This window comes from Paraburkholderia nodosa (assembly GCF_001718195.1).
Taxonomy (GTDB): domain Bacteria; phylum Pseudomonadota; class Gammaproteobacteria; order Burkholderiales; family Burkholderiaceae; genus Paraburkholderia; species Paraburkholderia nodosa_A.
In genome coordinates this window covers 227,637-283,902 of sequence record NZ_MCNV01000007.1, presented here as the reverse complement: position 1 = coordinate 283,902, position 56,266 = coordinate 227,637, and the positions used below count along the sequence as shown (strand labels likewise).

Annotated in this window: 52 protein-coding genes, 1 tRNA gene and 1 pseudogene (2 of these 54 only partly in view); 30 read left to right on the top strand and 24 right to left on the bottom strand. The window is 62.6% G+C overall.

The window, feature by feature from the left end; translation table 11 throughout:
* Nucleotides 1-630, bottom strand: partial view of a dienelactone hydrolase family protein gene (locus BFD71_RS15470; RefSeq protein ID WP_069265207.1) — the 5' portion only. Its footprint begins 69 nt before the window's first position; the window shows 630 of its 699 coding nt (coding positions 1-630); the start codon lies at nt 628-630; its stop codon lies beyond the left edge, outside the window.
* A 265-nt stretch (nt 631-895) separates the two neighbouring features.
* Between BFD71_RS15470 and BFD71_RS15465 the strand changes: the two genes are divergently transcribed.
* The gene (locus tag BFD71_RS15465) at nt 896-2,047 is read left to right on the top strand and encodes an NAD(P)H-dependent flavin oxidoreductase (RefSeq protein ID WP_069265206.1); all 1,152 of its coding nucleotides are present in this window, start codon (nt 896-898) and stop codon (nt 2,045-2,047) included.
* A gap of 570 nt (nt 2,048-2,617) precedes the next feature.
* Nucleotides 2,618-3,763, top strand: a complete 1,146-nt coding sequence (locus tag BFD71_RS15460) for a branched-chain amino acid ABC transporter substrate-binding protein (protein ID WP_069265205.1) — start codon at nt 2,618-2,620, stop codon at nt 3,761-3,763.
* 116 nt (nt 3,764-3,879) lie between these two features.
* Here BFD71_RS15460 and BFD71_RS15455 read toward each other — a convergent pair whose 3' ends face one another.
* On the bottom strand, nt 3,880-5,100 hold the full coding sequence (locus BFD71_RS15455) for an MFS transporter (protein ID WP_069265204.1): 1,221 nt from the start codon (nt 5,098-5,100) through the stop codon (nt 3,880-3,882).
* A 154-nt stretch (nt 5,101-5,254) separates the two neighbouring features.
* Here BFD71_RS15455 and BFD71_RS15450 point away from each other — a divergent pair, with 154 nt between their 5' ends.
* The 3 genes from BFD71_RS15450 to BFD71_RS15440 all read left to right on the top strand — a co-directional run bounded on the left by BFD71_RS15450 (nt 5,255) and on the right by BFD71_RS15440 (nt 8,155).
* On the top strand, nt 5,255-5,950 hold the full coding sequence (locus BFD71_RS15450; RefSeq protein ID WP_069265203.1) for a HugZ family pyridoxamine 5'-phosphate oxidase: 696 nt from the start codon (nt 5,255-5,257) through the stop codon (nt 5,948-5,950).
* Nucleotides 5,951-6,368: 418 nt separating this feature from the next.
* Complete coding sequence (locus BFD71_RS15445) at nt 6,369-6,677, top strand: H-NS histone family protein (RefSeq protein WP_069265202.1); 309 nt, start codon at nt 6,369-6,371, stop codon at nt 6,675-6,677.
* Between the two features lie 296 nt (nt 6,678-6,973).
* Nucleotides 6,974-8,155, top strand: coding sequence for a cation diffusion facilitator family transporter (locus BFD71_RS15440; protein ID WP_069265201.1), 1,182 nt, complete (start codon nt 6,974-6,976; stop codon nt 8,153-8,155).
* Nucleotides 8,156-8,197: 42 nt separating this feature from the next.
* Here the strand turns inward: BFD71_RS15440 and BFD71_RS15435 are convergent, their stop codons facing one another.
* The 3 genes from BFD71_RS15435 to BFD71_RS15425 all read right to left on the bottom strand — a co-directional run bounded on the left by BFD71_RS15435 (nt 8,198) and on the right by BFD71_RS15425 (nt 10,037).
* Nucleotides 8,198-8,668 carry an Lrp/AsnC family transcriptional regulator gene (locus BFD71_RS15435; RefSeq protein WP_176732892.1) on the bottom strand — a complete coding sequence of 157 codons (471 nt, stop codon included), beginning with the start codon at nt 8,666-8,668 and terminating at the stop codon, nt 8,198-8,200.
* A 77-nt stretch (nt 8,669-8,745) separates the two neighbouring features.
* Nucleotides 8,746-9,378: an exonuclease gene (locus BFD71_RS15430; protein WP_028203150.1), complete on the bottom strand. Its 633-nt coding sequence runs from the start codon at nt 9,376-9,378 to the stop codon at nt 8,746-8,748.
* Between the two features lie 14 nt (nt 9,379-9,392).
* A complete protein-coding gene (locus tag BFD71_RS15425) occupies nt 9,393-10,037 on the bottom strand; it encodes an MBL fold metallo-hydrolase (protein ID WP_069265200.1) in 645 nt (214 codons plus the stop codon).
* A gap of 770 nt (nt 10,038-10,807) precedes the next feature.
* Here BFD71_RS15425 and BFD71_RS15420 point away from each other — a divergent pair.
* A complete protein-coding gene (locus BFD71_RS15420) occupies nt 10,808-11,407 on the top strand; it encodes a septal ring lytic transglycosylase RlpA family protein (RefSeq protein ID WP_069265199.1) in 600 nt (199 codons plus the stop codon).
* Between the two features lie 148 nt (nt 11,408-11,555).
* Here the strand turns inward: BFD71_RS15420 and rsmI are convergent, their stop codons facing one another.
* The gene (rsmI, locus tag BFD71_RS15415) at nt 11,556-12,458 is read right to left on the bottom strand and encodes a 16S rRNA (cytidine(1402)-2'-O)-methyltransferase (protein WP_069265198.1); all 903 of its coding nucleotides are present in this window, start codon (nt 12,456-12,458) and stop codon (nt 11,556-11,558) included.
* Between rsmI and BFD71_RS15410 the strand changes: the two genes are divergently transcribed.
* From BFD71_RS15410 to BFD71_RS15390, 5 genes are all read left to right on the top strand, one after another.
* Nucleotides 12,457-12,984 (top strand): YraN family protein, encoded by a 528-nt coding sequence (locus BFD71_RS15410; protein ID WP_069265197.1) that lies wholly within the window; start codon nt 12,457-12,459, stop codon nt 12,982-12,984. The genes rsmI and BFD71_RS15410 overlap by 2 nt on opposite strands.
* Before the next feature lie 113 nt (nt 12,985-13,097).
* Nucleotides 13,098-13,685, top strand: a complete 588-nt coding sequence (locus tag BFD71_RS15405) for a phosphoheptose isomerase (protein ID WP_069265196.1) — start codon at nt 13,098-13,100, stop codon at nt 13,683-13,685.
* A gap of 43 nt (nt 13,686-13,728) precedes the next feature.
* Nucleotides 13,729-14,496, top strand: coding sequence for a BON domain-containing protein (locus BFD71_RS15400; RefSeq protein WP_370684280.1), 768 nt, complete (start codon nt 13,729-13,731; stop codon nt 14,494-14,496).
* Nucleotides 14,496-14,831, top strand: a complete 336-nt coding sequence (locus BFD71_RS15395) for a c-type cytochrome (protein WP_069265194.1) — start codon at nt 14,496-14,498, stop codon at nt 14,829-14,831. The genes BFD71_RS15400 and BFD71_RS15395 overlap by 1 nt, the downstream gene beginning before the upstream one ends.
* Nucleotides 14,832-14,898: 67 nt before the next feature.
* A tRNA-Ala gene (locus BFD71_RS15390) sits at nt 14,899-14,974 on the top strand.
* A gap of 260 nt (nt 14,975-15,234) precedes the next feature.
* On the opposite strand, the gene BFD71_RS40530 is transcribed toward BFD71_RS15390, so the two are convergent.
* From BFD71_RS40530 to hsdR, 5 genes are all read right to left on the bottom strand, one after another.
* The gene (locus BFD71_RS40530; RefSeq protein WP_141710679.1) at nt 15,235-15,633 is read right to left on the bottom strand and encodes a hypothetical protein; all 399 of its coding nucleotides are present in this window, start codon (nt 15,631-15,633) and stop codon (nt 15,235-15,237) included.
* A gap of 690 nt (nt 15,634-16,323) precedes the next feature.
* The gene (locus tag BFD71_RS15380) at nt 16,324-17,484 is read right to left on the bottom strand and encodes an SIR2 family NAD-dependent protein deacylase (protein WP_069265192.1); all 1,161 of its coding nucleotides are present in this window, start codon (nt 17,482-17,484) and stop codon (nt 16,324-16,326) included.
* Nucleotides 17,481-19,211 carry a restriction endonuclease subunit S gene (locus BFD71_RS15375; RefSeq protein ID WP_083245285.1) on the bottom strand — a complete coding sequence of 577 codons (1,731 nt, stop codon included), beginning with the start codon at nt 19,209-19,211 and terminating at the stop codon, nt 17,481-17,483. The genes BFD71_RS15380 and BFD71_RS15375 overlap by 4 nt, the downstream gene beginning before the upstream one ends.
* Nucleotides 19,208-20,707: a type I restriction-modification system subunit M gene (locus tag BFD71_RS15370; protein ID WP_069265191.1), complete on the bottom strand. Its 1,500-nt coding sequence runs from the start codon at nt 20,705-20,707 to the stop codon at nt 19,208-19,210. Before BFD71_RS15370 ends, BFD71_RS15375 begins: the two co-directional genes overlap by 4 nt.
* A gap of 16 nt (nt 20,708-20,723) precedes the next feature.
* On the bottom strand, nt 20,724-23,069 hold the full coding sequence (hsdR, locus tag BFD71_RS15365; protein ID WP_069265190.1) for an EcoAI/FtnUII family type I restriction enzme subunit R: 2,346 nt from the start codon (nt 23,067-23,069) through the stop codon (nt 20,724-20,726).
* Nucleotides 23,070-23,494: 425 nt separating this feature from the next.
* Between hsdR and BFD71_RS15360 the strand changes: the two genes are divergently transcribed.
* From BFD71_RS15360 to BFD71_RS15355, 3 genes are all read left to right on the top strand, one after another.
* Complete coding sequence (locus tag BFD71_RS15360; RefSeq protein WP_069265189.1) at nt 23,495-23,719, top strand: hypothetical protein; 225 nt, start codon at nt 23,495-23,497, stop codon at nt 23,717-23,719.
* A 596-nt stretch (nt 23,720-24,315) separates the two neighbouring features.
* On the top strand, nt 24,316-24,738 hold the full coding sequence (locus BFD71_RS39145) for a very short patch repair endonuclease (protein WP_083245284.1): 423 nt from the start codon (nt 24,316-24,318) through the stop codon (nt 24,736-24,738).
* Between the two features lie 93 nt (nt 24,739-24,831).
* Entirely contained in the window at nt 24,832-25,950 is a 1,119-nt protein-coding gene (locus BFD71_RS15355) for a DNA cytosine methyltransferase (RefSeq protein ID WP_069265188.1), read from the top strand.
* Here BFD71_RS15355 and BFD71_RS15350 read toward each other — a convergent pair.
* The 3 genes and pseudogenes from BFD71_RS15350 to BFD71_RS39140 all read right to left on the bottom strand — a co-directional run.
* Nucleotides 25,947-26,984: an O-methyltransferase gene (locus tag BFD71_RS15350; protein ID WP_069265187.1), complete on the bottom strand. Its 1,038-nt coding sequence runs from the start codon at nt 26,982-26,984 to the stop codon at nt 25,947-25,949. The genes BFD71_RS15355 and BFD71_RS15350 overlap by 4 nt on opposite strands.
* On the bottom strand, nt 26,984-28,336 hold the full coding sequence (locus BFD71_RS15345) for an ATP-binding protein (protein ID WP_083245283.1): 1,353 nt from the start codon (nt 28,334-28,336) through the stop codon (nt 26,984-26,986). The genes BFD71_RS15350 and BFD71_RS15345 overlap by 1 nt, the downstream gene beginning before the upstream one ends.
* 612 nt (nt 28,337-28,948) lie before the next feature.
* Nucleotides 28,949-29,155, bottom strand: a pseudogene (locus BFD71_RS39140) (preprotein translocase); the annotation flags it as partial.
* A gap of 190 nt (nt 29,156-29,345) precedes the next feature.
* Between BFD71_RS39140 and BFD71_RS15340 the strand changes: the two are divergent.
* The 7 genes from BFD71_RS15340 (at nt 29,346) to ggt (ending at nt 35,041) form a co-directional block, all read left to right on the top strand.
* Nucleotides 29,346-29,705: a helix-turn-helix domain-containing protein gene (locus tag BFD71_RS15340; protein WP_069265185.1), complete on the top strand. Its 360-nt coding sequence runs from the start codon at nt 29,346-29,348 to the stop codon at nt 29,703-29,705.
* 94 nt (nt 29,706-29,799) lie between these two features.
* On the top strand, nt 29,800-30,024 hold the full coding sequence (locus BFD71_RS39135; protein ID WP_083245282.1) for a SymE family type I addiction module toxin: 225 nt from the start codon (nt 29,800-29,802) through the stop codon (nt 30,022-30,024).
* 100 nt (nt 30,025-30,124) lie between these two features.
* Complete coding sequence (locus BFD71_RS15335; protein ID WP_218108658.1) at nt 30,125-30,913, top strand: GntR family transcriptional regulator; 789 nt, start codon at nt 30,125-30,127, stop codon at nt 30,911-30,913.
* 62 nt (nt 30,914-30,975) lie between these two features.
* On the top strand, nt 30,976-31,794 hold the full coding sequence (locus BFD71_RS15330; RefSeq protein ID WP_083245281.1) for an ABC transporter substrate-binding protein: 819 nt from the start codon (nt 30,976-30,978) through the stop codon (nt 31,792-31,794).
* A 15-nt stretch (nt 31,795-31,809) separates the two neighbouring features.
* Nucleotides 31,810-32,577 carry an amino acid ABC transporter permease gene (locus BFD71_RS15325; protein WP_069265183.1) on the top strand — a complete coding sequence of 256 codons (768 nt, stop codon included), beginning with the start codon at nt 31,810-31,812 and terminating at the stop codon, nt 32,575-32,577.
* A gap of 1 nt (nt 32,578) precedes the next feature.
* A complete protein-coding gene (locus BFD71_RS15320) occupies nt 32,579-33,379 on the top strand; it encodes an amino acid ABC transporter ATP-binding protein (RefSeq protein WP_069265182.1) in 801 nt (266 codons plus the stop codon).
* 69 nt (nt 33,380-33,448) lie between these two features.
* A complete protein-coding gene (gene ggt / locus BFD71_RS15315; RefSeq protein WP_069265181.1) occupies nt 33,449-35,041 on the top strand; it encodes a gamma-glutamyltransferase in 1,593 nt (530 codons plus the stop codon).
* A gap of 45 nt (nt 35,042-35,086) precedes the next feature.
* Here ggt and BFD71_RS15310 read toward each other — a convergent pair whose 3' ends face one another.
* Nucleotides 35,087-35,533, bottom strand: a complete 447-nt coding sequence (locus BFD71_RS15310; RefSeq protein ID WP_069265180.1) for an SRPBCC family protein — start codon at nt 35,531-35,533, stop codon at nt 35,087-35,089.
* 160 nt (nt 35,534-35,693) lie between these two features.
* Here BFD71_RS15310 and BFD71_RS15305 point away from each other — a divergent pair, with 160 nt between their 5' ends.
* Nucleotides 35,694-35,987 carry a hypothetical protein gene (locus BFD71_RS15305; RefSeq protein ID WP_069265179.1) on the top strand — a complete coding sequence of 98 codons (294 nt, stop codon included), beginning with the start codon at nt 35,694-35,696 and terminating at the stop codon, nt 35,985-35,987.
* A gap of 276 nt (nt 35,988-36,263) precedes the next feature.
* On the opposite strand, the gene BFD71_RS15300 is transcribed toward BFD71_RS15305, so the two are convergent.
* Nucleotides 36,264-36,572, bottom strand: a complete 309-nt coding sequence (locus BFD71_RS15300) for a DUF4148 domain-containing protein (RefSeq protein ID WP_069265178.1) — start codon at nt 36,570-36,572, stop codon at nt 36,264-36,266.
* Between the two features lie 273 nt (nt 36,573-36,845).
* Between BFD71_RS15300 and BFD71_RS15295 the strand changes: the two genes are divergently transcribed.
* The 6 genes from BFD71_RS15295 to BFD71_RS15270 all read left to right on the top strand — a co-directional run bounded on the left by BFD71_RS15295 (nt 36,846) and on the right by BFD71_RS15270 (nt 42,904).
* Complete coding sequence (locus BFD71_RS15295; protein ID WP_069265177.1) at nt 36,846-37,100, top strand: BufA1 family periplasmic bufferin-type metallophore; 255 nt, start codon at nt 36,846-36,848, stop codon at nt 37,098-37,100.
* 40 nt (nt 37,101-37,140) lie between these two features.
* The gene (gene bufB / locus BFD71_RS15290) at nt 37,141-37,989 is read left to right on the top strand and encodes an MNIO family bufferin maturase (RefSeq protein WP_069265176.1); all 849 of its coding nucleotides are present in this window, start codon (nt 37,141-37,143) and stop codon (nt 37,987-37,989) included.
* Nucleotides 37,986-38,765 carry an HvfC/BufC N-terminal domain-containing protein gene (locus tag BFD71_RS15285; RefSeq protein ID WP_069265175.1) on the top strand — a complete coding sequence of 260 codons (780 nt, stop codon included), beginning with the start codon at nt 37,986-37,988 and terminating at the stop codon, nt 38,763-38,765. The genes bufB and BFD71_RS15285 overlap by 4 nt, the downstream gene beginning before the upstream one ends.
* A 222-nt stretch (nt 38,766-38,987) precedes the next feature.
* On the top strand, nt 38,988-40,502 hold the full coding sequence (locus tag BFD71_RS15280; RefSeq protein ID WP_069265174.1) for a sensor domain-containing diguanylate cyclase: 1,515 nt from the start codon (nt 38,988-38,990) through the stop codon (nt 40,500-40,502).
* A gap of 90 nt (nt 40,503-40,592) precedes the next feature.
* Nucleotides 40,593-41,228, top strand: a complete 636-nt coding sequence (locus BFD71_RS15275) for a DUF2239 family protein (protein WP_069265173.1) — start codon at nt 40,593-40,595, stop codon at nt 41,226-41,228.
* Nucleotides 41,229-41,599: 371 nt separating this feature from the next.
* The gene (locus tag BFD71_RS15270) at nt 41,600-42,904 is read left to right on the top strand and encodes a solute carrier family 23 protein (RefSeq protein WP_069265172.1); all 1,305 of its coding nucleotides are present in this window, start codon (nt 41,600-41,602) and stop codon (nt 42,902-42,904) included.
* Nucleotides 42,905-42,987: 83 nt separating this feature from the next.
* On the opposite strand, the gene BFD71_RS15265 is transcribed toward BFD71_RS15270, so the two are convergent.
* Entirely contained in the window at nt 42,988-44,655 is a 1,668-nt protein-coding gene (locus BFD71_RS15265) for a Na+/H+ antiporter (protein WP_069265171.1), read from the bottom strand.
* Nucleotides 44,656-45,180: 525 nt separating this feature from the next.
* On the opposite strand from BFD71_RS15265, the gene BFD71_RS15260 reads away from it, so the two are divergent.
* A complete protein-coding gene (locus BFD71_RS15260; protein ID WP_069265170.1) occupies nt 45,181-46,446 on the top strand; it encodes an EAL domain-containing protein in 1,266 nt (421 codons plus the stop codon).
* A 48-nt stretch (nt 46,447-46,494) separates the two neighbouring features.
* Nucleotides 46,495-47,196 (top strand): copper homeostasis protein CutC, encoded by a 702-nt coding sequence (locus BFD71_RS15255; protein ID WP_069265169.1) that lies wholly within the window; start codon nt 46,495-46,497, stop codon nt 47,194-47,196.
* 61 nt (nt 47,197-47,257) lie between these two features.
* Here BFD71_RS15255 and BFD71_RS15250 read toward each other — a convergent pair whose 3' ends face one another.
* From BFD71_RS15250 to BFD71_RS15220, 7 genes are all read right to left on the bottom strand, one after another.
* A complete protein-coding gene (locus tag BFD71_RS15250) occupies nt 47,258-50,893 on the bottom strand; it encodes an indolepyruvate ferredoxin oxidoreductase family protein (protein ID WP_069265168.1) in 3,636 nt (1,211 codons plus the stop codon).
* Nucleotides 50,894-51,200: 307 nt separating this feature from the next.
* Nucleotides 51,201-52,139, bottom strand: coding sequence for an ion channel (locus BFD71_RS15245; protein WP_069265247.1), 939 nt, complete (start codon nt 52,137-52,139; stop codon nt 51,201-51,203).
* Between the two features lie 240 nt (nt 52,140-52,379).
* Complete coding sequence (locus BFD71_RS15240) at nt 52,380-52,625, bottom strand: hypothetical protein (protein ID WP_069265167.1); 246 nt, start codon at nt 52,623-52,625, stop codon at nt 52,380-52,382.
* 266 nt (nt 52,626-52,891) lie between these two features.
* Complete coding sequence (locus BFD71_RS15235) at nt 52,892-53,113, bottom strand: hypothetical protein (RefSeq protein WP_069265166.1); 222 nt, start codon at nt 53,111-53,113, stop codon at nt 52,892-52,894.
* 211 nt (nt 53,114-53,324) lie between these two features.
* Entirely contained in the window at nt 53,325-54,308 is a 984-nt protein-coding gene (locus BFD71_RS15230) for a carbohydrate kinase family protein (protein WP_069265165.1), read from the bottom strand.
* Nucleotides 54,309-54,347: 39 nt separating this feature from the next.
* On the bottom strand, nt 54,348-55,655 hold the full coding sequence (locus tag BFD71_RS15225) for an AGE family epimerase/isomerase (protein WP_141710687.1): 1,308 nt from the start codon (nt 55,653-55,655) through the stop codon (nt 54,348-54,350).
* 75 nt (nt 55,656-55,730) lie between these two features.
* Nucleotides 55,731-56,266, bottom strand: the 3' portion of a protein-coding gene (locus BFD71_RS15220) for a LacI family DNA-binding transcriptional regulator (RefSeq protein WP_069265163.1). 520 nt of this gene lie beyond the right edge of the window; the window shows 536 of its 1,056 coding nt (coding positions 521-1,056); the start codon falls outside the window, past its right edge; its stop codon occupies nt 55,731-55,733.

Below are 56,266 nucleotides of genomic sequence, written 5' to 3'. Positions count from 1 at the left end.
GGCGCGCACCGAGCAGTTGAAGCCGTGATCGGCGTTCGGGTACAGGTGGAACTCGGCGTTCGGGCGGCCCGCGAAGCGCTCCTTCACCTGGCCCACCGCCGAAAGCGGAATGCCGTGATCGAGTTCGGCGTAGTGGAAGAGGATCGGCTTGGTGACCTTGTCGGCGAGATCGAGCTGATTCTGGATACCGCCGCCGTAGTACGACACCGCCGCATCCACCGAACCGCTGGCGGCCGCGAGGTAGGCAAGACGGCCGCCGAAGCAGTAGCCGATCGCCGCGACCTTGCCCGTGCACTCGGGCAGCGCGCGCAGCGCAGCCGCGGTCGCGGCGATGTCCTCGACCACGAGGTTGACGTCCGTCTTCTGCATCAGCGCGATGCCGCGATCGCGGTCCGCGCCCACGTAGTCGAGCTCGACGCGAGGGGCCGCGCGCCAGAACACGTCGGGGGCGATCGCCACGTAGCCGTCGAGCGCATATTGCTCGACGACGTCGCGGATGTGCCCGTTCACGCCGAAGATCTCCTGCAGGATGACGATGCCCGGACCCTTGCCGCCCCTGGGCAGCGCGAGGTACGCGCCGAAGCTGTCATTGCCGGCGGGAATGTCGATCCATTTGGTCGAAACGCTCATGTTGTTTCTCCGTCTTCATCAATGAGTCATGCGACGCGCCGCAGCGCTCAGGCAGGCGGCTCGCACACTGCCCGCGGCGCATCGCGAAATCGGGGAGCCAGTTTGCCATAGGCCCTTGGACCTCTGCAGCGCACGCCACGGAAAACCCGTTCTCGCAAGCGGATCGTAATGATCTCGATTATTCATTTTTCGGGCAGGAGGGCTTTGGCTAGAGTCGGTAGCGATTGCATCGTCATCGCTCATTCAGCCATACAAGGATCGCCTCATGAGTTCTACTCCCGCGTTGCGCACGTCGCCCGACTTTTCCACGCCGTTCAGCCGCCGCTTCGGTTTGCGCCTGCCGCTCGTGCAGGGGCCGATGGCGGGCGGCCCGACCACGCCCGCGCTCGTCGCGGCGGTGTCGAACGCGGGCGGGCTCGGTTTTCTCGCCGGGGCGGCGCTCGCACCCGAAAAGATCGCGAGCGAAGTCGCCGCGATTCGCGCGCTTACCGACAAGCCGTTCGGCGTGAATCTCTTCGTGCTCGACCCTGCGAATCCCGACGAAGCCACGGTGCGCCGCGCGCTCGAAGCGATCGATCCGGTGGCGGCCCAGCACGGTTTGCCGCCCGGTGAGGCGCTCGCACGTTACGCGCCCGACTTTCGCGCGCAACTCGACGCGGTGATCGAACTGCGCGTGCCGGTGGTGAGCTTCACGTTCGGCCTGTTGGCCAAGGCCGACGTCGCGCGCCTGCATGCGGCGGGAAGCTACGTGATGGGCACGGCCACCCACGTGGCCGAAGCCATCGCGTGGCGCGACGCGGGTGCGGATGCGATCGTCGCGCAAGGCGCCGAAGCGGGCGGGCACCGCGGCACGTTCATCGGCGAGGCGCCGCACGCGCTCATCGGCACGATGGCACTGGTGCCGCAACTCGTCGATGCGGTCGATGCACCAGGTGCGGTCGGCCTCCCGGTCCTGGCGGCGGGCGGCATCATGGACGGGCGCGGCATCGTCGCGGCGCTCGCGCTGGGCGCGCAAGGCGTGCAGATGGGCACCGCGTTTCTCGGCAGTGCCGAAAGTGCGATTCCCGCTGACTGGAAGGCGCGGCTGCGTGCGTCGACGGATACCGCGACCTCGGTCACGCGCGCAATCACCGGACGCCACGCGCGCGGCATTCGCAATCCGCTCATGCAGCAGCTCGAGGCTCGGCCCGAGACGGTCGCGCCGTACCCCGTGCAAAACGCGCTCACGCAGCCGTTGCGGCAGCGCGCGGCGCGCGAGAACGACGGCGATTATCTGTCGCTGTGGTCGGGGCAGGGCGCACCGCTTTCGCGTACGCGCGAGGCCGGTCTCGGCGCCGCGCAAATCGTCGCTGCGCTCGATGCCGAATGGCGTGCTGTGTCAGGCAAACTACCCGGCAAACTGAGTCACGACGCGTGAGGCAGGTAGCCGCATGAGAGGCGAGTCCGCAACGCATCGGCGTGCAAAATTAATCGAATGCTTACTTGAACCGGCACGCGCAAAAAAGTGCGTTCCGGGCGTCCGTGCGACTCGCAAACGTTATCGCGAATGGGAGGGGTTTTCATATGGTCGCACGGCACCCTGGTGTATTCCCGGAACGCGTGCGCTAACACACCAATAACTCCCGTCAAATAATCCAAAAAACGATTCGCGCGGGACCCCTCAGGGAATCTCCCAATAATTGGATCCAAAGTCCGGATGCCTTATTACATAAGGCTTGCGGTCGATTGATCAGGGTTTCGAACTGTTCTTGCAGTACGCATATTGGTACTCGCACCAATATCTGAAAAAAGTCCCCCAAATTAATTTGATCACCTACACTTGCGCGCAAGTATGGATGGGCGGCCCGCCATGAACGGACCATTCGCCATGCTGGCCAGGTGCATCAAGGATGCATCCTGCGTGGTCGTCCGCACGGGGAGCGACACGTTCGGGGCGCGGGAGCACTGGGCGATTACGTAGCTTTTGGGTTCGAAACTGGAGACTTACATGACTATCAAGCTTCACAAGCTGTTGCCGATCAGCGCTGCGGCCATTATGTTCGCGTCGTTCGCAACGGCAGCGAGCGCAGACGTTACGGTCAAGATTGGCCACGTCGCGCCGCTTACGGGTGGGATTGCGCACCTCGGTAAAGACAACGAAAACGGCGCACGTCTCGCAGTCGAAGAGATCAACGCGAAGGGCCTCATGGTCGGCGGCCAGAAGGTCACGCTCGTGCTCGACGCACAAGACGACGCAGCTGACCCGCGCACGGCCACCCAGGTCGCGCAGAAGCTCGTCGACGACAAGGTCGTTGCCGTCGTCGGCCACCTGAACTCGGGCACGTCGATCCCGGCATCGAAGATCTACAGCGATGCAGGCATCGTGCAGATCTCGCCGTCGGCCACGAACCCGGCCTACACGCAACAAGGCTTCAAGACGACCTACCGTGTCGTGGCGACCGACGCCCAGCAGGGCCCGGCGCTCGCGAACTACGCGGCGAAGAGCCTGAAGGTCAAGACCGTTGCCGTGGTCGACGACTCGACGGCTTATGGCCAGGGTCTCGCGAACGAGTTCGAGAAGACCGCCAAGTCGCTCGGCATGAACGTGCTGTCGCATGACGCGACGAACGACAAGGCCGTGGACTTCCGCGCCATTCTGACGAAGATCAAGGGCGAAAACCCCGACGCGATCATGTACGGCGGCATGGATGCCACCGGCGGCCCGTTCGCCAAGCAAGCCAAGCAGCTTGGCCTGCGCGCGAAGGTGCTCGCGGGTGACGGCGTCTGTACCGACAAGCTGGCCGACCTCGCCGGCGACGCGACCGACAACATCGTGTGTTCGGAAGCCGGCATGGCGCTCGAAAAGATGCCGGGCGGCAAGGAATTCGAAGCCAAGTTCGAGAAGCGCTTCGGCCAGCCGATCCAGATCTACGCACCGTTCACGTATGACGCTGTGTACATCATCGTCGACGCCATGAAGCGTGCGAACTCGACGGATCCGGCAAAGATCCTCGCCGAAATGCCGACGACGGACTACAAGGGCGTGATTGGCGAGACGACCTTCGATTCGAAGGGCGACCTCAAGCACGGTGTGATCTCGCTGTACAACTACAAGTCGGGCAAGAAGTCGCTGCTCGACGTCGTGAAGATGTAATTCGCGCTTAGCGCGTACTTACCCATTTCGCTCACGCGATTGGAAAAGCCCGCAGGTTTCGGCCTGCGGGCTTTTTTTCGTTTGGGGCTGCGCGTGACGCAGTTATCGATGCGCTTTCAGATCCCCAGCCGCCGCAGCACCTTCGGCCCCGCAAACGCCACGAGCGCCGCGCACAGTGCCACCACGGCGAGCCCGACCGTGAGGTTGGTCACCTGCGTGATGCCGCCGATCACCACCGGCCCGAACAGCAAGCCGAAATAGGCGATGCCCGCGACGTGCGCGAGCCCTTCGGCCGCGTGGATACCTTTCACGCGCGCAGCGGCCGCGAACAGCACCGGCATCATATTGGCGAGGCCGAGCCCCATCAGCGTGAAGCCCGTGAGCGCGGTGAACGAGAACGGCAGCAATAGCGCGCCGATCATGCCCGCGCACGCGAGCGAGGCGCTCGCCATCACGAGCTGCGGCGCGCCAAAGCGCGCGCGCACGGCGTCGCCGGCGAAGCGCGCCGCGGCCATGCCGCCCGAAAACGCCGCGTAGGCCGCGCTGGCGAGCGCAGGCGTGGAGAGCACCACGTCGCGCATGTAGACCGTGGCCCAGTCGTACATCGCGCCTTCGGCGATCAGGGCGATCAGCGCGATGGCGCCTAGCGCCCAGAGCGCGGGCGTGCGCCAGCGGTTGCCGGTTTTCGCGTGCTCGCCGTGCGTAGCGTGCGGCACGTGCGGCAGGACAGCCGGGCACGAGACGAACAGCACGAGCGCCGCCAGTGCCGAAGCGAGAAAGAGATGCAGCGCCGGCGCCATGCCGCGCGCGAGCAGTGCGCCGCCAATCGCCGCGCCCGCCATGCCGCCCAGGCTGAACATGCCGTGCAGCCCCGACATGATCGGCTTGGCGACGGCTTCTTCCACGGCGCTCGCTTCGGCGTTCATGGCGACGTCGAGCGTGGCCATGCCCACGCCAAAAAAGGCGAGCACCACGATCAGCATCCAGTAATACGGGACCACCAGGATCAGCGCGCCGCACACGGACATCGTCAGGCCGCCGGTGAGACAGGCGCGGCGCGAGCCCACGCGCGCGATCCAGCCGCCGATCGTCGTCATCGCGGCAATCGAGCCGCCCGCGACCGCGAAGAGCGCATAGGAGAGCAGCGCCGGGCTTAGATGAAACTTGTCGCGCACGGTCGGCACGTGCACGCCCCACGACGCGTACATCATGCCGGCGACGAAAAAGAGCGCCATGGTCGCGATGCGCGCGCGATGACGCGTGGCGGCGGGCAGCGCCCGATGGTGGGCGGCTGGGCTCGCAACGGCGAGGGCGGGGTCGGTCGGTCGGTCGGACACGGGAATTCCGGGCAGAAGGAAGAGAAGGGACCAGGAAGGCGCCTGAAAGCAAACGATGATTCTAACGAAGGTGCGACTGGCCTGTCGCAGCGCGTTGGCCGGGCCGGCTGCTCTAATATCAGGAGCATCCATCGTTCGACTCGAGGACGCGCCCTTGAAGATTCCCGCTCACGCCCCGCTGCATCTGCTGCACCAGGCGCCTGTCGGCACGCTCGCCACGCACTCGCGCGAGCCGCGCGGTTTTCCGTATCCGACGCTGCTGCCGTTCGCGCCCGACGCGCAGCACCGTCCGGTGATCCTGGTGAGCCGTCTGGCCGAGCACACGCGCAATTTGCTCGACGACCCACGCGCGGGCTTTCTCGTCGCGCACGCACCCGACGCCGACGTGCTGAACGCCCCGCGCGCCACGCTGCTCGGCCGCTTCGAACCGGTCGCGCCGGTCGCGCCGGTCGACTCAGCCGCCCACGAAGCGAGCGAGGCGCTGGCGCGGCGCTACGTGCGCTATCACCCGGACGCCGAGCGCTATCTCGCACTCGGCGACTTCACCTTCTGGGTCATGCACGTCGAGCGGCTGCGTTATATCGGCGGGTTTGGCGCAATGGGCTGGATGGACGGCGCCGACCTCGACGCGCTCCCCCCGCTCGCTCCCGCCGACGAAACCACGCTGATCCGCTTTTTCGAAACGCACCCCACCCGCCGAGCCGGACTGGACCTCGCAGGCGTGGATCGCTACGGCGCCGATCTCGTGATCGACGGCGCCCGCACGCGCTTTGTCTTCGATGCGCCACAGTTTGATTTGCAATCCTTGCATGCGGTGCTAGCCGACTGCATTGAGCGCCATACGCAATGACGGTTTATTCCGCCCATGCGGGCGTTGTCCGCCGTCCTATCCTATATAGCGCGTCGCCTCATGCTGCTTCGCAGCAACCGGTTTCTATCCCCGTTGATTGGCTCAAAGTTGTCATGCGATGAAATGTTTGACGTATTTCAACGCATTTAATTTTCATCCGCTGCTAATTATGAGATGTGGATTTATCTGGCAAAAGCGGGATTTAGTAAAAATACCGATTTGCACGAAATGACAATGAGTTAGAGGCTTGCTGGAAGGCGCGGGATTGGAAATCTGGCTTTAATTATTTTTATTGCTTACACGCAACCCGGCATTCAAATCTGTGTTAATCTCGCCACCGATTTCCGAGGCACGCATCTATCAATCGGCATACTGACGCGAGATCAGTAGCCATTAAGATCAAACCACAAGGGCACCTATGTCTTCCTACAAGGAACTTCTCGCTCAGCGAGAGAAGCTGGAAAAGCAGATTGAAGAGGCGAAGGCTCGCGAATATGCCGAGGTCCTCGATGAAATCAAGCAGAAAATGGCCGACTACGGCATTACCCTGGCAGAACTCGGTGGCGGCCGCGCCAGCGCCAAAGCCGCGAAGGCAGCCAGCCGTTCGCGTGCGAGCGTCGCGCCGAAATACCGCGATCCCGACAGCGGCAGCACGTGGTCGGGCCGTGGCAAGCCGCCGCGCTGGATCGCCGGTCAAGACCGCGATCGTTTTCTGATCCAGAAGTAAATCAACTTGTCAGCGGCGCGTTTGAACGCGCTGCGCATGAGTGAAAGCAGGAGCGGAGTCGGGCGAGGTATCTCCTGATTCTCGAAAACAAGAAGCCGCGCAGTCCGGGGACGCGCGGCTTTTTGATTTTCTGCACCATGTGCGGTTTGGTTCGAACCGTATCCACGGCTTGAATGAGAATGCTTCCTGGTCTTGTAGGCATCTGATTTAAAAGAGATTTTTAGGGCTATCCATAAAATCGTCGCATGCAGTCGCTACAATCGCGGTTATTCCCCTAATTTGCTCTCTCGCCGCGCATGACTTCTTCCGCCGCCCCCCCGTTCTCAGATAAACACGAGGTCGCACGCCGTACGACGTGGGTCAGCGTTGGCGTCAATTCTGTTCTGGTGGTGCTGCAAATCGTCATCGGTGTGTTTGCGCATTCGCAGGCGCTGATTGCCGATGGCGTGCATTCACTCGCCGATATCGTCTCCGATTTCGTCGTGCTGCTGGCCAACCGGCATAGCGGCGCCAAGCCGGACGCCGATCATAACTACGGCCACAGCCGTTACGAGACGGTCGCGTCGTTATTCCTTGGCGCATTATTGATTGCGGTGGGCGTCGGCATGCTGGTGCGCGCCGGCACGCGCATCATGAATCTCGGCGATATTCCGGCGCTGCACGTGAGCGCGCTGGTCGTGGCGCTCCTCGTGCTGGTTTCCAAGGAAGGGCTCTTTCGCTACATGCTGCGCGAGGCGCAGCGCGTGCGCTCGGCCATGCTGATCGCCAATGCCTGGCATGCGCGCTCGGACGCGGCTTCGTCGCTCGTCGTGGCGATCGGCATTGTGGGCAGCCTCGCCGGCGTGCGGCTGCTCGATCCGATCGCGGCGGCCATCGTCGGCTTCATGGTCGCGCGCATGGGCTGGGTGTTCGGCTGGGACGCGCTGCAGGACCTCTCCGACCGCGCGCTCGACGAAGCCGCCGCCGCGGACCTGCGCGCGCTGCTGATGGGCACGCCGGGCGTGCTCGACGTGCACGAGATGCGCACACGCAAGACCGGCGACCTCGCGCTAGTGGATGCGCACATCCTCGTCGATCCGCTGATTTCGGTTTCGGAAGGGCACTACATCGCGGAGACGGCGCGCGCTCGCCTGCTCACCGACGCACGCGTGCTAGATGCACTGATTCACGTCGATCCCGAAGACGACATGCACGTGCGCTCCGTGGCCAACCTGCCTGCGCGCGACGACGTGGCCAGGCGCCTGCGAAGCGAGCTGGCGGAGCATGACGTGCATCTCGAAGGCATCACGCTGCACTACTTGAGCACGGGGCTGGAGATTCAGGTGGTGCTGGCCGCGGCGGACGACGCGCGGCGCGTGGCCGCCATGGATCTGGAAGCGCTGCGCGCGCGCCTCGGCGCGAGCAAGCTCGTCGTCATGCAGGCGCTCGATGCGCATGGCGCACTGGCCGCGCACGGCAAATCGCGCGAGTCGCATTGAGTGCGCTCGGCGCGGCGGAGAAGCCGCCGCGCCGTCGTGGCTTCACAGCGGCAATTGCGTATCGAACTTGATTTCCCGCAGCACGACGCTCGTGCGCACCTGCGCCACGGCGGGAATGCGGAAGATGCGATCGTGCAGGAAGGCGTCGTAGGCCTTGATGTCGGGTGCGACGATCTTGAGGATGTAGTCCGATTCGCCCGTGGTGCTGTAACACTCGGTGACTTCGGGGCAGGTGGCGATCTCGCGTTCGAAGGCTTCGACGCCGCCTTCGGTGTGGCGCGTGAGATGGATATGCGCGAGCGCGCAGACGTGCAGGCCAAGCTTTTCGCGATCGAGCAGCGCCGTGTAGCGCTGGATCACGCCCGACTGTTCCATGTCCTTGATACGGCGCCAGCAAGGGGTGCTGGAGAGCCCCACCTGGTCGGAGATTTCCTGGACCGAGCGGCGCGCGTCGAGCTGCAGCAGGCGCAGGATCTTCTGAGAGAACGTATCGAGTGTCAACTGCGCCTCCATTGCGTCGCTGTATTCCTGAATGTTAGAGGCCAGGAGAACAGAACGCAATGCGAAGCGCAGATGATGAGGGAGATTACCTAATTTGCCGGAGTGCTCGCGGCGTTTTGTCCTGAGTCGTCCCCATCAGCGGCGAGCGCGGCTTGCTGCGCGCGCAGGTCGGCCAGCATGTTGCAGAAGAGGGCGCCTTGCTCGATCGCGTCGTCGAGCGCGACATGCGTGTGCGGGTGATCGTCGAACCAGTGCTTCGGAAAGCGCGGCTTGATGCACTTGCGGTACGGCAGGCCCGTCATCGCGAAGGCGAGCGTCTTGATGTCGAGCGCCGACCACGAGAACGGGCAACGCCCGGCAAAACGCATCATGTACCAGAACATGAAGGTGAAATCGAAGCCCGCCGGCATCGCCACGAACACGGGCTTGCCGGGCAGCGCCTCCACCCATTCGACGTAGGCGACGAGCGCCGCCGCCGGGTCTTGCAGATCCTTGCGGCATGCGGCCCAGGCCTCGGGCTGCGTCTCCCACCAGGCGGCCTGCACCGGATGCGGCGCCGCGCCTTCGAGCATCTCGAGATTGGCCGAGAACGTGGCGATCAAACGCTTGTCGGCGGTGTACGCCGCCGAAGCGAAACTCAGCATCGAATGCGGGCCGGGAATGGGACCATCGGCCTCGACGTCGGTGCTGACGTAAATCTCCTCAATTGCGGCTTGATTCATCTTACTTTTCACTCTCATCCAGGTACGCCATCTGCGACGTAGGGGTTGGAGCGGCGCTCCTCGCCGAATGTCGAAACGGGGCCATGGCCCGGCACGAACGTGACGTCGTCGCCCAGCGGCCAGAGCTTTTCGCGGATCGAACGGATCAGGTCCGCATGATTGCCGCGCGGGAAATCCGTGCGGCCGATCGAACCCGCGAACAGCACGTCGCCGACCGTGGCAACCCGGTGCTTGCGGCTGAAGAAGATCACGTGACCCGGCGTGTGCCCGGGGCAGTGATAGACCTCGAGTTCCTCGCCGCCGAAGCGCACCGTGTCGCCGTCTTGAAGCCAGCGCGTGGGCTCGAACGCCTCGGCGTGACCGAAGCCGAAGCGCACGCTCTGCTGCGGCAACTGGTCGATCCAGAAGCGCTCGTCTTCCTGCGGGCCTTCGATCGGTACGCCGAACTTCGTGGCGAGCGCCTTCGCGCCGGCGCAGTGGTCGAGGTGGCCATGGGTGAGCAGCACCTTTTCCAGCTGCACGCCCTGACGTTCGATCTCGGCCTCGATGCGTTCGAGGTCGCCGCCCGGATCGACGACGGCGGCGCGGTTCGTCGTTTCATCGACGAGCAGCGAACAGTTTTGCTGGAACGGCGTGACGGGAATCAGCGTGACTTTCATGCGGGGATCGTGGGGTTCAGGTCTCGCGGGGCGGGTACAGCGACGCGTCGAAATCGACGTCGCGTGCCGAAGGCCCCAGCCAAAGGATCGATTGTACCGGGGTGCAGGAAGCGCCGCCGACGCCGCTCGCGACAGCCTCAGTCCCTTGTCTGACAAGGGATGCGGCGGCGCAAGGCGAACGGCTTTGTTACATCAATAGTGAAAAATCATGGAGATTTGTGAGGCACTGGCGTGACAGGAATAACTTTTGGGTATAATGCGACCCATCACGCACGGAATTCGTGCTTTCAAAGGGCGGTGTGACCTTCGTAAAAAAAAGAGGTCGCATACATCGCCGTCAAGCAGTGCTGTCGTTCTAGGCGGGCCGAAACAGGCTGCCTTACAAGATAGCAAATCAGGTGTCGATCCGTTCGACGCCGCACGTCTTGCCCAGCCAGGTGCCACGCGCCTGCAACGGCCTACATGCCGTGACGCTGGGTGGGGCCTACGCCGCCGTTCCTGTGCGCCGAGAGTTTCCGGCGCGCCTGAACGAGCTTCATCGTTCGATGGCGGCATGTGGGGTCTGGTCAGGCTGCCGGGGACAGGTTGCGCCAGACGTGAAAGATAACTAGCGGTTAGCGGCTTATTAGGGCTGCATCCGGGCATTGGCACGCGTTCGCCTTTTTCATTCCAGGCGAGCGATGGCGAAGCTTTGCCCGCGACCGCCGAAGCCTTTCCGACAACGCGCACACATGGCGCGGGACAGGCTTCGAGAACGTGATGGCAATGTTATGAACCTTAGACTGACTCGACGACGACTCGGGAGTCTCGCAGCCGTGTCCATTCTGGCCGGTTGCGCCGTGCCGCCTGCCCAGCAGGACCAGGCATCCAGCGACGCCCTTCGCACGAAGGACGCGGCTTTCACTGCGCCGCAGGGCTACGGCTCCGCGCTCGCTGCGCTGCCCGCATCGGGCACGGCGAAGGACAACTCGCTCGCGAACGCCGAGGCGATCGACGAGAACGGCCCGGACGTCCACTCGTTCCACCAGACCGGCCGCGCCTCGTGGTACGGCCGCGCGTTCCACGGCCGCCGCACCGCAAGCGGCGAGCGCTTCAACATGAAGGCGCTCACGGCTGCGCACCGCACGCTGCCGCTCGGCTCGTATGTGCGCGTGAGCGTGCCCGGCACGTCGAAGTGGGTAGTGGTGAAGATCAACGACCGTGGCCCGTACGCACGTGGCCGTGTGCTCGACCTCTCGTATGCCGCCGCCAAGCTCCTTGGCGTGCAGCACGCGGGTACGGCGAAGGTGGACATCGAAGGCCTCACGCGCCAGGAAGCGAAGGCCGCGCAAGCGGATATGCTTGCCGCGAACTCGAACATCGATCACTAAGCGATCTCGTTTGGGCGTGGCGCTGAGTGCGCCGCGACGCGCCCGAGGCTGACCCGCCTGGCAGAGTCGAATGCACATGCGAAGGGCCGCCTGATTGACTCAGGCGGCCCTTCGGTTTTTCTGGCTGGTGCTTTTGACTGTAGTCGGCTCAGTCGTCCGCTTCTTCCCCGCCTTCACCCTTCAATTCCAGCGCCCGCGCGTAGAGCGCATTGCGCGACGCGCCCGTGAGCGCCGCCGCGATCTTCGCCGCGCCCTTTATCGGTACTTCCTGAAGCAGCACGCGCAAGAGCGCGTCGTGATCGGCTTCGCCTTCCGCCTGCTCGCTCGCACCTTCCGCCACCAGCACGAACTCGCCGCGCTGACGGTTCGCATCCGCTGCGAGCCACGTTGGCGCTTCGGCCAGGGTGCCGCTCCAGAGCGACTCGTGTAGCTTCGTCAATTCGCGGGCGATGAGGATGCGGCGCGCGGGACCGAACGCATCGGCGAGCGACTGCACGGTTTCGACGATGCGATGCGGGGCTTCGTAGAACACCATCGCGTGCGTATGCGAGGCGAGCGGCTGCAATGCGGCTGCGCGCTGCTTGGGCTTGGGCGGCAGAAAGCCGAGGAACGTGAAGGTCGAGACCCAGTCGCCGGCAGCGGAAAGCGCCGTTGCGAGTGCGCTCGCGCCAGGTAGCGGCATGACGTTCAGGCCGGCGGCGCGCACCGCGTCCACGAGTTTCGCGCCCGGATCGGAAATGCCGGGCGTGCCCGCGTCCGAAACGCAGGCCACGCGCTCGCCCGCGCGCAGAAACTCGATCACACGCTGCGCCGCTTCGCGCTCGTTGTGCTCGTGTACGGCGACGAGCGGCTTCGAAATACCGTAGCGCGCGAGGAGCTGGCCGGTGTTGCGCGTGTCTTCGGCGGCGATGCGATCGACGAGGCCGAGCACGTGCAGGGCGCGCAGCGTGATGTCGGCGACATTGCCGATGGGCGTGGCCACGACGTACAGCGTGGCGGCCGGATATTGCTGGGCCTGTGCGAGTTCGAAGGGGGACGAGAGGGACGTCATGACACGCAACGCGCGAAAGCAGGAAAAGAGGCCGACATTGTGCCACGCGGGCGCGAGTGCACCCGAGGGAAGCGGCGCGAACGAAAGTGCACGCGTCGACAACTTTTGCGCGCGAGCGCAGTCGAATGCCCAACGCCGCGCGACGGGCGCGCGTTTCGAGGCGCACGCCCTGGCGTTTTTGCGTCGCGAGCGCCTGGAACTGGTCGCGCGCAACGTGAATTGCCGCGGCGGCGAACTCGATCTCGTGATGCGTGAGCGCGACGGCACGCTGGTTTTCGTGGAAGTGCGCGCCCGCGCGCGGCCGGAATTCGGCGGGGCGGCGGCGAGCGTGGGATGGCGCAAACAGCAGCGCGTGCTGCGCGCGGCGCGCTACTTTCTCGCGACGTGGCGCGCCGCCGATGCGAATGGGAAAGCGGCCGCGCAGGCGCGAACGCCGCCCGCGTGCCGCTTCGACGTGATCGCGTTCGAGAGCGGCCGGCTCGTCTGGCTGCGCGACGCGTTTCAACCGGAAGCGCACGAGAGCTAAAACTTACGCGATAGAAAGAAGGGTGAAAATGAACGCCCTCGAGTGCGCTAAACTTGCGGCACGCCGCACCGCGCGGAAATTTTGCGATACCCGCAGTACAGATTAGAGAGTCGATGTCCGTCGAACGCATTCAACAGCACTTCCGCGATAGCGCAGCCACTACGCTCGCGGCCATGGAAACCCTGGCGGTCCCGATTGCCGCCGCGGTCGATACGATGTTCGCCGCGCTCGCGAACAGCAACAAGATTCTCGCGTGTGGCAATGGCGGATCCGCCGCCACTGCCCAGCAACTCGCCGCCGAACTGATCGGCCGGTTCGAGCGCGAACGCCCGGGCCTGCCCGCGCTCGCGCTGACCACCGACGCCTCGGTGCTCACCGCCGTTGCCAACGATTACGCGTACGAGCAGGTATTTGCGAAGCAGGTGCGCGCGCTCGGCCAGCCCGGCGACGTGCTGCTCGCCATCACGACCTCGGGCAACTCCGTAAACGTGCTGGCCGCCATTCAGGAAGCGCACGAACGCGAAATGGTCGTGATCGCGCTGACCGGCAAGGGCGGCGGCGACGTGAACAGCGTGCTCGCCGATACCGACATTCAGCTGTGCGTGCCGAGTGACCGGACGGCGCGTGTTCAGGAAGTGCATCTGTTAACTATTCACTGTCTTTGCGACGGCATCGACGCGATGCTGCTGGGCGAAGACTGACACCGTAAGACGAAGAGAGGGGAAGTTGATGAGCAGATACGGCATGACGCGCGCGCTGGCACGGACCACGCTGACGATCGGCTTCGCAGCCTCGCTCTGCGCAAGCCTGCAGGGCTGCTTCCTGGCGCTGGCGGGCGCGGCGGGCGGCACGGCGCTGGTGGCAACCGACCGCCGCACGGTGGGTTCGCAAACCGAAGACCGCGAGATCCAGGTGAAGGCGCTTGCCGATCTCGGCAAGCAACTGCCCGATACGGCGCACGTGAACGTGGCGGTGTTCAACCAGCGCGTGCTGATCACGGGTGAAGTGCCCGACGACGCCTCGAAGCAGAAGGCCGAGAGCATCGTGCGAGCCGTGACGAACGTTGCATCGATCGTCAACGAGCTGGCGGTGCAGCCGGCCAGCTCGTTCTCCTCGCGCGCAAACGACTCGTACCTCGAAGGACGCGTGAAGGGAGAGCTGATTGCCTATAAGGACATCTCCGCGAACAACTTCAAGGTGGTGAGCGAGCGCGGCACGATCTATCTCATGGGGCTGGTTACGCCGCAGGAAGGCAATATCGCCGCCAACGCGACGGCCGGGGTGATGGGCGTGACGCAGGTGGTGAAGTGCTACCAGTACATCGACCCGCAACAGGCGACGGTGGCGACGGCGGCTGCGCCCAGTGCGCCGGCGGCGGCGCCTGCTGCCGATGCGCCGACGGTGGGGGCGGTGCCTGATTCTGGTGTGACCTCGCAGCCTATTGAGCACCAGGCGCCCGCGCCCGTGACGAATTCTTCGGCTACGAAGCCGGGGAACACGGGGGCTTTGTGATGCGGCGGTTTGTTGGTGGGGTTGTGGTTGCTGTGGTTGGTCTTGGTCTCGCTTCGCCCGCTTTTGCTGCTGTGCCGGATGGGTTGAAGGTCGCTCAGGCGAATGCTTGCATGGGGTGCCATGCGGTGGATCGCAAGCTTGTGGGGCCGTCGTTTACGGATGTCGCTGCGAAGTACAAGGGCGATGCAGGGGCCCAGGGCAAGCTGGAGAAGAAAGTGCGGGACGGTGGGGCAGGGGTGTGGGGGGCTATTCCGATGCCGTCTCACCCGGGGATGAGTGCCGCCGATATCCATTCTGTCGTGGCTTGGGTGCTCGCCGGAGCGCCTTCGAAGTAGTTTTGCTTGGGGTCAAATTCGACGCTTGGCAAAACGGATTTTGTGTGTGTAGAATCGGTGATTCGTTGGGGCGGTAGCTCAGCTGGGAGAGCGTCGCGTTCGCAATGCGAAGGTCGGGAGTTCGATCCTCCTCCGCTCCACCAATAAAATCAAAGGGTTACAGGCGATTTTGCCTTGTAACCCTTTTGTGTTTATGGGGCGTGTAACCGCAGTGTAAGCGTATTCGGTCCACCTCAATCCATTTAGCTCCAGGCGATAGGTCGGACCGCTAATCTGAAGCTGGCACCGCCGCTGCGCCGATCATAGCGCGGTGCGTAAACACTGCAGGTTGGGAGCCAGAAACCCAGAGCGATTTCCTGAAGCCACTTCGCCGGTGAACAATGGCTCTGTCCGTCCCTAATATTCATCCCTGGTCTGGCCGCACGCGAAGGGCCATGCGGTGATAGGTGGGATCAAGGTCATCAGCAACTCCCAATGCCCATTCACGCCAAGCAACGTATTCGTCCGAGGGCTCAGCGGCGCGGCCAAGGCCACTATCTAGTAAGGCGAGGTACGCACGGATCAGTTCAGCATGCCGCCACTTCTTCGCCTCCAAAATCAACGCTTGGCGACGGTTATTTTCCTCCTCAGACTCCCGCTGTCTCGCCGCTCTTTGACGTTCTTGTTCGTGGCGCCTGATTTCAGCCTCTTTGGATCTTTGCTCGCGTTCTGCCCATTCGGCGACTCTCAGGGAGGAAACGCGGTGTCGCCGGTAAATGGCTGCGAGAATGTCGTCCAGTTGATCCTCCAGCAGTCGGTCCACGCTGTCGACTATTTCAGCGTGCCCCGTGCCTTGTTATTCGATAAATAGTGCGAGCTTTCCCGTCGGCGCCAGGGTACGGACTCGTACGGGGGATTGGTTCCACGTATTAATTTGATGCCGTGTGCCCTTGACTAGCTTCTCCGTGATCCGGATATCGACGTGGGCACCTGTTTTTGACAACCTCAGGCGTTCTTCACCCTTTGACATATGAACTCCGAATCCTGCCTTCTCAGCACGGTGGCAGATCGCATTTAGCAACCTTAGTCCTCGCTGATAGCTGCCCAGAGACAACCGCGCCGCGAGCTTCCGGTGCGTAGTGGTGAGTAAGAGCTGCCCAGCATCGCAAAAGGACAGCCAGCTCCCGAAAGCGGCGTCTGGGTCAGGCGGACGTTTCTTTCCGGCATGGTGCTGCTCCCAATCATGAACGTTCTTCAGACGTTCAGCCCGAGCTGCGTCTGTTTCGAACTGTTGCCGCAGTTCATGAAGGGCATGATGCCACCGATATCGCTCTAGGACGGCCATACAGTTGAGAGCAGCGCTACGTGCCCGCGCGGGTGCTGGACCAGCAGAACTTTTGTTCAAACGGCCAACGTCCGATTCGCCCGCTTGGACCACCGTGGAGGAGGTGCAAGCGTCGGTGGTGGTGCCGCTCTGCCTCCTCCCGCTAAAAAGTTGACTGTCAAACAATAGTTACTTGAGCCGGTCGCGGGCAACTTGAGCCTTCATGTAGTTCAGCTCGCCTCTGGCATGGCGAAGCACTGCCTCCACTTTTTCATGCTGCCCTCTCGGATACCAGATGGCGGTGATGCCTAGTCGCGAGAGTTCTCCGTTGCGTGCAACCAGAGCATCAAGTTCCTCAGGTGCTTGCTCTATAGCAAAGTGCTGAGGAAACAAGACATCTCCTGCCGCAGCCTTGGTGGCTTGAAAGACCTGCAAAGTGCGGTCGTTCCTCAAGCTACAACCGATGAACAGTAGGCTGTTATTCCGGTAGTACCGGCTTAGTATCTTGGGCACAGCCCGATGTAGGTCCAACGTGGCTGCGCCGTAAGCCTGATCGTACTGCGCTTTACTCAGGATGCAATGCGCCGGGTCCTTGAAGTCTCCGTGGATCTTGATGATCACGACCTTCTCCGGATCCGGAAGCTCCATGGCCGTCACGCCATTAATCACTTGCACATGAGGCGTTTCACCGGAATCGAACACCTGCTCCAGCAAGCGGTCGTAGTTTGTCGTGATCAGCGTGTCGGTGAACAGCTCCGAGATGAGCAGGGTGATGCCCTGGATGCTACCGCGCTTACCAAATACATCGCGGATTTCCTGAGCAAACGCATCGCGCCCGTGTTGCCGCTCGATATGCTCGATGAACTCTTCGTACTGGCCCTGAGCCAACCATGCCTCCACCTGTGCGGGTGGAATGCCCGCCGTGCGGCCCTGCTGTCGCAAGTGGTTCGCCCAGGTCGGAAAGCCTCCTCCCACTGAGATGCCGGCCCCAATGAACGGAACGACGTCTTGCGCAGCCAGGCGCTCCACCAACTGGTTGAAGCGCTGTTCATTGCGGTCAAACCAATGCGTGCCGTCCTCCTCACCGTAAGTCTCGATGAAGTGCTCCCGGCTAAGCACCTCGAAATGACGTTCGGCGCGATAGGCCTTCAGCGCTTGCTCGTAAGCTTCACGGTCGCCGGCGAAGAACGCCTTGCTAGTGTTAGACAAACCGACCTGGCCAAGCTTCTGCAACAGCGGAAGGTCGAGATCACTCTCCCCCTGATCGATCCAAGCATTAAAGTCTTCAAACAGCTCGAAGTCGGCGTGCCCATCCTGTTGGCACCAAGTTTCAGGCTGGCCAGACATCATGCTCCCGCAAGCGCTTTCTCGGCCACCGCGTCGGCCAGATGCAGCTGGGTGACCTGTGCATCGCAGAGGCGGGCCTTGAGCTGGTCGCACAGTGCCATCAGTGTGTCGACTTTGGCGACGATGCGGTGCTGTTCGGCAAGGGGCGGCAAGGTAACCGGCATTGCTCGCAGGCCGGAAAGAGGCACTGTCTTTTGAGCGATACCCGTTGCTATTGATGACGCATAGTTAAATGCAAACGTCGATTTTAGAAATAGGTAAAGATACGCAACGGGAGTTGAGTTGGTAGACTTCAGAATCGCTACGTGTCGTTGCACGCAAAATCTGGAATCGCTATTGATTACCACCGGAATTCCATACGACCCGGTGACTGTATAAAGCAGATCCAATGAGCATGGCCTTCTTCCCCAATCAAGGTTTTCGTAGTACGTCTCTGGTACGTATTTACAGTCTGAAAAATCAACAATTCCCTTATTGAGGTTTCCGATAACCAAGAAAGGTACTCCGGAATCTGCCTTCGGTGGCGCTTGATGGTCGCCATCCGTTACTAGCGCAGTCAATTCTTGCAACGATGCGCAGCGCCACCCACTCGGCAGACCAAGCGGCGTTACACCATCAGCAATCGCCGGTAGCGGCTTTTCCTTTCTGATCTTGCCTTCCTTCACCAGCTTGCCTTTTTCACCGGCGATTTTCTTGAGCAGTTCGCTGGAAGGTTCGTCCTTACCGTCTTGCGGGACGAGTTTACCCATCACAGCAAGGTCCAGAATGGCCTGCTGAAGCCGGTCGATGCTTTGTTCGGTGGTGAACAGGGTATCAAAGTGATTGGCGATGCGTTTCCAGGCACTGGCGAACTGTGCGTAATCCGATGCGCTCGTCAATATATTTAGCAGGGTCTCCACCAAGGTTTGATGCGCTCTGAGATTGACCCCGGCCTGTTGCTCAAGCTGGTCGCACAGCGCCATTAGTTCGTCTACTTTTCCGACGATACGGTGTTGTTCGGCGAGAGGAGGGATTGGCAAGACAAGCTTTTCCATCCGCTCTTTCGTCATGTGAATCATGGCAATGCCATTACCTGACGCTTTAATTGAGGCCGATATTGCTTCTAGATAGTTTCTAAAGAAAAATTTATCTACATGAGACTTGCTAAAAAAATCCATCTTCCATATGTGGTAATGGTAGATGACCTTTCCCCCCTGCCAAATGAATGGGCCAAAAGAGGCTGACCATGCATAGATGAGATCGCCGTCATCAATGTATTTTTCTGGTTCTAATTCCAGATCCGAGTAATACCACTCGTTCGAGGTGAACAGGTTGCCAACTCTCAAAAGCGGCGTGCCTTCCGAAAGCATCTCGGGCTTTTTATAAGCTCGCCCATTAAGGACGTTAATGACATCACCGAGTCTCGCTAGTGCCCATCCTTCTGGTAGCGGAAACGGAGCGTCGTTCCCGTCAATCGCAGGCAGCGGCCTTTCCCTCTTGATCTTGCCTTCCTTCACCAACCGTGCCTTTTCAGCGACGATTTTCTTCAACAGTTCGCTGGCGGGTTCGTCGTTCGGGTCTTGCGGCACCAGCAGGCCGCGCACTGCCAGCTCGAGAATCAGCTCACGCAGTTTCTTGATGCCGTAGAGCTCAATCTTGTTCGAGGAGCCACGCCCCGCAGCAGCTTTCCGCTTGATGGCAGAGGCCCACAGGTCCAGATGCTGGATCAGCAGTTGGTCGACAGCGTTCATGCGCACCTCGCTCCAACCAATGCGCCTGCAAGAATGCCTTTAAGCTGGTCCTGCAGCTTCTGGATTTCCTTCTGCTGGCCTTGGTATTGTGCCAGCAGCTCGTCCGGGTCGTGGCTAGTTTGCTCACCCACATGCGGGTTCTTGAAGTCGAGGTTGTAGTTGCGGGCGGTGATGTCCTCGATGCTCACTTTCCAGGCCTGCGGGGTTTCCACGCGGCTTTTGAAGCCGTCGGCCTCGCTGCCCCACCACGCACGTTCGGCTTCAAACTCCTCGAACTGCATTGGGCGGGTCTTGTTGTAGCTGACGACACCTTCCGGGTAGGGGTGTTCGTAAAACCACACTTCCGTCGTGGCCGGCCATTCGCTTTCCGGCTTCTTGGTGAAGAACAGGACGTTCGTCTTGATACTGGTGTACGGGTTAAACACGCCATTGGGCAGGCGCACGATGGTGTGCAGGTGGCACTGCTCCAGCAGCATCTGTTTCAGGCGCGTTTTCATGCCCTCGCCAAAGAGGAAGCCATCGGGCAGCACCACTGCGGCGCGGCCGTTGTTCTTCAAGAGCTTTACGACCAGTGCCATGAACAGGTCGGCGGTTTCGCGGGTGCGCAAGGTGGCCGGGAATTGGTTTTCCACCCCGTCTTCTTCCATGCCACCAAAAGGCGGATTGGTGACGATTACGTTGACCCGGTCGGCCTCGCCGTAATCCTTGTAGGCGCGGCGGCTGAGCATGTTGTCGTGCTCGATCTGAGTGGGCGTGTCGATGCCGTGCAGGATCATGTTGGTGGTACACAGCATGTGCGGGAGCGCCTTCTTCTCAACGCCGTGAATGCTGCCCACCAGCACCGATTCATCAGAGGCGTTTTTTACATAGTTCGCGCGCTTGTGGTCGATGGTGCACGCCAAGAAGCCGCCCGTGCCGCAGGCCGGATCCAGCACGCTTTCGTCGAGCGTAGGATCCACGCGGTCGACAATAAATTTGGTGACGGCACGGGGCGTGTAGAACTCGCCGGCGTTACCTGCGCTTTGCAAGTCTTTCAGGATCTGCTCGTAGATGCTGCCGAAGGTGTGACGGTCTTGCGTGTTGTTGAAGTCGATCTCGCAGATCTTGTTGATGACCTGCCGCATCAGTGTGCCCGACTTCATATAGTTGTAGGCGTCCTCGAAGACGCTGCGGATCACAAGTGCCCGTTGACCATTTTCACCGCTGACGGTCAGCTTGGTCTTCAGTGTCGGGAAGAGCTGCAGGTTGACAAAATCGTTGAGCTCGTCGCCAGTCATGCCCTCCGGGTCGGCGGCCCAGTTACGCCACCGCAAGTGCTCGGGCAGCGGCGATTTGTAGCTATCTTCCAGCAGTTCGATTTCCGCTTCTCGGTCGTCGTAGATCTTAAGGAAGAACATCCACACCAGTTGGCTGATGCGTTGGGCGTCGCCGTCGACACCGACATCCTTGCGCATGATGTCCTGAATGGACTTGATTACACCACTTACGTTACTCATTAAATTCCTGGTCAGCTTAACTTGCTTCTTTGAATAGTTCGTTTTCGAGCGCTTGCAGCGCTTCCTCGTACTTGGCCTTGCCGCCGAATACGCCGTTGATGATCTCCACTGGCGTACCGAGCGTCTTAAAAGGCTCCAGCTTCAAGACGTTGTTATTTTCAATGGTCATCACGCCCTCATCGGCGTACTTGTCCAATAGCGCCTCGAGCACCGCCCGGGCTTGCCCGCCGTATCGGGTGAAGTAGTTACGCTTTTTAACCTTGTTGGCCCGTTCATCGCGGGTCAGCGGGGGCTGGTCAAAGGCGATATGGCAGATCAGATCGAAGTCGCCGTAGTCCTTTCCCACCTCTTGGGCCAGCTTAGGCAGTTCAATGCCGTACTCGGCCAGCTCTTCGATAATGGCGGCCTTTTTCTTGGCGGTGTTCCACTTTTGCAGGAAGTCATCCAGCGAAGAGAACTCCTTGCGGATGCTCTTACGGCTGTAATCGCGGTAGCTTTCGGTCACCATCTCGCCGTCTTCGCCGAGGTATTCCACGCGCTCCGAGAGGATGCGCACCGCCACGCCGCCTACATGGTACTTCTTGACGTCTTGACCTTCACCATCCTCGTCCGCATTGTCCCCATCATCACCGGGGTCTGGATCAGGCGGCACCGGGTCATCGTCGTTGTCGGGCTCATAGATGACGACAGGTTCCCCATCGAACGCCGGATCTTTGAAGAGCTCGGTGGCCTTCTTGAAATCCATGACGGTGAAGAAGTACTTGTTCTGTAATTCGTCAATGCGCGTGCCGCGCCCCACGATCTGCTTGAACGTGGTCATGGAGTTCACGGTCTTGTCTAGCACGATGAGCTTGCAGGTCTTTGCATCTACCCCAGTGGTCAACAACTCAGAGGTGGTGGCAATGACGGGGTATTTGCTTTCCGGGTCGATGAAGTTATCGAGCTCGGCCTTGCCTTCCACACTGTCGCCCGTGATGCGCATCACGTACTTGCTGTTTGCCTTGGCCAAGGGGCCAGCTGCGTTGACGATGGCTTTGCGCATGCGCTCGGCGTGGTCGATATCTTCACAAAAGATGATTGTCTTCTGGAAGGGGTCCGTGGCATTGAGCAGCTTCATCACGCGCTCTGCCACCAGCTTGGTACGCTGGTTCAGCACCAGGATGCGGTCCATGTCGATCTGATTGTATTGCCGTTCTTCGAGATCGTTGCCTAAGTCATCCTTCATGCCAGGCGGCGGCGTCCAGCCAATGATGTCCTTGTCGATGTCAATGCGCACGACCTTGTAAGGCGCCAAAAATCCATCTTGGATGCCCTGCTTGAGCGAATAGGTGTAGATTGGTTCGCCAAAGTAGGTGATGTTGGACGCGTATTTGGTTTCCTTGGGCGTGGCGGTCAGGCCGAGTTGAATGGCGCCGTCGAAGTACTCCAGGATCTCCTTCCAGGCCGAGTCGTCGTTCGCGCTACCACGGTGGCACTCGTCGATGACGATCAGGTCGAAGAAATCCCGCTTCACCGACTTGAAGATCTTGTCTTCCTCGTCCGGGCCCGTGAGTGCCTGGTACAAGCCAAGATAAACTTCGTATGACGGGTCGATCTTGCGGTTGCGGATCTTGGTCATGACCGAGCCAAAGGGCTTGAAGTCGTTCACCAGGGTCTGGTCAGCAAGGATGTTGCGATCAACAAGGAAGAGGATGCGCTTCGCTTGTTTGGCCTTCCACAGGCGATAGATGATCTGAAAGGTCGTATACGTCTTGCCGGTGCCTGTGGCCATCACCAGCAGCAGGCGCTTTTCGCCTTGGGCCACTTTCTCGATCACGCGGTTGATTGCCTCGGCCTGGTAGTAGCGCGGTTCCTTGCCACTTCCGTCGTCAAAGTAGGGTTCTGTGACCAGCGGCTCTTGGGAATCTTCAATTCCTCGGAAAGACTTGTAGCGCTGCCAAAGTTCATCTGGTGATGGAAACGCTTCCATCCCGAACTCGGTCTCAGTATCTTCGCCTGACGTCGCTGCCTTGTTGTGGCTGGCAAATCCGTCGCCGTTGGAGCTGAACGCACAGGGCACATCCAGCAGTTCCGCATAGCCCAAGGCCTGCTGGAGGCCATGGCTGGTGGTGTGATTGTTGTCTTTGGCCTCGATTACCGCCACGGGCACGCCCTTTTCCTTCTGCAAGACGTAGTCTGCAAACTTCTTTTTCTTCTTATTGCGTGAAGAAAGGTTGCCGCGCACGACGACGGGTCCGGGCGTCAGTGTGACCTCACGGCGAATCTGCGTCATCTCATCCCAACCTGCTTGGGCGACGGCAGGTGTGATGAATTTGGCCTTGATGTCGGACTCGCTGAGTTCTTTCTTTTCTTTTGGGTCCATGCGGTCTTGCTCAAGAAAATGACGGTTGCCCGCCTAAACGCTGCTCATTTATTTCGCTTGATTACATCTGGGCGCAATAAATGAGACCACCAAGCCTGCGCAGAAAAAACGTAACGTCAGTTTAATGACGCGATTCTGCCATAAGTCCCAGATGTCCTGTGGACGGCAGCTTCGGCCCGATGAATGCGGGCGGATGGCGAGATACAGTGCGGAGCGGACGCGTGAACGTCTCGCCGACGACGGAAGCGTACGACGGTCTGTGGCCGCTGAAGTATTGAATTCAGCGCGCGAGTGCGTGGCTCGCGTGTTGCCCAACAAGACAGCAAGATAATTGCGGACGTCTCGCGCGGTTGCAATACGGGCATGCGCATCTGTCGGCAAGCGCGTATTGTGCCGTTATGAGGGAAACACCGGAGGAGAGACCGATGCTAGGACTCCAATACGTTGGGATGGCGCTCAACCACTGGCAGAAGTGGCGCCCGAAGGAGTACTGGCAAATGCAGAAGGACGGGACGCTGAACGAGGAGGCCCAGACGGCGAGCAAGCGAGCGGCGAGGGAGGTGGCGTCGCTGATGGAAGCGGGCTACCAGAAGCACGAGGCGGAAGAGGTGGTGCTGCCGGAGCTGATTCTCCTGCCCCCCGAGAAGTAAAGCCGCGCAAGCCGGCGTTCGAAGGAGGAAACGGCGCCGGCCGAGTCCGCGCCTGACCTTATCGAGATGGCACACGTCGAGATCAAGGAGGCCGCCTGGCGTAGGGAGACCCTGTTTCAGGGTAGCCTTCCAGTGCGCCGCGATTGCATTGCGCGGTTTCGCGTAGCCGAGAATCAGTGCGACCGCGAGCGACAAAGTACGGCTAGTCGTCGACCATGACGGTGCGAACCTAATGCCATAACGGCTCGTAGTTTCGGCTGCACACTGCCTGCGTCGAATTCGATTCGGTAACCCCAATCTGACATTTCTGGCGCGCGAAAGTGTCAGCCGAAGATATCAGCCTGAGGTATACCCCCTTTTGACAGTCGACTTGCTACGCCCCGGTAATTGGATTCTCTGCGATCGAATGGAACGGGCCGTTCCCATATCAGGAGCAGGCGAAAGGCGCTGAAATGGTTGGTTTTTCCGGTGCCGGCGTATCGAGCGTTTCTGGCGAGCAGTCATAGAACGTCTATGCTCTGTAAAAAAGACGTAGGGCTAGGCAGCGCATAAGCGCGCAGGCGGCTGAAAATTGGACTGAGACCTTAGGGGAGCTCGTGGATCACGTCACACCAGAAAGGCGCAGCTGGTTGATGTCTCGCATCTCATCGCGGAATACCAAACCCGAGCTGGCTGTACGACGGCTGCTGCACGGCTTGGGTTATCGCTTTCGCATTCACTACGGGGGCTTACCGGGAAAGCCCGACATTGTATTTACCAGACGTAAGAAAGCGATATTTGTCCATGGCTGCTTTTGGCACGGTCACGTTGGCTGCCGTTACGCGAAGCTGCCCGCTACCCGTGCGGACTTTTGGACCGAGAAGATGAGGCGCAACAGGGAACGCGATATCCGAACCAACGATGCGCTTGTAGAACTAGGGTGGGGCGTAATGATCGTCTGGCAATGTGAGTTAAAGGAAAAGAGCAACGCCCACTTAACGGAAAAGCTTGTCGCTTTTCTCGGTCCTCCTAAAGGGTAGCCGCAACGGCGGATGCCGATAACTCTGGTCCCGATCGACAGGCTTCGACGCGTCGCGTAAAATGCGCTGCAATCTGTTCCGTCCAGTGGACCAATGCCTACAGTTATCGACCTATTTTCTGGCGCCGGTGGGCTTAGCCTAGGCGCTGCCCGTGCTGGTTTTACCGTGAGCGGATCGGTCGAGATCGACCCCTTCGCAATTCAGGTACACAAGCTGAATTTTCCCAAGGCGCAACATCTCCCTCTGGATATCGGCACCTTGTCCGGCAAGCGGCTTCTTGCCTCATCAAATCTGAAATCGGGCCAACTTTGTGGCTTAATCGGTGGCCCCCCATGCCAAGGATTCAGTTCGATCGGACATCGGATGGAAGGCGACGAGCGAAATGATCTTTTCGCTCACTTCTTCAGGCTGGTGTCGGAGACAAACCCTGCGTTTTTTGTCGCTGAGAATGTTCCGGGCATCCTTGACGAACGGTATGACACGACTCGCGAGCGCGCGTTTGCGAATGTTCCGAAGAAGTACCGGATGTTGCCACCTGTCAAAATACAAGCCGATCAGTTCGGCGTTCCGACGACGCGCACTAGGATTTTTTTCATTGGATTCGATCCAAAGCGGTTCCGGCAGCCACTTAGCCCTGATCTCTTCGCCGCTCCGTCAGAAGGGCTATTGACCACAGTTGGTGAAGCTCTTCGCGGGCTTCCAGAATTCATCGATCCGGCGTGGCAGACGGCTGAAGAAGGGTGGCGTCCAGTCAAGAAGAACGTGGAAAACTGGTTTTTTGAAAGAGTGAAGAACGCGGTGCCCGCGGACGTAGGCGACCCAATCTCCCTAGAAAGGTATTTGGAGCGCGACGAGGTATCGGGATGTATGGGAACCCGCCACACAGCCGAGGTGCTGGCCCGATTTGCCAATACCATCCCAGGGCGAGTTGACCAAATCTCAAAGGCAATTCGACTCAAGCACGACGGGCTCTGTCCTACCCTTAGGGCAGGGACAGCGAAGGAGAGGGGCAGCTATCAAGCCGTCCGCCCCATTCACTACTCCCAACCGCGTGTCATTACTGCAAGAGAAGCTGCGCGACTACAAGGCTTTCCGGATTGGTTCATCTTTCACGAAACCAAGTGGCATAGTTTTCGGCAAATCGGCAACAGCGTCAGTCCGCTAGTTGCCGAATTTATCCTTAAAAGAATCTACCTAGCGGTTGCCGGCTAGATAGGCGATTCGACGAAGATGGGGAAGTGCCGGTAGTGTCTCCGGTACTTCTCCGCTTGCTCGCGGCCAATGCGCACCCCCTTTTCTTCGAGCTGCGCAGCAAACGCGTCCGTGCCTGACGGAAGGATCGAATCGAGTACCAGCTTTTCGCGGAGCGTTATCGGGATCAGGTCAAGGCGATGGTGGATCGGTGACACGCCTTCGGATTCAAGTACGGGGTCTTCAGTCAGCGCGGCTTCCCAATTGCCAACGCTTTCCGCTCCAGTGATCGCACCGCCAACCGTAACCATTTCCACGCCATCTTTGTGACAAAAATTAAAAAGAGGCACGAACCGGAGACGCTGCCCATTTTCCTCTCGGCCGCTTGACGTCACCTTGTGTGAGAGAAACGCTAATAGCGCGGCTGCCATGCATTCTGAAAAATCCATCTCCTTCACGTCCGCTGGTCGTCCAGTCGACGTCGTCAAATTCTGATACTTGGCCGGAACCACATCCCCTAGCAAGGTGTTCAAAGTTGCAACGGCACGCGGGTCTATAGTTACCCCCCGCTTTGCCGCAGCATCAACAGCCGTTTGCTTAATTTTGTAATTGCCGTAGTAGGCGTTAACGGAGACCAGTATGACTGATCCGACGTGCAGACGCTGTGCGAAAAGTGCTAGATCATCAGCAATATGTTCGTCGAGGTTACCGTCATAATCCATCCAGACGACAGACGGCTTTGCCCAATCGGCATCCTTCCACTCTGGCAACACCTCATACGACATCCCCGGCAGCACTCTCACGCTTCCATACGGCTTATTAAACTCCGCACGATCTGCATGCTCGGTATGCTCAATGGAGACGAGATCATCTATGCCGAGAAGGCGGTGAGCCAGTCGGTGATCCGCGAACCACATCGAGCCCAAACCAAGGTATCTGTATGCAGCGAAGTTGACCGTCTTTTTCGCGCGCATCAACAGATCAAAAATCAATTTGCGTTCGATATGTTTATTCGACCGGAGTTGATAGTCAAATCGTTCGAATGATGCAGCCATTATTTGCCTAGCTCCATCTCGCGATAATAATCAAACGTAAGATGGCCAACGTCCTTTGCGGACATTAGAGGATTGCCTGCATTCTTTTTTATTTCTTCAACTTCGCTTTTCTTTCTTTTAAAGGAAATTGTCACCAACGGCGGTCCCGATGTTCCGGACGTAATGGTAGGCAGTTTTAACGGGCGTTCGGATATTATGCCCTTGATTGGTGTCAATGAGTATACATCTACACGTGCGGTACCGCTTTCCATGCGTTTCGCATTATCGAGTTCGGTTTTTCGGCGATTCGTGTATTTAATAAAATCCTCTGTCAGTTCCTTCATTTTAACCAAGGCGCGCTGATAAAGCGGATTTGTGCTTTCTAAATCACGCTTGGTTGTCGTCCACGGAAGTTTGCTTTGATCGTCCGAGCGAAAAAATACAAATCCGGCAAAACCAGTGTATTGAAGGTGCCATACTTGAAAATCGTCGTCTCCCCACACGGTTTTATCCGATTTATCTGCTGCAAGGACAACTCGATCATTACAAATAACATACCAGCCAAACCGATCGACAAGACCTGGGCGGGCCTCATCGGGGATATCATCGGGTAGGTCCTCAATTAATCCGGCAATAACCGTGACACTGACGCCGTCGTCTTCATAGGAAATAACGCCGGGGGCGACAGATTCGTTTTCTTTTAATGCATATTTGTAAGATGCAACCGTGGTGTCATCAACTTTGATTTTCAATCCCTTGTCGATGAAAAAAGTATAATCTCGTGCGATTGCTTTAATCAATTCATTTTTAAAGGCTGTATCGGCGAATGAGTCCCCTATCCCCGTGTTGAGTTTTTCGATCGAAATCTTTGTTCCGCGCGACTCGGATCTCTCGATGTCGTTATATGAGAAATCCCAGTTTTTCTCATTTTGAATCCACTGATCTACATCGACGGAAACGACAAAGCTCGCGTCATCCGCATGGCTAATAATGTCTGCGGATCGGCCGATTTTGAAGATCGCGCGTTTCATGCCAATTCCATATAGACCAATTCCGCCTTTAACATCATTCTCACGTTGTGGGCGCCGTCCAAAATGGAATGCATATTTTATTGCGTCAGATAGGGTAATTCCGCCGCAATTGTCGTTAATAATAAACTTATCACGAGCAAGTGTTAGCTCAATGCTGTATCCGTCGAATGCGTTCTCGGAAAGCGAATCGATTTTTCTTCGTGCGCCGTCTATGGCGTTGTCAAGTAAGTCGAAGATACAATCAAGTAGCGCAATATCGCGCGTTATCATATTTACAAAGAAATCTTTGGTCGGGTCTGCGTTGATTATTTTACTGTCGGATTTTTTATTGATATTTTCCACTACAAATTCTCCTGTTTAAAGCCCCGTGCTGTGGTCGATGGCCAAGGCATCTTTTGGCGCATCCGTCACTTCAAGCGTATTCGCCGCGCATCTATCGCAAAGGTCTTGCGGAGCTGGCTAGTCTCAACTGTAAGATCGCTCATGCGTTTGGGCGCAGGGTGATCCGACGCGACTTTACAGATAATACGCCCAACATGCTGATCCCAAGAAGCTGCATGACAAAAGGTGACTCTGGCAGACAATGGAATGTATCGTACGCGCAACTGCAAATGTCGAAGCCCCGACATCGCGAGCGTTTCCTTCGCAATCTACTTCGTAGGAGCCCAAGGCGAACTGGTTGGAAGCCTTGTGGCCGCACTCCATCGCGGCGCGCATGACCGATTCGCCTAGCGGAAAGACTATTGTGAGCCTTGCCTAAGTCTGGCTTGATTCTTGGCCGCCATCCCCTTCGGAAATTTCATCTTTTTAATAGGCGAATTGCGTTCGGTCGGGGTAGTGCAGTGGACACTGCCGCCAGCGTTTTTTGCTACACTCGCTTGACACTGCTGTTACCCGGCAATCCGTAAGTTATTGATTTTAAAGGGTTGGGGCGTTTCGATCCTCCTCCGCACTCTAAGCCTTGATCTTGTCGTGCCACATGCGCGACAGATCGAGAGGGCGTCGGCGATAGTGTTTTTTGGCAATTGCCGACGGCTTGTACCCTTGGATTTGTGCGACAACGCCGACCGGGACCTCCACCGACTCTGACAATGTGCCGAATGAGCGGCGCAGGCCATGTAGCGAAAAATGCGGCAAACCCGTCGGTTCCAGCGCGCGATTGCCGGTGATGTATCTATCTCTTCCCTGCGAGGTGCGCATCTGCAATTTGATCGCGATTAATAAACCTTAAATAATGATCCGAGTAAAAGCAACTCTAGATTTTAGCGATAGTGGATTCGCTACAATTAGCCGTGACTCAGGAATTGAGCGGATTATTTAGACCTGTGTATGATCAGCGCAGGATTTAACCATGAACGCAATAGATCGAGAATATTTTATTGAACTTGGCGAACGCATTGCCAGGGCGCGAAGAGCGCGCGGCATGACGCAACAAGAATTAGCCGAAGCGCTCGGAATCGCACAGCAAACGCTAGCCCACTATGAAGTCGGGCGCTCGCGCGTGCCGGCATCGCTGTTGCCAGCTTTAGTGGACCGGTTGATGTCCTCTTTCGAAGAGTTGCTGTGCAGGCCAGTCGCGCGACAGCCAGGCAAAGGAAGTTCGATATCGCGCCTACAACTGCAAATCGCCGCAATCGAACAACTACCCAAGCCCAAACAGCAGTTCGTCTCACAAATGTTGGATACCGTGCTCGCACAGGCACGGAAGTAGTCGGAGTCTCAATGCAGTAAGCGAAGCGCGGGCCATGAGTGTTACCAGCACTCACAGCCCGCTGACCAAAACCAACTCAACCTAGGAGTTGACCATGGCTGACGCCAATCTTAATGCATCGCAGGCGCATCCTGAGCGCCGCGTAACCATCCAGCAGTCCTGGCGGTACCGCAAGTACAGTTCGCGGGCAAGAAATGACCCGCCGCTTTACCCCTGGCTCAAGCTTTCTGGCCGATGGCTCGAAGTCGCAGGCTTTGAACCAGGCCAGCGCGTCCGAATCACGGTCGAAGACAAAAGGCTTGTGATCACCCCAGACTGACCCGCCCGTCAGACCAAAGCCCACACCACAAAAAGAAGGCCACGAACCCCCAAGGCTCGTGGCCTTCACGCCTTCCACAGCCACAACCACCAAATCTTTTTTGAAAGACTGGATCCACAAATCCACTTGGAGTAATCTGCCCCAACGACTCAGCAACTGCAATGGCATCCTCCCGCACCGCACAAAACGGATCAAGCGCACAAAAATGCCTGCTACCAGTGTCCGCAACACCGCCGGCCTAGCCTTAACCGCCGAGGAAGAGGCCTACCGCTTCCTGCTGGAGGCCATCATCGAAGGCCGCTACGCGGCAGGCCAGCGCATCGTCGCCGAGACGGTTGCAGAAGAGCTTTCAATGAGCCGCATGCCTATCCGCGCGGCACTAAAAAGACTTCAAACCGAAGGCCTGATCATCCAGCGCCCCAACCGCGGCGCAATCGTCCGCGGCCTGACCGTGGAAGAAGTCCAGGACATCTTCGACATGCGCATCGCGCTCGAATGCCTGGCCATGCGCGTCGCCGCCCCCCGTTGCACTGAAGCGCATCTCACGAAGCTCCAACGCCTGCTGGAAGACATGGACGCCTGCGTAGGCGACACGGACACCTGGGTCCAACGCCACTGCGCGTTCCACGAATACCTGTGCGAAATCAGCGGCCGCACGCGCCTCTACCAGCAAATTCACTCGCTCTACACGCTGATCGAAGGCCCCATGCGCCTGTGGATCGAGCAGGCCACCTTCAGACGCAAACGCGCACGCGACGCCCACCAGATCCTCATCGACGCGCTGCGCACCCGCGACCCCGCGCAAGCCGAGCAAGCGCTGCGCGAGCACCTCGAATCAACCGTTCCCCAGATCATCAAGTTCCTCGAATCGCCCGCGTCACGAGCGTAACGCGTCGGCGTCCTAACTGTCGACGTACCTCACGCAGCTCACATTCAGCCAGGAGCCTCTCGATGTCAGCAAAACAGTTCAAGCGTCTTCGTCTCGCCGCCTGCGCAGGCTTTGCGCTCCTCGCGCAGGTTGTCGGCGTCTCCGCGGCGCAGGCCGCCGATCTGGGTCTCGTGAAAGGCGGCACGCTCACCTACTGTTCGAGCATGGATGCGCCGCCGCTCGCGTCCTACGACGAGAACCAGCAGCCGCGCGGCTTCTCCGTCGACGTGGCGCATGACGTCGCGAAGCAGCTCGGCAATCTCAAGGTCGAGTGGAAGGTCATGTCCTTCAGCGGGCAGATTCCGGCGCTGCAGGCGAAGCAATGCGATCTCGTGATCGGCCAGCTTTTCGACAAGCCCGAGCGCCGGCAGATCATCGACATCGTCGACTACATGTATTCGAGCCAGTCGATCATGGTGCCGCGCGGCAATCCGCATCACGTGCGCTCGCTCGACGACCTTTCTGGCATGAAGGTCGCGGTGCTCAACGGCACGACCATCAGCACGCTGCTCGACAAGGTAAACGAGAAGCTCAAGGCTGCGGGAAAGCCGCCCATGAACATCGTTGTCTATAGTTCGGATGCCGATGCATTTCAGGCCTTCCGTCTGAATCAGGTCGACGCCTACGGCACCACCTCGGAAAGCGCCGCGCACTTCCAGCAGGTCTCGGGCGACATGTTCGAGGAGGCGGTGCCCGGTTTCAATCGCATCGCGACCGGCATTGGCGCGCGCAAGGGCGAGCCGCTTTCGCCGGCCGTGGCGAAGGCCGTGGCCGATCTCGTGAAGAGCGATCGCTACGGCAAGATGCTCGCCACCTGGAAGCTCGAAAACGATCGCCTGTGAGCGTGGAGTGACGCCATGAATTTCAGTTGGGAAATCTTCCGGAAATTCCTGCTGGACCCAAGCCCGGCGTATCTGCACGGTTTGTGGCTCACGTTCTCGATCAGCGCCTGCGCGATCGCGTTCGGCGCCTCGCTCGGCCTGATTGTCGCGCTCATGCGGCTTTCGTCGAGTCTGCCCGTGCAGTATCTCGCGCGCGGCTATATCTGGGTCATGCGCGGCACGCCGTTGCTCATGCAGATCGTGTTCCTGTACACCGCGTTTGCCGCGGCGAACATCTTTCACTTTCACGATCTCGACTTCGGCATCATCTCGCTGCCCGGCAATATTCAGGCAGCCGTGCTTGCGCTCGGCATGAATTCGGCGGCCTATCAGGCGGAGATCATTCGCGCGGGTCTGAGTTCGGTGGATCGTGGGCAGTATGAAGCGTCGCGCTCGCTTGGCATGTCTTCCGTGCTGCTCATGCGCCGCGTCGTGCTGCCGCAAGCGTTCCGCGTGATCGTGCCGCCGCTCGGCAACGAGTTCAACGTCATGCTCAAGAACACCACGCTCGTGAGCGTGATCGGCGTGCCCGAACTGCTGCTTAGCACGCAGATGATCACCTCGGTGAACTTCCGCGTGTTCGAGCTATATCTCGTGCTCGGCATTTACTTCCTCGCGCTCACCACGCTTTGGGGTTTCGTGCAGCGGCGGCTCGAAGCCCACTTCGGCCGCGGCGAGGCGAAGCCGGCTGCGAATACGCGTCTGTTCGGCGCGCAAACGATGAAACTGCTGCGGGGGCGTTGACATGAACGAAGCACGCGAAATCGTCATCGAGGCGTCGGACATTCACAAGTCGTTCGGCTCGACCAAGGTGCTCAACGGCATTTCGTTGAGCGTCGCGAAGGGGGAAGTGGTGGTGCTGATCGGCTCGTCGGGGTCGGGCAAGACCACGTTCATCCGCTGCCTCAATCTGCTCGAGTCGTACGACAGCGGGCGGGTGCGCGTGAACGGCCATCTGCTCGGCTTTGTCGAACGCCCGAACGGCACGCTGGTGCGCGATTCGGCGCGTCAGCTCGCACGGCAGCGCCGCGATATCGGCATGGTGTTCCAGCGCTTCAATCTTTTTCCGCACATGACGGCGCTGGAGAACGTGATCGAGGCGCCTATCCATGTGCTGAAGATGCCGCGAGAAGAGGCGGTCAAGCAGGCAAAGGCGCTGATCGCCCGCGTGGGTCTTGCCGATCGCGCCGACCACTATCCGTCGCAGCTTTCCGGCGGCCAGCAGCAGCGCATCGCCATCGCCCGCGCGCTTGCCATGCAGCCGAAGGTGCTGCTCTTCGACGAGCCCACCAGCGCGCTCGATCCGGAAACGGTTGGCGAAGTGCTGCAGGTGATGAAGGAGCTTGCGGAAGACGGCATGACGATGGTCGTCGTCACGCACGAAATGGGCTTTGCTCGCGAGGTGGCCGATCGCGTGGTCGTGCTCGACCAGGGCGAGTTGATCGAAGAGGGGCCGCCCGAGCGTATTTTCACCGCGCCTTCGCATCCGCGTACGCAGACGTTCTTGAAGCGCACGTTGCGAACTGCCATGCCTGCTTCTGCATAGGCATGAGCTGCAATGCTGTGTCACGTGAAATAACACATCATCAGGATACCAAAAGAGGAGAACGCTTCGATGCGTAACTTCGAAACGCCGGGCCGCTCGCTCGTCATGGCTCGCAACGGCATGGCTGCGACTTCGCACCCGAGCGCGACGCTCGCCGCCGTCCAGATTCTCGCCGCCGGCGGCAACGCCATGGATGCCGCGATTGCCGCGTGCGCGGTGCAGTGCGTTGTCGAACCCGGCTCGACGGGCATAGGCGGCGACTGTTTCGCGCTCTATTCGCGCGGCGGCACCGATGACGTAGTCGCCTATGACGGCTCCGGCTGGGCCCCCGCGGCCGCGAGCGCCGAGCGTCTGCGCGCCATGGGCGTGGAAGCCATCGCGCGTCATTCGCCGCACGCGGTCACGGTGCCGGGCGCGGTGGATGCATGGACCACGCTCCATCGCGATCACGGCCAGTTGCCGCTGCGCGACGTATTCGCTCCGGCCATCCGTTTCGCTGAAGAAGGCTACGCCGTCGCGCCGCGCACCGCGCACGACTGGGCGGCAGAAGTGGAAACGCTCTCGCGCGACGCCGTAGCGCGCACCACCATGCTCGTGGATGGCGCTGCGCCGCGAGCCGGCTCGACGCACCGTCAACCGCGCCTCGCGAACACGCTGCGCGCCATCGCCGAATCGGGCCGCGACGCGTTCTACCGCGGCGCCATCGCGGCCGATCTCGTCGCGCAGCTTCAGGCGCACGGCGGCTTGCACACGCTGGACGATTTCGCCGAATTCCGCGGCGAATACGTCACGCCGATCCGCGCGAAATTCCGCGGATACGACGTGATCGAATGTCCGCCGGCAGGGCAGGGCGTCATCGCGCTGCTGTTGTTGCGTCTGCTCGACAAATACGACGCCGAAGGCAGCCCGCTCGACGCCGATCGTCTACATCGCGAGATCGAGGCGGCGAAGCTCGCCTACGCCGTACGCGACGCCGTGCTGGGCGACCCGCGCCATGGCGGCGTCGATGTCGAGCGCCTGCTATCCGACGACTATGTGGACGAACTCCGCAGCCGCATCGACCTCGAAAGCGTTCTGGACCCGGCCGCCGCGCCCAGCCAGGTCGAGCACCGCGACACGGTCTACATCACCGTCGTCGATCGCAACCGCAACTGCGTGAGCTTCATCAATTCGTTGTTCTATCCATTTGGCAGCGGGCTGATGGGCAAGGAATCCGGCGTGATGCTGCACAACCGCGGCATGAGTTTCTCGGTCGCGCCAGGACACCCCAACGCGATTGCGCCGCACAAGCGTCCGATGCACACCATCATTCCCGGGATGGTCACGCGTGACGGCCGCGTGCAGATGAGTTTCGGCGTGATGGGCGGCCACTATCAGGCCATGGGCCATGCGCACTTCCTCTCGAAGGTGCTGCATTACGGCCTCGACATGCAGGCGGCGATGGATCTGCCGCGTGTCTTTCCGCGCCCTGGCACGGGCACCGTGGAAATCGAATCGACCCTGCCCGCCAACGCGCGCGCGGTGCTCGCGGATCGCGGCTTCAAGCTCGTGCCCGCTGCCGGGCCGATTGGCGGTTCGCAGGCGATCCGCATCGACTGGGAGCGGGGCGTGTTGACCGGCGCGTCCGATCATCGCAAGGACGGCTGCGCGCTCGGGTATTGAGGCAGCACACGGTCGGAAAGAAGGGGCGCGAGCGCCCCTTTTTCTTTACTGCTGGATTTCGGCTTCGACGAGCTTCGCGAGCAACGCCAGCGACTCCTGCCAGCCCAGATAACACGCCTCGACTGGAATGATCTCCGGTATGCCTTCCTGCACGACGGTCATTTCCGCGCCGAAGAACACGGCGCGCAGCTCCACGGTCGTCTGCATGGTGCCGGACAGGTGCTGATCCTCGAACACACCGGTGTATCGCAAACGCTCGTTCGGCACGAGCTCGAGATATTCGCCGCCGAACGAATGACCGTGGCCGGCCGTGAAATTCTTGAACGACATCCGGTAGCGGCCGCCGACTTTCGCGTCGAGTTCATGAACCGTGCAGGTGAAGCCGTTGGGCGGCAGCCATTTCACGACTGCGCTCGCATCGAGAAAGGCGCGATAGATGCGCTCGGGCGGCGCGCGCAGCACACGATGCAGGCGGACGGTGTTCGATGCCATGTCTAAGCTCCAAGGGTGGTGGATCGCCCTGCAATAGTAGGCCACCCGCCCGGGACCCATCGCCTAAACTTCCCAATACCGAATCAATACCGAACACCTGGCCGCATACCCATCGGCCGGATAGCCCGTAGCCGCTAACCCGCGGCACCCGGAGGTCACCATGAGCGCTCAACCGCTTGCGATGCATGAGGTCGACTACGAAGGCTTCGAGATTCACGTCAGCGCCACGCCAGCCGAGGAAGGCGCGAACCGCTACACCTACACGGCCTACGTTTGCCATCCCGGCGCGAATCCCGCGAAGCCGGGCCATACGGTCACGTATCACGCGGATGGCGACGAAACCTGGCGCAGCGAGCAGGATGCCATCGAAGAGGCGGTGCACGTCGGCCGCAGCATCATCGACGGCACGCACCCCGATCTTTCCGTGCTCTCGCTCGTGACCCACGGCTTCTAGGGCCCCGCGAGTGAGCCGCCTTCGCGCGCGGCCCGCGCTAATAAAGCGGGCCGCATGTGTCGCGAAAGAGAAGGAGGAAAAAGGCCCGGACCGCAGTCCGGGCAAAGCCACCGGATTTCCGGCGGCGGAGGTTTTCGTGGGCGTGCCGCTTATTTCTGCCGCGCGCATTGCACGCGCGGCGCAGAAATGAACGGCGGGCCCGCTGTCTCCCAATCGGGAGCGCGGGCCCGCCAGGCGTTGCTCGCGTAGTGCGCCGGCACTACGTGTGAGCCGCGATTACTGGCCGAAGTAGGTCGGCTTGATGTTCGGTGCGCGGGTGCCGGTTTGGGCGCTGCCGTTCGTCGATGCGCCGTAGGCCGTGGCTTCTGCAGCGCCGTTCTGCTGGGCGACGCGCGCCTCGGCAGCCTGCAGGTCTTCCGGATAGTACGGGCTCGACAGGTTCGGGCGGTAGCCGGCCTTTTCCAGCTGGACCAGTTCGGCGCGAACTTGAGCGCGCGTCACGGGAGCTTGCTCGGCTTGTGCGAACGACAGGGCCGGAGCGGCGAGGACGGTAGCGGCGAGTGCAGCAGCAATCAGATTCTTCATGGTAACAACCTCCGAAAATTATGTTGTCGATCCGTAACAATCGTGCTGTTCGAACCGTTGATGACACTTTATTGCAGCGCACTTCAAAGAAAAATACCGCAGTCCAGCAAACATCATTACCGAGATTGCAATAATTCCGCCGATCAGCGGCGCTTCGACCGGGCTGGTCGCGCTCTGGTGAGGCAAAATAGGGCACCCAGGGCCGGGCGTTGCGACGGCTGCGCAGCCGATCGCTTGCTGCGAAACCCATTTCGAAGTTCAAGGAGAAACGCGATGAAGAACTCTCTCGGCCGCCAGGCGCTGATCGCCGCCGCGCTCGCGGGGCTTGCGACGGCCGGCGCGGGCGTGGCCCGCGCGGACGACACCGTGAATTGCTACGGCGTCGCCAAGGCCGGCCAGAACGATTGTTCGAGCAAGACCGGCGTGCACGACTGCGCGGGTCAGGCCAAGGTCGACCATGACAAAGGCGACTTCAAGACCATGCCGAAGGGCACGTGCGAGAAGCTTGGCGGCACGGCCGAAAAATGAGCCTCGCGGCTGAGGCGGCGCGCAAGGCGGGACGCGCGAGATGAGCGCGCCAGGCGCACTCAGTGGCGTGGGCATTGGCCTGCGTCACGCGCACTACGAGGCCTTCATGGCCGGGCCTCCTGCGGTCGACTGGATCGAAGTCCACAGCGAGAACTACTTCGGCGAAGGCGGCTACGACCTGCACGTGCTCGAAACGGTGCGCCGCGATTTGCCGGTGAGCCTGCACGGCGTGGGGCTGGGGCTCGGCTCTGCCGCGCCGCTCGATACGGCGCATCTCGCGAGGCTCGCGCGGCTCGTGGAGCGCATCGACCCCGCTGTGGTTTCCGAGCATTTATGCTGGGGCGCGAGCGCGCAAGGCGCGCTGCACGATCTGCTGCCGATGCCGCTCACGCAAGCCTCGCTCGATCACATGAGCGCGCGCGTCTCGCAGATGCAGGACGCGCTGCGTCGCACCGTGCTGATCGAAAATGTTTCGACCTACGTACGATTTCGGGGCGATACCTGGAGCGAGGCGGAATTCCTCGCGACGCTCGCGCAGCGCACGGGCTGTGGCGTGCTGCTCGACGTGAACAATCTGTACGTGAATCAATGCAACCACGGTGAAAATGCACTGGCGGCCATGGCCGCACTGCCGCCGCAGATCGTCGGCGAAATCCATCTGGCAGGGCATCGCGCGACGCCCGCCGCCGTGATCGACGATCACGGTTCGCGCGTCGCGCCGGCGGTCTGGGCGCTGTACGAGGCCGCGCTCGAACGCTTTGGCGCGACGCCCACGCTCATCGAGTGGGACACGGCGGTGCCGGCGCTCGAGGTGCTGCTCGACGAGGCGCGTCTCGCGCGCGAACGCTGCGCGAAACATGCGCGTCAAGCATCGGAGCTGCGCTCATGACCGTGCACAACGCGCTGGAAGCGACGCAACAAGCTTTCGCCGCCGCACTGGACGATCCCGCCGCCGATGCGGCGCTCGCCCACGAACTGCTTCCCGCCGATGCCGCGCTGCTGCACGAGCGCATGGGCCTGTATCGCGGCAATGGGCGGGCGGCGCGGCGGCTTGCGCTTGCGAACGCGTATCCGGTGCTCGCGGCCCTGTCTGGCGAGGCCTGGTTCGATGCGCTCGCGCTAGCCTACGCGCGCGCGCATCCTTCTCGCGATGCCGATCTGAACCGCTTCGGCGCGCGACTGCCCGAATTCGTCGAGCGCTACGAGACCGACATACGTTATGCGTATTTCGGCGACGTCGCGCGGCTCGAATGGGCGCTGCACGCCGCCAGTTACGCAGCGAACGCCACGCCACTTAACGCGCAGCAATGGCAAGCGCTCGGCGCGGAGCGTCTGGCGCAGGCGCGTCTCGCGGTGCATCCCGCCTGCGCCGCGCTCGCGTTACGCTTCGATGCCGTGGCGATCTGGCGGGCGCACCAGCCGGGCGGCGTCTGGCCTGAGCGTGTGGACATGCCGTCGTGGACGCTCGTGGTCCGGCCGCAATGGCGGCCCACGCCGCTCGTGCACACGCATGCCGCCCACGCGGCCTTTGTGGCGTTGCGCGACGGCGCCACGCTCGACGATGCGCTTGCCCAAGCCTTCGACATCGACCCGGCTTTCGACTTCGGCGGCCAGTGGCGAGCATGGATCGAGGCGCGCGCAATCGTCGGCGTGCACGACGACTGACCCTGCAGCATGACAAGCGCAAACGGACTCACACGATAAAGCAGAGGAATCCAAACTAACAAACCGCACGGCACTCGAAGCGCACTTTATTCAGGAGAATGGGGCGCTCGACCGGACTTGCCCGCATAGCCACGACTCACATGGCATGCGAGGATGAATGCATACGCACAGCAAGCGCCCGGCAACCGGCGCTGCTGCAAGGCCAGCCCCCGAAGGCCCGAGATGATGATCCGCCGACCGAACGCCGTGCTTGCCATCGGCATCGCGCTGGCCGCAGTGCTGACGCTGATCGCCGCGTGGGTCATGGCGCAGATGCGGCACGACGCGCTCGCGAGCGCCCGCGCTTCCGCCTCCAATATGGCGCTGCTTTTCGAGCGCGACACGGCGCGCAATTTCGACGTCTACAACCTTTCGCTGCAGGCCGTCATCGACGCCATCGACGATCCGCGTCTCGCCTCGCTGCCCCCCGACATTCGCCAGAACGTGCTGTTCGATCGCTCGGCCACGGCGAAGAATCTCGGCGCGATCTTCGTGACCAACGCAGTGGGCGACGTGGTGTTCGATTCGCGCGCGGTGCCGCCGCGCTCGCTCAATGTGGCCGACCGCGACTATTTCATCGCGCAGCGCGACTCGCCGCACGTGGGCCTCTTTCTGAGCCACCCGTTCATTCCACGCGACGGACCGGCCAACGCGACCATCGGATTGAGCCGCCGTCTCTCGAACCCCGACGGCTCGTTCGCGGGCGTGGTGGTGGGCACGATGCGGCTCGATTATTTCCGGCAATTGTTCAGCGGCGTGGACATCGGCACGAACGGCGCGCTGGCGCTCACGCTCGCCGATGGCACGCTGCTCATGCGCCGCCCGTACGCTCCCGATCTGATCGGCAAGAGCGTTGCGGAATCCGCGCTCTTCCAGCGGTTCCAGCGATCCCAGGCTAGCGGTTTCTTCTCGCTCGGTCCGGTCGACCGCGTGCGGCGCTGGTTCGCGCTGCGGCGCGTGGAGGGTTACCCACTCGTGTTCAGCGTCGCGGTCGCGGCGGACGACATCTATCGCGAATGGCGCGTGCGCGCCTGGATCATCGGCACGCTCACGGCGGTGCTCGACGTCTCGCTGATCGCGCTCGCGTTGATGTTCACGCGCCAGTTGCGCCAGCGCGGCGCAGTGGAGGCGGAGTTGCGCGCGCAGGCGGGCACGGACGCGCTCACGTCGCTCGCGAACCGGCGCGCCTTCGAAACCCGCGCGGACCACGAATGGGCGCGCGCACGCCGCTCGGGCAGCCCGCTCGCGCTCGTGCTGCTCGATGTGGACCGCTTCAAGCTCTACAACGACCGCTACGGTCACCTCGCGGGCGACGACGCGCTCGCGGCCGTCGCCCACGCGATCGGCGCACACGCACGCCGCGCGGCGGACTGTGCGGCGCGCTACGGCGGCGAAGAATTCGTGCTGGTGCTGCCCGACACGGGCGAGGCCCAGGCGCTCGCCCTGGCCGAGAAGGTGCGCGCCGCGATCGAGGCGCTGGCGCTGCCGCATGCCGACAGCCCGAACGGTGTGCTCACGGTGAGCGTGGGCGTGGCCTGCACGACGCAAAGCGCGTTTGCCGACTGGCGCGCGCTGACCGATGCCGCCGACGCAGCGCTTTACACCGCCAAGCGCTCGGGCCGCAACCGCGTGGCGGCATGGCTGCCCGCCACGACCGACGACGCGCGCGGCGCGGATCTAAGAGGCCGCTCCGGCTGACCGTCATCAAATTTTACCCGGATGATATTGCACCACCAAATTTACCCGGGTAATATTCGCCCATCATTGGATACCAGGAAGGAGAACACCATGGTGGTGGCGAACGGCTGTACGGCTTTTGCGGGCACGCGCCTGATCGCGCGCGGCGCACCGCTTCAGGTGGCGCTGGCGGTCAAGGCGGAGCTTGAACGTGAAGGGAACGAAAACGGAAACGAAGACGGCGCAACGGTGCTGGTCTTCGACGACCGCGACGCACGTCCGGTCGAATTCGATCTGCGCGGCACGAATAAGGACATCGAGGCGCGCATCGTCGCACAGGCCAGTCGCGAGCAAGGCGCAACCGCGCCGGACGTCATCGACGAAGCCGCCCCGGACGACGCCCCGCGCGGCCGCGGCCGCCCGAAGCTCGGCGTGGTGGCGCGCGAGGTGACGCTGTTGCCGCGCCACTGGGACTGGCTCGGCGCGCAGCCCGGCGGGGCCTCGGTGGTGTTGCGCCGGCTCGTGGATGCCGCGCGCCACACGAGCGAGGCACGCGAACGCGTGCGCGCGGCCCAGGAAGCCGCGCATCGCTTCATGACTGCACTGGCCGGCAATCTGCCGAATTACGAGGAGGCGTTGCGCGCGCTGTACGCGGGCGAGCGTAGCCGCTTCGAAGCGGCGAATGCGCCTTGGCCGGAAGACGTGCGCGATTACGCGCGGGAACTCGCGGAATCCGCATTCGCCTGAACGCGCGAAGGGCTCCGATCGTGTGGGCAAAAAAAGCCGCTCCAGCGGGGAACTGGAGCGGGGAAGTCGGAGAGTTTGCTGCTTGCCAACACTGCATGAACTCTCGTGAGGGTCACGCAGCAAGGACAGTCTAGATCCGGCATCCCACCCCTAATATAGGATGAGTCTGAAACTCCATTCGGTGCTGACTTCACGGCTCGGGTCGACGGCCGCCGGGAGTGTTTCGGATGCCCGACATCCGGCTTGCCACGCTGATTGCGGCTCCGTACACTCCCGCCTGACCTGCATCAAGGGCCGCCGTTGCTTCGATGCGTGCGCGCCAACAATCAAAACCACAACCAGACCGCAAATCACGCCGACAAGAGGAACCCATGTCCGACTCCTATTTCCCCCGCTGGCGCGCGCAGACGGGTGACGCCCGCAGCGTCGTGGCTCCCGACGAGCGCCTGCCCTGGCCGCAGATGTTCGCCATGGGCGTGCAGCACGTCGTCGCGATGTTCGGCTCGACCGTGCTTGCGCCGCTGCTCATGGGCTTCGATCCGAACCTGTGCATTTTCATGTCGGGTGTCGGCACACTGCTGTTCTTCGTCGTGGTGGGCGGGCGCGTGCCGAGCTATCTCGGTTCGAGCTTCGCGTTCATCGGTCTCGTGATTGCTGTCACGGGCTACGGCGGCCAGGGACCCAATCCCAACATTCCGGTCGCGCTCGGCGGCATCATCGCGTGCGGCGTGGCTTATACGCTGATCGGCCTGCTCGTCTCGGCCGTCGGCACCAAATGGATCGAAACGCTCATGCCGCCGGTGGTGACCGGCGCGATCGTCTGCGTGATCGGGCTGAATCTCGCGCCCATCGCAGTGAAGGGCGTGAGCGGTTCGATCTTCGACTCGTGGATGGCGATCGTCACCGTGCTCTGCGTGGGCGGCGTGGCCGTGTTCACGCGCGGCATGCTGCAGCGTCTGCTGATTCTCGTCGGCCTGTTGATCGCCTATGTGATCTACGCGATCGTCACGAACGGCATGGGCCTGGGCAAGCCGATCGACTTCTCGATCGTCGCGAACGCCGCCTGGTTCGGTATGCCGAAGTTCACCGCGCCGGTGTTCGACCCGCACGCCATGGCGCTGCTCGTGCCGATCGCCGTGATTCTGGTGGCGGAGAACCTCGGCCACATCAAGGCGGTTTCCGCGATGACGGGCTACAACCTCGACCGCTATGTGGGCCGCGCGTTCATCGGCGACGGCCTTGCCACGGTCGTCTCGGGATTCGCGGGAGGCACCGGTGTCACGACCTACGCGGAAAACATCGGCGTGATGGCCGTGACGAAAATCTACTCGACGCTCGTGTTCGTGATCGCCGCGCTCATCGCGCTCGTGCTCGGCTTCTCGCCGAAGTTCGGCGCCGTCATTCAGACGATTCCCGGCCCGGTGCTGGGCGGCGTCTCGATCGTCGTGTTCGGTCTGATCGCCGTGACGGGCGCGCGTATCTGGGTCGTCAACAAGGTGGACTTCTCGGACAACCGCAATCTCATCGTCGCCGCGGTCGCGCTCGTGCTCGGCGCGGGCGACTTCTCCCTCAAGCTCGGCGGCTTCGGGCTGGGCGGCATCGGCACCGCCACGTTCGGCGCGATCATTCTCTACGCGTTGCTGCGTCGCAAGCCGGCGCAGGAAGCGGCGGTTTAAGCCTCACCGTGACATGCGGCGCCGGTCCTCGGCGCCGCGTTTTCCTCTCTCCCGTTTTTTCCCGCTCTGCGCGAGGCGCCCCCTCAGTTGCGATTGCGCCCGCGCGTCGTCATCGCCGTCTCCGAAAGATCGACTTCGCGCATCAGCTTCGCGAGCGTCTCGTCGTTGATCTGCATCTGGTTGCGCAGCTTGAGCAGCGTCGCGCGTTCGGCGCGCATGCCGGCGAGGCGCATTTCCATTTCCAGCGCATCCGAGCGGCGCGCGTTCGCGCTGCGGTCGCGGTCGGCGTCGAGCGAGGCGAGGCGGCGGCGATAGGCGTCCATTACGCGCGCGGTCGTGTCGGCGGCGTAGGCGGCCTGCGATTCGTCGAGATCCTCGCTGACCTTTTCGTGCACCGCATCCACGGCGCGGATGGCCGCCTGCGCAGCCTGGATGCGCGCCGCGCGCTCCTCGGCCGCGTGCGGTCCCTGCGCGCCGCGCCGCACGCCGCGCAGCAGGAGCGGCAGGCCGACGATCGCCACCAGCAGCGAGGCGAGGATCACGCCCGTCGCGATGAAAATGGCGCTGTCGCGACCGGGCAGCGGGCTGCCGTTGGCGAGCGCCACGGGCAGCGAGAGCACGCCCGCAAGCGTCACCGCGCCGCGCACGCCCGCGACCGTGGTGATCGCCACGGTGCGCAGGCCCGGTACCGCGTTCGCCACGCCGTGACGCGCGGCGCCGCGGCTCGCCACCCAGCGCAGCAGCCACACCCAGCCGAAGCGCATGGCGTAGAGCGCCGCAAGCACGGCGGCGATATAGCCGATGAGGCGCAGCATCTGCACGTTGCTCGTGTGGTGCGCGTCGAGCAGCGCCTTGCCGAGAATGCCCGGGAACTGCAGGCCGAGCAGCGTGAACACCATGCCGTTGAAGACGAATTCGATCATCGACCAGGTGCTCGTGGCGCGCACGCGTGTCGACACCGGTCCTTTGTGCGCGACGCTCGTGAAGTTCATCGTCATGCCGGCGGAAACGGCCGCGAGCACGCCCGACACTTCGAGGTGCTCGGCGAACAGATACGCCGCGAACGGAATCAGCAAGGTGAGCACGACGCCGGGCGCGGGGTCGCCCTCTTCGGTCGTGTTGAGAAAGCGCGCCGACACGAAGCTGAAGAGCCAGCCGATCGCCGCCCCAAGCGCCAGACCGCCCGCCGCGATCACGACGAAGCTGAGCGCCGCCGCGCGCAGCGAAAAGTAGCCGGTGAGCGCGGCCGCCACGGCGAACTTGAGCGCGACGAGGCCCGAGGCGTCGTTCATCAGCGCTTCGCCTTCGAGGATGTGCATGAGCTGCGCGGGAATGCGGTCCTTGCCGGCGATGCCCGCGAGCGCGACGGCGTCGGTGGGCGAAAGCACGGCGGCGAGCGCGAACGCCACGGGCAGCGAGATCTGCGGCACGAGCCAGTGCACGAAATAGCCCACGGCGACGACTGTCAGCAGCACGAGCCCGAGCGCGAGCATGAGGATCGCGCGGCGCTGCAAGAAGAACTCGCGTTTAGGCATGCGCCAGCCATCCGCGAACAGCAGCGGCGGAATGAACAGCGCCATGAAGATGTCGGGATCGAACGTGACGTGCGGATTCACGAGCGGAAACGTGAGCAACGCGCCGATGCCGATCTGCACGAGCGGCAGCGGAAGCTTGAGTGGCACGGTGCGCGCGAGGATGCCGGACACGGCAACGGCGAGCAGCAGAATGAGAACGGTGAAGAGAATGTCCATCGAAAAACGTAGCGGGGGCCAAACGGGACCCAACGAGGCCAAACGAGGCCAAACGGGACCAGGGGGAAGCGTGGAAGAGGGGACGACGCCTCTTTTCACGCGCGGTGCGGCACGGCGTTCTGGCGCGCATTAGAGGAGGGCGCGCCGGTCGAGGGACAGTGTAGCCTGACGCGTCTGTAAGCCGCCGCGAAGCGCGCAGGGCGAACGCGTGGCAAGCCCGATATGTGCCAAAAATGCGGCAATTTGTCCGCCCTGTGTGCGCCACCACCGAAGCAAAGGCGCGTGGAAAGGCGCACGATATCGGTGCGCCGTGCGATGTCTCGCGCGGTGCACGGCGTGCCCCTTCGCGGCGCACGCGATGGGCGCGAACGCAATTCGCGATGCGTGCCAGATCGCAGTGCGAGCGAGCACGGACCTTGCTTAACCCCTCCTGTGACGCAACGAAAATCAGGCTATGGAGGACGAGCGCGGGCCGTGCAGAGGCTGTGCGGACTGCAGCGTCCTTCCTACGCGCTAGAGGATGGCATGATCACAGAGCAACAGGACAAAACAGCCGTGACCCCTCACGGCTTCGATCTCAGCGTCACTTCGGGGCTGCAGCGCTACAGCGCACACCATGGCGACCTCACGCTCACGAGCGTGTTCCAGCCGGTGTTCAGCCTCTCGCACATGCGTGCGGTGGGCTACGAAGGGCTGCTGCGCGCGCACGATCCGCTCGACCGCCCGGTTTCGCCGCTCGACGTGTTCGGCGACGCCGCGCGCGTGGGCGAAGCGCTGCTGGTGGACCGGCTCGCCCAGGGGCTGCATCTGGAGAACTTCGCGCTGCTCGGCGCGGAGCGCGAGTGGCTCTTTCTCAACGTGCATCCGGGCACGCTGATCGAGGCGTATCACTCGGCGGCGCTGCTCGCGAACCTGCGGCGGCTGAACATCGCGCCGCGGCGCGTCGTGCTCGAGGTGCTGGAAGACGACGCGACCGATCTCGACGCCCTCGCGCAGGCCGTGGCGACGTTTCGCGAGCGCGGCTTTCTCGTGGCGCTCGACGACTTCGGCGCGGGCAACGTCGATATCGGCCGCGTGTGGCAGCTCAATCCCGACATCGTGAAGCTCGACCGCATCATGCTCATGCACGCGCAGCATCGCGCCGACATGGCCGCGACGCTGCCCGCGCTCGTGGCGCTGTTGCACGACGCGGGCAAGCTCGTGCTGATCGAGGGCGTGGAGACGGAACACGAGGCGCAGCTCGCGCTCGCGTGCAACGCGGATTTCGTGCAGGGCTTCTTCTTCGCGCGGCCCGCGCCCGGACTCGCCGACGCCGCCCAGGCGCAAGCCGTGATCGCCGAGGCGACCGAGCGTTTTCGTCAGCAGACCGAAACGCGCGAGCGCGGCGAGACGAATCGCCTCGTGCCTTATCTGCGTGCGTTCGAGCGCGCGGCCGAACGGCTTTCGGCCGGCGAATCGATGGAGGAGGTGTGCTGGAACTTCCTCGCGCTCGATCATGCGGCGCGCTGCTATCTGCTCGATTCGAACGGCCGGCAGGCGGGCCGCAACGTGGTGCTGCGCGTCGACCGCGCGGAGCGCGATGCGCGCTTTTTGCCGCTCGAGGACGCGCAAGGCGCGAGCTGGCTGCGCAGGCCGTACTTCCGCACGGCGCTCGTCACGCCGGGGCGCGTGCACGTGACCGGACCGTATCTATCGATCAACGAGGCGCTGCCGTGCCTGACGCTGTCGATGGCGGTGCAGGTGGGCGAGCGCCTGTGCGTGCTGTGCGGCGACATCGACTGGTTCGAGTAGGCGTGCATCTGCGATCATGTCGTGTTTCTCACGACATGGCGCGCAAACATGCCACATGAACGGGTACTGCTGGAGGTCATCGCGACCACCGTCGCCGATGCGCAAGCCGCCGAGCGCGGCGGCGCGGATCGTCTCGAACTCGTGACCGCAATTGGCGAGGGCGGCCTCACGCCGAGCATCGGCATGATCGAAGCCGTGGTCGCGGCGGTGGCGATTCCCGTGAACGTGATCGTGCGGCCGCACAGCCGCGCGTTCATTTACGATTCGAACGATTACGCGGTGATGCTGCGCGACGTGCGCGCCGCGAAGCTCGCGGGCGCGCATGCGGCCGTGATCGGCATGCTCACGCCTTCGCATGAAGTCGATCGCGAAGGACTGCAGCGCGCGATCGACGCCGCCGACGGCATGTCGCTCACGTTTCATCGCGCGTTCGACGAAGCGCGCGATCTGCAGGAGGCGTTCGACGTGCTGCTCGGTTTCGACGCCGTGACGGACGTCCTCACCTCGGGCGGCAAGCCTTCGGTGCTTGACGCGCCGGCGCAGATCGCAACGCTCGTGCAGCGCGCGGCGCACACGCATTGCACGGTGCTGGCGGGCGCGGGACTCACGCTCGACCGCGTGGCGCAATTCGTAAGTTCGACGCGGGTACGCGCGGTTCACTTCGGCTCGGGCGTGCGCATCGACGGCAAGGGACTCGCTCCCGTCGACGAAAACAAGGTGCGGCGCGCGCGGAACCTGCTCGACGCCTGACCCATAAAAAAAGCGCGCGCCATTCAGATGAACGGCGCGCGCCTGCCGGCTTCACTTCACCTTATTTCGCCACGACCACCGGAATGCCGCGCAATGCGCCGGCGCCCTTGAACGACGCGAGGGCTTCCTGGACCGCCGCGCTCGTCTTCACGTCGATGGCAAGGCGCGCCGCCAGTTCGCGCTCGCTGCGTTTGACCGCCGCGAGGTTCGCCAGCTTGACGTGCCCATAGCCACGCACACGTTGATGCAGAGTCGCGAGCTTGGCGATGTCGTCGGCGTTTTCGGCGGTGAGGCTCGCGAACGCACCGCGCAGCGTCGCCTCGTAGTCACCGGCGAGGGCGCGCTCCATGCGGCGCTCCAGTGTCTTGCCGAACGGATCGAGCCACGTGCCGCGCACGCTGCGGCCCTTCTTCAGCAGCCCAAACGCACTCCACATCCACTGGCCGAACTGCATCTTGCGCGGAGGCTGGCCGTTCTTTTCACGCGCGATGAGCGGCGGCGCGAGGTTGAACTTCACGGTGAAGTCGCTGCCCGCCGTGCCCTCGAACTGCGCTTCGAGCGCGGCGCGCAACGCCGGGTCGGCGTGCAGGCGCGCGACTTCGTATTCGTCCTTCACCGCAAGCAGCCGATAGAACGTGGTCGCGACGGCGCGCGCGAGCGTTTTCTCCGCACTCTTGTCGGCGCTGCGTGCGGCATCGACCAGCGCGCGATAGCGCTTCACGTAGCTCGCGCCGCCATAAGCGAGCAGACGCGCTTCGCGGTCGGCGATCAGTTCGTCGAGCGTTTGCGTGAGCTTGCGCGCCGTGGCTTTCGCGGCGGCTGCACGTTGCGTGTCGAGCGCTTCGAGCGCAGCGGGATCGGCGGCGGCCATGCGGCCGATGGAGAACGCGAACAGGTTCGCCTGCACGGCCACGTTGTTCAGCTCGATGGCGCGCGTGAGCGCTGCGAGCGAAACCGGCACGAGGCCAAGTTGCCACGCGAAGCCGAGCATCACGATGTTGGCGCCGATCGTGTCGCCGAGATAACGCTGCGCAAGCGCCTGCGCGTCGCATGCGGAGAGCGGATCCTGTGCGTTCGAAGCGCCGCCCGTCGCCGCGTGCCGCATCTTCGCGAGCAGCGCGTCGGCGTGCAGGTTCGCTTCGGGGTTCTGCACGAACGACGCGTTCGGAATCTCATGCGTGTTCACGACGATGCGCGTGCGGTCGTGCCGCACGGTTTGCAGCGCATCGGCGCTCGCGCCCACCACCATGTCGCAGGCGAGCAGCAGGTCGGCCTGCTGCGTGTCGATGCGCACCTGGTTGAGCAGCGCGTCGGTGGCCGCGAAGCGCACGAACGAGAGCACCGAGCCGCCCTTCTGTGCGAAGCCCATGAAGTCGAGCACCGAAGCGCTCTTGCCTTCCAGATGCGCGGCCATGCTGATGAGCGCGCCCACGGTCACGACTCCGGTGCCGCCCACGCCCGTCACGAGGATGTCGTAGGGCGCGTTGTCGAGATGCGTGGCCGGCATGGGCAGCGCATTCACGCGCGCGGCGAGCGCCTGCGGATCGAACGCGGCGCCCGCGGCCTTCTTGAGCTTGCCGCCCTCGACGGTCACGAAGCTCGGGCAGAAGCCGTTCACGCACGAATAGTCCTTGTTGCACGACGACTGGTCGATGCGGCGCTTGCGGCCCAGTTCCGTTTCCACGGGCTCAACTGAAAGGCAATTCGACTGCACGCCGCAATCGCCGCAGCCTTCGCACACTTCCTCGTTGATGAAGAGACGCCTGTCCGGGTCGGGGAATTCGCCCTTCTTGCGGCGGCGGCGCTTTTCGGCGGCGCAGGTCTGGTCGTAGATCAGCACGGTCACGCCCGGCGTTTCGCGCAGTTCGCGCTGCACCGTATCGAGTTCGCTGCGGTGATGGAACGTCGTGCCCTTCGGGAACAGGCCGTGATGACCGTCGTACTTCTCGGGCTCGTCGCTCACCACCACGAAGCGCGAGACGCCTTCGGCTTCCACCTGGCGTGCGATCTGCGGCACGGAAATGCTGCCGTCCACGGGCTGGCCGCCCGTCATCGCCACGGCGTCGTTGTAGAGGATCTTGTAGGTGATGTTGGTCTTCGCCGCGACTGCCTGGCGAATCGCAAGGATGCCTGAGTGAAAGTAGGTGCCGTCGCCGAGATTCTGGAACACGTGCGGCATCTTCGTGAACATCGAGTGCGCGGCCCAGTCCACGCCTTCGCCGCCCATCTGGATCAGGCCCGTGGTGTCGCGCTCCATCCACGAAGCCATGAAGTGGCAGCCAATACCGGCCTGCGCGATCGAGCCTTCGGGCACCTTGGTCGACGTGTTGTGCGGGCAGCCCGAGCAGAAGTAGGGCGTGCGGCGCACGGCGTCGGCGGCGTTCGAGAGGATTTGCGGCGCGACGAGATCGACCACGCGCTCGCGGCGGTCGAGCGCCGGACGGTGCTTCGCGAGCCACGCGGCGAACACGGGCAGGATGCGCGAGGGACGTAGCTCGCCCAGTTCCGAGAGCAGCAGCGTGCCGTCTTCGGCGTGCTTGCCGATCACGGTGGGGCGCGCGCCTTCCTTGCGGTTGTAGAGGTAGTCCTTGATCTGCTGCTCGATCACCGGCCCCTTCTCTTCGATCACGAGCACGTCGGTGAGGCCCGCGACGAACGCGTCGATACGCGACATCTCCAGCGGGAACGACAGGCCCACCTTGTAGATGCGCACGCCCGCGCGATCGAGGTCGTCGACGGTGAGATCGAGACGGCGCAGCGTTTCCATCAGATCCAGGTGCGCCTTGCCGCAGGTGACGATCCCCACGTTCGCGTGCGGGCTCGGCGCGATCCACTTGTCGATGCTGTTCATGCGCGCGAAGTGGCGCACGGCGTCGAGCTTGGCGGCGAGGCGCTGCTCGATGGCGAGACTCGGCAGATCGGGCCAGCGGTTGTGCAGGCCGCCCGGCGGCGGCGTGAAGCCCGCAGTTGCCAAATCGGGTGCTTGCCAGTCGGTTTTGATGGCATCGAGATCGACGGTCGAGCCCGACTCCACCGTCTCCGAAATCGCCTTGTAGCCCACCCACGCGCCCGAGTAGCGCGAGAGCGCCCAGCCATACAGGCCGAATTCGAGCATGTCCGCGATGTTCGACGGATTCACGACAGGCATGTGCCACGCCATCAACGCGAAGTCGCTCTGATGCGGCATGGACGACGACACGCAGCCGTGGTCGTCGCCGGCCACCACGAGCACGCCGCCGTGCGGCGACGAGCCGTAGGCGTTGCCGTGCTTGAGCGCGTCGCCGGCGCGATCGACGCCCGGGCCCTTGCCGTACCACATCGCGAACACGCCTTCGACGGTGCGCTCCGGGTCCGCTTCCACGCGCTGCGTGCCGAGCACGGCGGTGCCGCCCAACTCCTCGTTGATGGCGGGCAGGAAGCGCACGTCGGCGGCTTCGAGCAGTTTCTTCGCCTTCCACGCCTGCTGATCGACCATGCCGAGCGGCGAGCCGCGATAGCCGCTGATGAAGCCCGCGGTGTTCAGGCCATGCGCGCGGTCGAGTGCGCGCTGCATGAGCGCGAGGCGGATCAGCGCCTGGGTGCCGGTCAGGAAGATGCGGCCGCGCGTGGCGGTGAGGTTGTCGGTGAGCTTGTAATCAGCGAGGGGCGGCGTATCAAGCGGCGAGGACGTGTCGCCGAACGCGGGGCGCGCGGTCATTGGGGGAGTCTCCATATATCGACCGCAGTGAGCGCTTCAGCTGTCGCCCGGAGTTAGTGCTTCAGCACTTACTCCGGGCCCATGCAGAGCACTTGCTGCGATCTCATGCTTAGCTTTGCTGTCGTGCGCCCTCCGAGGAGAGCGGCGAAAGAGACTCTATTTTTTCTCGCCAATGACGGAAATTTTTTGCTAACTCTCCGGCGCTGCCGCCTATTCGCGCGAGAGCCTGCCCGCGCCGGGCGAATTTGGAGAGAGATTTTCCCTGCGCGGCCGCGATCCCGCCCGGATCGGCCTTCGGGACAATCCGTCAGATCGTCCGCGGTGCGTAGGGTTTCGCGCGATCGAACGGCACGACATCGTGAAAGTGCGTGTAGTCCATCGTGCTCACGCCGTCCGCGTCGCTCATCAGGTCGACGTAGCGGTAGTCCCAGCGGATCTGGCGGTCCGACCAGCTAAAGCGCGCCTGCATGGTCTGCGCGGTCGATTCGTCGGAGCCCTCGATCACGACATGCAGCGTACCGTGCTGCTCGGCCAGCATCTCGGGTGTGACGCCGTAGAGCGGGCTCGACTCGTCGATCACGTGCATGAGATTCCAGCCCAGCGTGAAGAGCGGATGCTGGTCGCGCACGAGCTTGAGGTCGTGGATGCGCCGCGCGCGAAAGCCGTCCGACGAGGTTTCGATGCGGATGAGCCGCAGCTTGGCGCCCGCTTCGGCGATCACGTTCTGGCGGGCGTTCGCCGCGCGCGCCATCAGCGTCATGCGGCCTTCGATGGGGTGCACCACCACCTGGCTCGCGAACATGATCTTGGCGCGCGGGCGCGAGAAGCGCGCGAACACGAGGCCGGTCGCCAATGCGATGCCCGACATGCCGACGAAGATTTCGAACGTGGCGACGATATGCGCGTAGAGCGTTTGCGGATGCATGTCGCCGTAGCCGACGGTGGCGAGCGTCTCCACGCTGAAGAAGAACGCGCCGAGGAAGCCCCTTGGATACTGGTTGGCGATGGGTGCGGCGCCGAGCTGGTAGAGGCACGCGAACACGCCGTTCATGAGCAGGAAGAGGGCCGCGAGCGACGCAAAGAAGGTGGGCCAGCGCATGGTGAGCGCCGTGTGATAGAAGTCGCCCCAGGTCTGCGGCATGCCGTAGACGAGCACCTCGCGCGTGCCGATCATCAGCTTGCGCGGCGTGCCGCGTCTGGCTTTTTTCCTGGGACCCGCGGGCGTTTCGGCCTTGCAGGCGTCCATGTCCACGCCGGGCGAAGCCCCGGATGCCGAATCGGCTTGCTGGGCTGCTTCCTGGTTGGCGAAGCGCTCCGGCGTCTCGGGCGTCATGATGGTCCCTGCGGATCTGAAGTAAGGAGAAGAGCGTAGCAATGCCGCAGGGACAGGACAAGCGGGCACGCGCCGACGGGCGCTGGCAGGGCGCAGGGCTAGCGCGACGAGAGCAGCAGCGAGACGCGGCAGGAACGGCGTCGAACGAAAGGCTTACGGAAAGCCATGCGGCTTCGGAATGCCCGCGCCATGTTCGATATCGGCGATGGCCTGGCGGCGCGCGGCGTCCACGGCGAGCGTCGCCGCGTCGAATCCCGAGTTGCCGCCGACCGTGACCCACGGCTGCACGGCCTTGTCGCGATGCGTGATCTGATACTCGGCGTCCCAGCGAGCGCCCTGCAGTTCGAGCGGATGCACGTGGATGGCGTAGACGCCGTATAGAAAGAGCTGTTCGGACATGGCTAACCTCCTGTCGACCAGAGTTAGCGCTTGAGCTGTCGGCCGGAGTTAGTGCTTCAGCACTTACTCCGGGCCCATGCAACGCCTTTACTCTGGTCCCATGCACAGCTGTCGACCAGAGTTGGCGCTTTAGCTGTCGGCCGGAGTTAGTGCTTCAGCACTTACTCCGGGCCCATGCAACGCCCTCACTCTGGCCCCATGCAGAGCCCCCGTCTCTTGCAGCGCTGCCGGCAGTCCCCGAGCGGGCCCTGAGCTCACCGGGCGACTTACAGCTCGAGTTCGCCGAGAATGCGATGCGCCAGCGCCTTGGCTTCTTCGAGAGCTTCTTCCGGCGTGCCCGATGCGGCTTCGACTTCATACACCGCGTTTTCGAGTTCCTCGCCGTCGTCGCGCGCCAGGGAGACCAGGCCCTGGTACTGGCCGGCGTTCATGGGCCGCACTGTGGCGACGGCCGTGTAGATCCCCTTGGTGTAGCTGACGTCTTCCATAACGTGCTCCTCGTGGAAGGAAACTCCCCTCGACGGGTCACAGTGGATGAAGGCGCGCAAGCGTCGCGCCTGACCCGCAACAAGAGGGAGATTCCATGCTAGCACGTTGCCCGCGGGGCTGCGGGACACGCATATGACGACGGCGCGGCGCTTTCGTGTCAGCCCCGCGCCGTGTCCGGGCGGCGCGCCAGACTGCGCGCCGCGGGCGCCTTCAGTCGGCGAGCAGCGCGACGACTTCGTCGAGCGTCGGCGAATGCGCGCCGGGCCGGCGGCACGCGGCCGCGCCCGCGGCGAGCGCGAAGGCGAGATGCTGGCGCCAGTTGCGCTGCGGCGCGCTCATGAGGCTGAACAGCAGTCCGCCGATGGACGCGTCGCCGGCACCCACCGTATCGGCCACTTCGACGCGCGGCGGCGCCGCCTCGATCACCTCGGTGCCCACATAGAGCGTGGCCGCCTGCGCGCCGCGCGTGACGAGCAGCGTGGCGGCCGGATTGAGCGCGCGCACGGCGTCGATGGCGTCGGCCTCGCTCTTGCCGGCGAACAGCATGCGCAGGTCTTCGTCGGAGACCTTGATGAGATCGGCGAGCGCGGCCATGCGGCGAAGGATCGGCTCGTAGCCGTGCGCCATGAGGTTGCGGTAGTTCGGATCGAAGCTGATCTTCACGCCGGCCGCGCGCAGCTCGGCGGCGAGCGTGGCGAGCGTTTCGCCGAGCGGCTGCCGCACGAGGCTGATGCAGCCGAAGTGCGCCCACTTCGCATGCGCGCGCCAGCCTTCGGGCAGCTTCGCGGGATCGAAGGCGAGGTCGGCGCTGTGCTCGCCGATGAAGTAGTACGCGGGCGGATGCGTCTGATGCACGATCGCGAGCAGCGGCGCGCGCTCCACGCGCTGCATGAAACGCATGTCGAGACCGGCGGCCACGCTTGCGTTCCAGAGCTCGTCCGAGAAGTTGTCGACGCCGAGCGCCCCCACGCTCGCCGTGGGCAGCCCGAGGCGCGCGACCGCGCGCGCGACGTTCCAGCCCGCGCCGCCAGGATGCGCGCGCCAGTGCGAGTCCATGCCCGGTGCGCCGGGCTGCGACGTGTGCGGCGTGCCCTCGGGCGCGGGAGTGCGCACGAGATCGGTGAGGATGTCGCCGGCCGAGATGAAGGCCGGGAAGCCGGACGAAAAGTCCGGGCCGGTGCTGCAGGTGCTCATCGTCGTGTTCCTCTCTCTAGTTCTGGCCGCTCGTGCCCGTCATGCGTTCGCGCCACCGGCGTCGGCGGCGGTCGCTTCCTCGCGGCCGATGACCGGCGCCATGCCGCGTCCGGGCAGCGCGTTCAGCGCTTCGTAGCACGCGCCCATCGTGTGATAGTCGGTCTTGCCGGCGGGACTCTTCTCGTCACTGTACTTACGGTTGTCGCAGGTGAGGATGCGATACCACGCACCGTAACGATGATCGACGAAATTCGCCCAGCTGTAGCGCCAGATTTCGTCGTACCAGTCCCAGAATCGCTCGTTGCCGGTGCGCTTGCCGAGCAGCGCCGCCGTGGCGAAGGTTTCCGCCTGCACCCAGAAGTACTTGTCGTGATCGCACACGGTGCCGTCCGGACCGAAGCCGTAGTAGAGGCCGCCGTGATCGTTGTCCCAGGCGTGCGCCATGGCGGCGTCGAACAGTTCGATCGCGCGCGGCAGCAGCCAGGGCAGCGGCCGGTGCCGTTCGAGCAGCAAGAGCAGCTTCGCCCACTCCGTTTGATGGCCCGGCTGGAAGCCCCACGGGCGGAAGATGTTCGAGCTGTCTTCCTCGTTGTAGTGCCAGTCCACCGACCAGTCCGCGTGAAAGTGCTCCCACACGAGCCCTTGCGAGAGCTTCGCCTGGCGCAGCGTGATGTTCGAGGCGACGCGCTCGGCGCGGTCGAGATAGACGAGATGGCCCGTCGCTTCGTAGGCCGCGAGCAGCGCCTCGGTCGTGTGCATGTTGGCGTTCTGGCCGCGATAGCCCGAGACGATCCAGTCGGCGCTCGCCTCGTCGGCGTAGAGGCCCGCCGCGCCGTCCCAGAAGCGGTGTTCCATCAGATCGAAGGTCGCGCCGATCATCGGCCGCGCTTCCTCGATGCCGGCCATCGCCGCATGCGCGTAAGCGAGCAGTACGAACGCGAGGCCGTAGCAGTGGCGCGTGGCGTCGAGCACGCGCTTCTTGCCGTCGCGCCAGTCGATCTCCCAGTCGTAGCCCTGCAGATGCGGGTCCCAGTGGCCCTCGCGCAGGAACTGCAGGCCGTGGCGCGCGTATTCGAGGTGCTGCGGATCGCCGAACTCGCGATACGCCATCGCGTAGTTGAAGACGTACCGGCAGCTGCTCACGAGGTGCCGCGAGTGCGCGTTGTAGATCGAGCCGTCGTCGCGGAAGTAGTGGAAGAAGCCGCCCGAGGGATCGAGCACGTTCGGCGCGTAAAAGCGCAGCGTGTCCTGCACGTGGCCGAGCAGGAAGCCGCGGTCGCGAAAGCTCGCGACGCCCGGTACGGCGACGGGGTTTGCGGTGGCGGGAGTGGCGGTGTCGGCGGTCATCGTCATGGCTTTCTCTTCTGTCCTGGACGTCAGCGTATTTTCGATCTGTGTTCAGCGTGTTTTCGACGGCGCGCGTCAGGCGCTTTGCGGCGCGCCTGCAGCGTGATGGACGGCCTGCGCGGCAACGAGATTCGATGACGCCGCACCCAGCGTGCTCGCACGCGCGACGAGCTGCACCGGCAAACGGATTTCGCTCGCGGCAGGCGTTTCTTCGAGCAGCAGTTCGACGCCGCGCCGCCCGAGTGCTTCCTTGTCGACGGCGATCGTCGAAAGCGGCGGCGTGGCGTGCGTGGCGCCCGCGATATCGTCGAAACCGATGATGGCGATGTCCTCGGGCACGCGCAGGCCATTGGCGAGGCATACGCGCATGGCAGCGAGCGCGGCGGCGTCGTTGTAGGCGAAAAGCGCGTCGGGCGGCGGGCGCGATGCGGCGCGCGCCGCGTCGATCAAGCGTTGCATGGCGAGCGACGCGCCCGTGTCGGGATCGAGGCCGCCGTCGATCGTCGTTTCGAGCGACGGGTCGAACAACAGGCCCGCCTCGAAGAACGCGCGCCGGTAGCCGAGCGCGCGCTGCGCGATGCTGTAGTGCGCGAGCGAGCCGCCGATGAACG

Excerpts from the sequence above, each read along its gene's own strand:
- BFD71_RS15340 (WP_069265185.1), top strand. The coding sequence starts at position 29,346 with ATGAACGCAATAGATCGAGAATATTTTATTGAACTTGGCGAACGCATT.
- BFD71_RS15350 (WP_069265187.1), bottom strand. The coding sequence starts at position 26,984 with ATGGCTGCATCATTCGAACGATTTGACTATCAACTCCGGTCGAATAAA.
- BFD71_RS15265 (WP_069265171.1), bottom strand. The coding sequence starts at position 44,655 with ATGGACATTCTCTTCACCGTTCTCATTCTGCTGCTCGCCGTTGCCGTG.
- BFD71_RS15405 (WP_069265196.1), top strand. The coding sequence starts at position 13,098 with ATGTCCGTCGAACGCATTCAACAGCACTTCCGCGATAGCGCAGCCACT.
- BFD71_RS15360 (WP_069265189.1), top strand. The coding sequence starts at position 23,495 with ATGCTAGGACTCCAATACGTTGGGATGGCGCTCAACCACTGGCAGAAG.
- BFD71_RS15440 (WP_069265201.1), top strand. The coding sequence starts at position 6,974 with ATGACTTCTTCCGCCGCCCCCCCGTTCTCAGATAAACACGAGGTCGCA.
- BFD71_RS15305 (WP_069265179.1), top strand. The coding sequence starts at position 35,694 with ATGAGCGCTCAACCGCTTGCGATGCATGAGGTCGACTACGAAGGCTTC.
- BFD71_RS15460 (WP_069265205.1), top strand. The coding sequence starts at position 2,618 with ATGACTATCAAGCTTCACAAGCTGTTGCCGATCAGCGCTGCGGCCATT.
- BFD71_RS15425 (WP_069265200.1), bottom strand. The coding sequence starts at position 10,037 with ATGAAAGTCACGCTGATTCCCGTCACGCCGTTCCAGCAAAACTGTTCG.
- BFD71_RS15435 (WP_176732892.1), bottom strand. The coding sequence starts at position 8,668 with ATGGAGGCGCAGTTGACACTCGATACGTTCTCTCAGAAGATCCTGCGC.
- BFD71_RS15275 (WP_069265173.1), top strand. The coding sequence starts at position 40,593 with ATGGTGGTGGCGAACGGCTGTACGGCTTTTGCGGGCACGCGCCTGATC.
- BFD71_RS15255 (WP_069265169.1), top strand. The coding sequence starts at position 46,495 with ATGCCACATGAACGGGTACTGCTGGAGGTCATCGCGACCACCGTCGCC.
- BFD71_RS15380 (WP_069265192.1), bottom strand. The coding sequence starts at position 17,484 with ATGATGTCTGGCCAGCCTGAAACTTGGTGCCAACAGGATGGGCACGCC.
- BFD71_RS15410 (WP_069265197.1), top strand. The coding sequence starts at position 12,457 with ATGACACGCAACGCGCGAAAGCAGGAAAAGAGGCCGACATTGTGCCAC.
- BFD71_RS15310 (WP_069265180.1), bottom strand. The coding sequence starts at position 35,533 with ATGGCATCGAACACCGTCCGCCTGCATCGTGTGCTGCGCGCGCCGCCC.
- BFD71_RS15225 (WP_141710687.1), bottom strand. The coding sequence starts at position 55,655 with ATGACCGCCGACACCGCCACTCCCGCCACCGCAAACCCCGTCGCCGTA.
- BFD71_RS15300 (WP_069265178.1), bottom strand. The coding sequence starts at position 36,572 with ATGAAGAATCTGATTGCTGCTGCACTCGCCGCTACCGTCCTCGCCGCT.
- BFD71_RS15465 (WP_069265206.1), top strand. The coding sequence starts at position 896 with ATGAGTTCTACTCCCGCGTTGCGCACGTCGCCCGACTTTTCCACGCCG.
- BFD71_RS15325 (WP_069265183.1), top strand. The coding sequence starts at position 31,810 with ATGAATTTCAGTTGGGAAATCTTCCGGAAATTCCTGCTGGACCCAAGC.
- BFD71_RS15420 (WP_069265199.1), top strand. The coding sequence starts at position 10,808 with ATGAACCTTAGACTGACTCGACGACGACTCGGGAGTCTCGCAGCCGTG.
- BFD71_RS15260 (WP_069265170.1), top strand. The coding sequence starts at position 45,181 with ATGATCACAGAGCAACAGGACAAAACAGCCGTGACCCCTCACGGCTTC.
- BFD71_RS15400 (WP_370684280.1), top strand. The coding sequence starts at position 13,729 with ATGACGCGCGCGCTGGCACGGACCACGCTGACGATCGGCTTCGCAGCC.
- BFD71_RS15430 (WP_028203150.1), bottom strand. The coding sequence starts at position 9,378 with ATGAATCAAGCCGCAATTGAGGAGATTTACGTCAGCACCGACGTCGAG.
- BFD71_RS15280 (WP_069265174.1), top strand. The coding sequence starts at position 38,988 with ATGATGATCCGCCGACCGAACGCCGTGCTTGCCATCGGCATCGCGCTG.
- BFD71_RS15445 (WP_069265202.1), top strand. The coding sequence starts at position 6,369 with ATGTCTTCCTACAAGGAACTTCTCGCTCAGCGAGAGAAGCTGGAAAAG.
- BFD71_RS15355 (WP_069265188.1), top strand. The coding sequence starts at position 24,832 with ATGCCTACAGTTATCGACCTATTTTCTGGCGCCGGTGGGCTTAGCCTA.
- BFD71_RS15285 (WP_069265175.1), top strand. The coding sequence starts at position 37,986 with ATGACCGTGCACAACGCGCTGGAAGCGACGCAACAAGCTTTCGCCGCC.
- BFD71_RS15235 (WP_069265166.1), bottom strand. The coding sequence starts at position 53,113 with ATGGAAGACGTCAGCTACACCAAGGGGATCTACACGGCCGTCGCCACA.
- BFD71_RS15395 (WP_069265194.1), top strand. The coding sequence starts at position 14,496 with ATGCGGCGGTTTGTTGGTGGGGTTGTGGTTGCTGTGGTTGGTCTTGGT.
- BFD71_RS39135 (WP_083245282.1), top strand. The coding sequence starts at position 29,800 with ATGGCTGACGCCAATCTTAATGCATCGCAGGCGCATCCTGAGCGCCGC.
- BFD71_RS15295 (WP_069265177.1), top strand. The coding sequence starts at position 36,846 with ATGAAGAACTCTCTCGGCCGCCAGGCGCTGATCGCCGCCGCGCTCGCG.
- BFD71_RS15370 (WP_069265191.1), bottom strand. The coding sequence starts at position 20,707 with ATGAGTAACGTAAGTGGTGTAATCAAGTCCATTCAGGACATCATGCGC.
- BFD71_RS15330 (WP_083245281.1), top strand. The coding sequence starts at position 30,976 with ATGTCAGCAAAACAGTTCAAGCGTCTTCGTCTCGCCGCCTGCGCAGGC.
- rsmI (WP_069265198.1), bottom strand. The coding sequence starts at position 12,458 with ATGACGTCCCTCTCGTCCCCCTTCGAACTCGCACAGGCCCAGCAATAT.
- BFD71_RS15250 (WP_069265168.1), bottom strand. The coding sequence starts at position 50,893 with ATGACCGCGCGCCCCGCGTTCGGCGACACGTCCTCGCCGCTTGATACG.
- BFD71_RS15245 (WP_069265247.1), bottom strand. The coding sequence starts at position 52,139 with ATGGACGCCTGCAAGGCCGAAACGCCCGCGGGTCCCAGGAAAAAAGCC.
- BFD71_RS15270 (WP_069265172.1), top strand. The coding sequence starts at position 41,600 with ATGTCCGACTCCTATTTCCCCCGCTGGCGCGCGCAGACGGGTGACGCC.
- hsdR (WP_069265190.1), bottom strand. The coding sequence starts at position 23,069 with ATGGACCCAAAAGAAAAGAAAGAACTCAGCGAGTCCGACATCAAGGCC.
- bufB (WP_069265176.1), top strand. The coding sequence starts at position 37,141 with ATGAGCGCGCCAGGCGCACTCAGTGGCGTGGGCATTGGCCTGCGTCAC.
- BFD71_RS15320 (WP_069265182.1), top strand. The coding sequence starts at position 32,579 with ATGAACGAAGCACGCGAAATCGTCATCGAGGCGTCGGACATTCACAAG.
- BFD71_RS15240 (WP_069265167.1), bottom strand. The coding sequence starts at position 52,625 with ATGTCCGAACAGCTCTTTCTATACGGCGTCTACGCCATCCACGTGCAT.
- ggt (WP_069265181.1), top strand. The coding sequence starts at position 33,449 with ATGCGTAACTTCGAAACGCCGGGCCGCTCGCTCGTCATGGCTCGCAAC.
- BFD71_RS15230 (WP_069265165.1), bottom strand. The coding sequence starts at position 54,308 with ATGAGCACCTGCAGCACCGGCCCGGACTTTTCGTCCGGCTTCCCGGCC.
- BFD71_RS15375 (WP_083245285.1), bottom strand. The coding sequence starts at position 19,211 with ATGAACGCTGTCGACCAACTGCTGATCCAGCATCTGGACCTGTGGGCC.